Here is a 56,905-nt window from a genome sequence, read left to right as displayed (position 1 = left end):
GACACTGTCGGGGTCAAAGAAAGGGAAGGCCTGAACATCGCCGGAAAGCAGCGCCGGCACCGCGGCCGCGGCATCGGGAACGATGCGGAATTCCGCCTTGTCGAGGGAGACCGGGGCACCCCAGTAGGTGTCGGACTTAATTAGCGTAATCGAGGAGCCCTTGGCCCAGTTCTGGAACCTGAACGGCCCGGTGCCGACCGGCTTTTCCTTGTTGGTGTCGGCTGTCTCCGGTGCGACGATGACCGCGTCGCCCCAGCCCATATTGTAGAGGAACGAACTTTGCGGGTTCTTCAGCGTGATCCTGACCGTCGCCGGATCGGCCGCCTCAACCGTATCGATGGCGGCGAACAGGCCCTTTTGTGCGTTGACGGAGTTGTCGGCACGGGCGCGGTCGAGCGAGAATTTCACGTCGTCGGCATTGAAGTCGGTGCCGTCATGGAATTTGACGCCGGTATGCAGCTTGAAGGTGTAGACCTTGCCGTCATCGGAAATGGTCCAGCTTTCGGCGAGATCCGGCATCACCTCGCCGCTCGGACCGATGCGGGTCAGCCCCTCGAACACATTGGCGTAAAGTACTTCATCAATTGCTGCCGCAGCACCCGCGGTCGGATCGAGATGCGGCGGTTCGAGCGTGATGCCGATGACCAGATCGGTCCGGGCGGCAAACGCCGAGGCGCCAGTGGCCAGCACCAGGCCCGCAGCTGTGAGAATGGTTTTCCACAATTTCATCGTGCAGCTCCGATATGATCAAAAAAATCCTCAAAACCCGATGGATAGAAGCGTGATTTCGCCGAGGAGTAAATTGCGTTTCGTGCTTTCCGGCAGCGCCGGCAGGAATGTTTTTCCGCCATCACCGACTACCGAGCGCCCGCGCCCCTGAGCAGCACGTTGAGCCCGATCGCCATCACCTTGGCCGATTCGACCATGTCTGATATCCCCACCCATTCGTCGGGCCTGTGGGCGAGGTCGAGAATGCCCGGGCCATAGGCGATGCAGTCGTAGATGTGGCCGATGCGGGCAATGTGCTTCTGGTCGTAGGTGCCGGGTGAAATCACGTAGTCGGGCTCGCGGTCGAATATCGCCATGATGCCTTGCGCCACCGCTTTCACCACCGGCGCATCGCGCTCGGTCATCAGCGGCAGCACCTCCATGAGATCGCGGATCTCGTAGTCGAATTTCTTGCGCTCGCGCTTCAGCCGGTCGAGGATGTCAGTCACCTCGCTTTTGACCGTGCCGAGGTCCTCTTCGAGCAGGAAGCGGCGGTCGATGGTCAGCCGGCAGGAATCGGGCACGTTGGGCGAGGGCAGGCCGGGCCGGAAATCCTCGGTCTGGCCGCCGTGGATCGAGTTGATGTTCATGGTCGAGCGCTTTGCCCCCTCGGGCACGACCGGCATGCGCGTCACCTTGCGGTCGAGCGCTGGGAACAGCTCGTCCTCGAAAGCGCTTAGCACGGCGCCCATATGGCGCACCGCGTTGTCGCCGAGGAACGGCATCGAGCCGTGCGCGATCTCGCCCTTGGTCTCGATCTCCGCCCACCACACGCCGCGATGGCCAAGGCAGATGCGGTCCTTGTTCAACGGCTCGGGGATGATGACGTGGTCGACCTTAGGCTTGGAGAAATAGCCTGATTTGGCCAGATGGGCGACGCCGCCAAAGCCGCCGGACTCCTCGTCGACCGTGCCCGATATTTCGATGGCGCCCGGAAAATCGGGGAAGACCTCCGTGAAGGCTTCGACGGCGATGATCGATGAGGCCAAGCCACCCTTCATGTCGCAGGCGCCGCGGCCATAGACCTTGCCATCCCTGACAATGCCGGCGAACGGATCGAGGCTCCAGCCGTCGCCGGCTTCGACCACGTCGATATGCGAGTTGAAATGCACGCAGGCGCCGGGCGAGCGACCATCGAAGCGGGCGACGACGTTGACGCGCGGGTAGCGATCGGTGTCGCCGGGCGTGCCTTCGGCGCGGATGAATTCGACTTCGAAACCGCGCTTCTTCAGCCGCGCTCCGACGTATTCGGCGCATGGCCGGTAGGCTTCGCCGGGCGGATTGATGGTCGGAAAGCGGATCAGGTCAGCGGTCAACGCGACCAGATCGTTGACCCGATCATCGACCGCTTTCAGGAGCCGTTCACTCATTTTGTTCATTCGGTGAATTGAGCAGGCAACGACGCGCTTTGGCAAGCCTGTTGTCGTTACGGCAACTATCACGGGAAATCGTTCAAATTCGCTGCTTTGGATTGGCGAATTCGTCAAGGAGTATGTGGTTACCTCACTTGCCATTTAGAAAATCAAGAATAGCGTGAAGGCAGGCAGGCAAGGGCAATCAAAGGGGTTTGATCGCATGAAAAAAGACCGTTCTCATGGCAGCGTTACTGGTGACGATGCTGTTCGGTTCTTCGGTCGAGGGCTGGGCAGCCAAGCTGGTTGCCAGGATCGACGTGTCATCGCAGACGATGACTGTAAGATACGGTCAGGCGGTTTACCGATGGCGCGTATCCACGGCGCGCAAGGGTTATATCACGCCGCGCGGCAGCTACCGGCCGCAACGAACGGCACGGATGTGGTATTCGCGCAAATATGACATGTCGCCGATGCCTCATTCGGTGTTCTACCGCGGCGGCTATGCCATCCATGGCACGGGCGCGGTGAGATCTCTCGGACGCCCGGTCTCGCATGGCTGCGTCCGGCTGCACCCAACCAATGCCGCCGCTTTCTATTCGATGGTGCGGCAAGCCGGATTCCGCAACACGCGGATCGTCGTGACCAACTAACTTTAGGTGGTTGCAAGCTCGCGGTTCCTACAAGAAGTCAGAACGGGCGCTTCTTGTGAAGCGACGCCGGCTTTTCCGCTCTGAACCAATTCGTCGGGGAAAGTGGGAGCACTATTTACGTGGGCGAGCTTTGGGCAGAATATACCGGGTGGGAGGAAGCATTCGGAATCCCTGAATAGTGCGCCTGAACGGCTTCCGACCGTTGGTTGCAAGGGAGGATAATCATGAAACGCATTTTCTCGCTCGCGGCGGGTGCCGCGGCGTTATCGCTCGGCGTATCGAACGCCTACGCACAATCGGGCGGCGTCGATAAGGCGGTCGGCGGCTACAGCTTCGAAGAAGCCGCAAAGGAGGCCCCCGGTACCAAGGACTTCCATTCGGCCGATGGTCACCTCACATTCGCTATCGTGACACACACTGCCGGCAATGGCTTCTTCGATCCGGTCTACGTCGGCGCGACAGTCGCCGGCAACATGATCGGCGCCAAGGTTCTGCTGCTCGGCTCGGAATCGCCGACCGACGACCCTGCCCGCGAGATCGAAATCCTGAACCAGATCGTGCAGGATCCGACGATCGACGGGCTGATCATGACAACGCCCCAGGTCGGCGCCTATAACGACATCGTCAAGGCCGCGGAGGCGAAGGGCATACCGGTCGCTACGACCAATTCCTTTGACGGCACGCTCCTCAACCGCAGCAGCATCGGCCACACCGGCCAGGACGCCTCCGCTGCCGCAATCGCCGGCGAGGCGCTCGTCAAGTGCCTCGCGGACAAGGGTATCGAGAAGGGTTCGATCGTCCTGCCGTCGTCGACCGCAATGGGCAACATCGAGGTGAACAACCGCGTCACTTCGGCTTTCAACGCCATCGTCAAGGGCTTGAAGGATGCCGGCAAGCTCGATGCCTTCAAGGTCGACGCGGGTCCGGAGAACACCGGTATCGACACCAATCCGAATGACCCGGTGAACGGCATCGTGACGCTGTTCGAATCGCGAGGCGACGTCGTTGGCGCGTTCGCCGGCAACAACGTGTTCACGCCGGCGCTTGCCAAGGCCGTCGCTCAGACCGGACTGACCGGCAAGATCTGCGCCTACGGTTTCGACCTGGGCCCGGCCCAGCAGGATGCGATGAAGAGCGGCGATCTGACCGGCGCGCTCGGGCAGCAGCCCTTCTTGCAGGGCTTCTGGCCGGTCATGCAGCTCTATCTGGAGATCGATCGCGGTATCGCGGCGGCCAACCTCGACACACGTGCCCAACTGGTGACGAAGGAGACCGTCGAGGACGTCGGCAAGCGCTTCGAGAACTGAGTCCGCTCGGAAGGTCTGAAATCATTGCGGGAGGGCGCAAGCTCTCCCGCAAATGCGGCAGCAGGGAAATCGACCAGAAGAAACCATGGCGCTTACCGCGACCACATCGCTCGGCCGTGCGCCGTCCCAGATTGTCGGCGGCTGGGAGGTGGGGCTCGTTGCCTTGCTTTTGCTGCTCTATCTCGGCGGCGCTCTCGTCAATCCCGCGTTCTTCGGGTCGACAGGGGCGTTTCACTCGCTGCTCCGCGACACCTCGCGGGTCGCCATCATCGCGGTCGGAGTGACCTTCGTCATCGTCAACAAGGACCTCGATCTTTCGGTCGGCTCAACTTACGGCCTAGTCGCCGTCGTCTTCGCCAGGCTGTTCGCGCCGAGCTTCCTCGACCTCGGCGTCGTCACGTCGGTGATCCTCTGCGTGCTTCTCGGCACGGTGATCGGGCTGATCAACGGCGTGCTCGTCACCATCCTGAAGGTGCCGGCGTTCATCGCCACGCTGACGATACTTTTCATCGGCCGCGGCTTCGTGCTGGCGCTCACTCACGGCCAGGCGATCTACTATCCTGCCAAGGCGACCGGCTATCCGCTTTTTTTTCACCTCGGCGAGACTAACCTCCTCGGCTTCAACAACCAGATCGTGATCTTCGTCGTTGTCGCTGTGATCGGCGCCTATGTGCTCGCCAAGACGCGCTGGGGCTACGAGACCTTCGCCACCGGCGGCAACGAGCAGGCGGCGTCCTATGCCGGCATCCCGACCAACTGGGTGCGCATCCGAGCCTTCCTGATCTCCTCGCTCTGCGCGGCGCTAGCCGGCTTGATGTCAGCTGCCCAGGACAAGGGCGTGACGCCCCTCTACGGCGTTAGCGGTGAGCTGACCGTCATTGCCGCCGTGATCATCGGCGGCGCCTCGATCCTCGGCGGCCGCGGCCGGGTCGCCGGATCCTGCCTTGGCGCCCTGCTGGTGGTGCTGCTCGACAAGGTGCTGCGCGAAGGCTGGCCGATCACGCGCACCATCAAGATCGGCGACGAGGAGATCACGGTCAACGCCGTTTTCTCGCTACCGGTCGGCGCGGTGCCGGTGTTCCTCGGGCTGCTGCTCGTCGTCGCGGTGCTCATCGAGCCCTATCTCATCCGCCGCCAGGTGGCAGGGCGCCTCTGGGCCTGGCTCCGCGGCCAGCCGCCGCCACCGGCCTACGAGATCGGCGGCATCGCGATCGAGGGGGTGCAGACCAAGGGGGCGATGGCGACCGACATGGCGCTGTCGGCCAGCGGGTTGGGCAAGTTCCTCGCCCGGCGCGACGCGCTCGCCATCATCCTGACCGCGCTCCTGTGGCTGACCGGCCTCGCGCTCCGGCCGGACTACTGGTGGAACCTGTCCAACAGCTTCGCGATCCTGCTCAACTACACCGAGCTTGCGCTGATCACCATCGGGCTCACCTACGTCATCGCCGCCGGCGATATCGACCTCTCCGTCGGGGCGGTGCTCGCCCTCGCCGGCAGCACCGCCGCCTATTTCCTCAAGGTCCTTGGCGCCGACCCCGTGACCGCCGTGGCGATGGGCCTGCTCGCGGGCATGTGCGCCGGCCTCGTCAACGCGATCGTCACCGTCGGCTTCAAGCTGCCGGCCTTCATCGCCACGCTCGGCATGTTCTACATCGCCCGCGGCCTCGCCGCCTGGTTCGTCGCCGGGCAGCAGCTCACCGGCTGGCCCGAGGGCTACAACCTGCTTGGCCGCAAGGTGAACGACATCCTGCTGCACTACCGCATCTCGCTGCCGGACGGGCTGCTGCGCTCGATCGCCGAGGTGGTGAGCGTCCAGACCATCTGGATGCTGTTCGTCGCCGTCATTGCCGGCGTCGTGCTTGCCTACATGCCGTTCGGGCAGAAGGTCTATGCGACCGGCGGCAACATTCGCGCCGCCGCTTATGCCGGTATCAACACCAACCGGGTGCGGTTCCTCGCGCTTATGCTGGCGGCGCTCTGCGCGACAATGGCCGGGATCATCAACGTCGCCTACTTCCGCAGCTTCAACCCGGTGGCCGGCCAGTTCCGCGAGCTCGACGCCATCGCTTCGGTGATCATCGGCGGCGGTTCGATCTTCGGCGGCTACGGCACCGTGATCGGGGCGCTTGCCGGGGCGGCGGTAATCACCCTGATCCGGGCGCTGCTGCAGCTCAACGTCCAGGGCTTCACCATGCCGCAGCACTGGATCAACGTCTTTATCGGCGGCATCCTGATTGTGGCGGTGCTGATCGACATCTGGGTGCGCCAGGCCAACATCTTCGGCCGCCTGCGGGCGCGCCTCGCGCGGCGCACAAGAACGGCGGAGACCACCCATGCGTGACCCGACCACGCCTGCACCGATCGTAGAAATGCGGGGCATCGAAAAAGCCTTCGGTGCGGTGCAGGCGCTCCGCAACGTCGACCTCGTGCTCTATCCCGGCGAGATCCTGGGCCTCGTCGGCGACAACTCGGCCGGCAAATCGACGCTGATGAAGATCCTGACCGGCGCCTACCAGCGCGACGCCGGCGAGGTCTTCGTCGCCGGGCAGCCGGTGCACTTCAAGAGCCCGCACGAAAGCCGTGACGCCGGCATCGAGATGATCTACCAGGATTTCGCTCTTTGCGGGAATATGGATGTTGGTCAAAACATCTTTCTTGGTCGTTGGCCGCGCAGGGGCGTTTTCATCAATCGGCGGAAAATGTACGCGGAAGCCGACAGCGTGCTGAAGCGGCTCAAGGTCGACGTGAACTCCGTCTATCAAAAGGTCGAGAGCCTGTCGGGCGGTCGCCAGCAATCTGTGGCGATTGCCCGCGCAATCTCCTTCCAGCCCCGCGTGGTGATCCTCGACGAGCCGACCGCCAATCTCTCGGTGATGGCGACCGAGCGGCTGCTCGAGACCATGCTGGAACTGAAAAAGCAGGGCGTTGCCCAGATCATCATCTCCCACCGCCTCGTTGACATCTTCGCTGTGGGCGACCGCGTGATGGTGCTGAAACGCGGCGAGAACGTCGGCGATCGCTACATCAAAAACACCGACGAGCATGAGGTCCTCGAGATCATCGTCTCCGGCACGCGAGAGCACGCACTTACGGCCGATGAGGCGAGGCTTTGACCGATCAGCTTCACTTTTCTCCAGGCCCTTTCATTGCGGACGTGCTTAATGATTGGGGTGAAACTTGCCGCGCCGAAAGACCGAAACTTGAAACAAGCTGTCAGGCCGCCATCGAGCGATCCGGCCGAAACAAAAAACCCGCCTCAGCGGGCGGGTCGTCGGATCAACATTATGCTTAAATTCCTAGCATAACTGCCGTCACCTGTCAAGTCGAAACCAACCCACAGTTGCAGGGCAATCGGTTCACGCCTGCGCTGCCTCCCATTGTCCTGCCGCTCAGGCGGCTTCGCCGCGCTGTCTCGCCCGTTGACGCTTTCTGCGCGGGCCGCTGATCTCCCACCTTTTGTGGAACCACATCCACTGGCCGGGATCCTCGCGCACCCAGCGCTCGACCACGTCGTTGAGCAGCTGGGTGGTGGCATGGACGTCGACACTGCCGCCGGCGGTGCGCGGCAAGGTCAGTTTGTCCTCGATCTCGAGCCGGAAGCGGTTGCCCGGCAAGCGCACGCAGCGCGCCGGATAGACATCGCAATCATAGTGCCGCGCCAGGGTGCCCAGAACCCGGTTGCTCTCGCATGGGCGGCCGAAGAATGTTGTTTCTAGCCCGCTCGAGAATTTCTGGTCGACGAGAACGCCGATATTACCGCCTTTCTCAAGGATCGCCGCCAGCGCGAATGAAGCGCCGGTCGAAGAGGGCAGAAGCGACCCCATGGTCGAGCGGCGAGTCGAGAGGATGTAGTCGGCGAGGTAAGGGTTGTTGGGCGGGCGAAACAGCGCCGTGATGTTCATGCCGAAAGTGGCTGCCGCCACCGGAAGCAGTTCGAAGTTGCCGAGATGCCCGGTGAAGATGATATGCGGCTTTTGTTCCTCGGCGATATGCACGAAGTGCTCGACCCCCTTGACCTCGACGCGGCCCGGTTTCGTCGCGGCGGGATCGTAGTCGAACAGGGCGTCGAGAAAGATGTATTCCGCAGCGAGGCGGGCCATGTTGCCCCACATGTCGGACGCGATGGCCTGGATCTCGCTGTCGCTCTTCTGGGGATAGGCGTTGCGCAGATTGGCGATGGCGACGTTATGGCGTCCCACCCACGGACCAATGCGGCGGGCGGCGCGGTCGGCGAAATTGAGCGCGCTGTCGACCGGCAGCAGACGCAGCAGCCAAATCATCGTCATCGCGGCGCGCGCAAGCAGCCAGTAGTTGAACTGGCGCAGCCGCCTGCCATGGCGGAACGCCAAGTCCCGGCGGAGCTTCTTGAAGGCGTTGCCGACCATTCCTAGCCCATGATGTTTTTAGACAGCAACATCACGGTCAGCCGACGCGCAGGATGATCTTGCCGAACACGTCACGGCCTTCCATGCGCTTCAGCGCGGCCTCGATGTCGCCGAAGCCGACTTCGGTGTCGATAACCGGAGAAACCAGCCCTGCCGCCATTTTCTGCATGGCGTCTGCCATGTTTTCCATGCGGCAACCGAAGGAGCCGAGCAGCTTCAGCTGCTGCTGGAACAATTGCATCAGATTGATCTGCGTCGACACGCCCGAAGTCGAGCCGCAGGTCACCAGGCGGCCGCCGCGTTTCAGGCACAGCATAGAGGCTGCAAAGGTGTCGGCGCCGACATGCTCGAAGACGACATCGACGCCCTTCTTCTTCGTCAGCTTGCGCACGACGCCTTCGAAACGGTCCTCGCGATAGTTGATGACATGGTCGGCGCCAAGCGCGGTCGCCTTGTCGATCTTGTCGTTTGAGCCAACCGTGGTGATCACGGTGCAGCCCATTTTCTTCGCCAGCTGGATCGCGGCGGAGCCGATGCCCGAGCCGCCGGCATGGATGAGGATGATTTCGCCGGGCTGCAGCCTGGCATTGTCGAACAGCATGTGTTCGACCGTGCCGAAGGTGACGGGCGCGACGGCCGCGCCAATGTCCGTCACGCCGGGAGGGGCAGGGACCAGCAAGCGCGCCGGCAGGTTTATCTTCTCTTGCGCAAAGCCATCGAGATGAAAGCCGTGAACGCCCGAGACATGTTCGCAGAGATTGTCGCGGCCTTCGCGGCAGGCACGGCAAAGCCCGCAGGTGCGCGCACCATAGATCGAGACCAGCTGCCCGGGTACAAGGCTGGAAACGCCGGGGCCGACCGCCTCGACCTCGCCGGAGGCTTCGGCGCCGACGACCAGCGGCAGCTTGCGCTTGGCGAAGGCCATGCCGCGCCAGCCCCAGACGTCGATATGGTTGAGCGCCACGGCCTTGATGCGCAGCGTCACTTCGCCCAGCGCAGGCTGCGGCGGAGGCGGCAGGTCCACCGTTTCAAGGCGGCGGTCCTCGATAAGTTGCAATGCGCGCATTGAGCCTGTCGGTTCTGTTGAGCGGGAAAAGGCTCGCTTAGACTGGTTCCCGCGCCATGACAAGGCAGGTATTCTGGCCGCCGAAGCCGAAGGAGTTCGACAGCACCGTGCCGACCTCGGCGTTGCGCTTCTGGTTCGGCACCACGTCGAGCACGATCGCCGGATCGGGATTGTCGTAATTGATGGTCGGCGGGATGACGCTTTCGCGCATGGTCATCAGCGAAAACGCGGCCTCGACGGCGCCGGCCGCGGACAGCGTATGGCCGATCATCGATTTGTTCGACGAGATCGGCATCGAGCCGATCCGCTCGCCGAACACGGTCGACAGCGACAGGTGCTCCATCTTGTCGTTTTCCGGCGTCGAGGTGCCATGGGCGTTGACATAATCGATCTCGTCTTCGCGCAAGCCGGCATCGGCGAGGGCGGCGCGAACCGCCGCGATTGCCGGCGAGCCGTCCGGCTTCGAGCGGGTGCGGTGGAAATCGTCGGCCTTCTCGCCGCAGCCGCGCAGGATGCCGAGAATGGTCGCGCCGCGGGCCAGTGCGGCCTGCAGCGATTCCAGCACAAGCGCGCCCGAGCCTTCGGCCAGCACGAAGCCGTCGCGATCCTTGGAAAACGGCTTCGACGCCTTTTCGGGGATGTCGTTATGCGTGGAGAGCGCGGAAAGCAGCGAGAAACGGATCAGCGCCTCGGCCGTCGCCGAGCCGTCGGCGCCGATCGACAGCGCCCTGTCGCATTCGCCGCGGCGGATCGCCTCGACGCCGAGCTGGATCGAGGTGGCGCCCGAGGCGCAGGCCGTCGACAGCGTGATCGGCAGGCCGCGCGTCCCAAAGCGGTCGGCGAGCCGGTCGGCGATCGAACCGAACTGGGTGGTCTCGAAGACGTCGAGTTCCTTCAAGCCGCGCGCCACCCGAAGCAGCCGTTCGGCGCCGATGTCGTGCTTGTCGGAATTGTAGAGCGAAAAGCGCTCGCTCCAGTCGAGTTCGACCGGCGGCGAGGCGAGGAAAAGCGGCCCGCCGAAAGCGCCCGAATTAAGGCCGGCTTCGGCCACGGCTTCCTGCGCGGCGATCTCGGCGAGATCGTAGGTAAGAAGGCTGGCGCCCTTGGAACTCGACGGCAGGAAATCGACCATGCCGGAGATGCGGGTGTTCAGATGGTCGACCGGAAAACGGGTGATCGGATGGATGCCGGACTTGCCCGCGGTGAGCGCTGCCCAATTATCGGCCTTGCCGACGCCCAGCGACGTCACCACGCCGATGCCGGTGACGGCGACGATCGGCCTGCCCATGTGGTCGTTCAGATTGGCCATACTTTTATCCCTGACACCCTCTAGGCGACGTTGACCAACGCCATGCCCTCGAATTGGTGATAGCCGATCGCCGTTGCAAGGACGGTCCTGGGAACGCCGTTGAACGGCTTCTCGGTGGCGGGGTCAAAAGCCGGGTAGGCGGCCTTGCGTTCGACAGCAAGTGCCGCCAGCGCCACGGCGAAGGGAAACTGCGCTTCCTTCATGTGGCCGGTCAGCGTCGAAAAGCCACGTGCGGCAAACGCCGGATTGGCGTCGAGCGCCGATTTCTCGGCGGCAGTAGCGGTATGGGCACCCGATGCGCCCGAAATCGTCAGCAACTCGCCGTTCGGCAATGCCGCCTGCCTGAGCAGCGCGGCAATCTCGGCGTCGAGTTCGCCCTGCCGGCGTTTTGCGCGTCCGGATATGACCGGGCCGAGTTCGGCATAGATCTTTCGCCCGCGGCTGATCGCATGTTCGCGCTGTTCCAGGACGAGAAACGCCCCGCCTGATCCAGTCACCACGCCACCGCCTTCGGCGCCCTGTCTCTGCCAGACTGGCTGCCAGGGGCCGCGATGCAGATAGCCGGCCAATTCATAGCCAAGCAGCATGTCGGAATGTTCGGTCTGGAAGGCGCCGCCGACCAGTATATGCGTCGATTGCCCGGAGCGGATGCGCGCGGCGGCCGTCTCGACGGCGGCGACGCCGGCACCTTCCTCGCCCATGAAGGTGCGCGACGAGCCGGTCACCTTGTGGACGATCGAGATGTTGCCGGCGAGCAGGTTGGAAAGCTGCGCCAGAAACAGCGTCGGCCGCAATTCGGTGGTCAGTTTCTCGTTGAGCAGCACGTCGCGGTCGTTGCGGCTTTCCGAAGCGGCGAGAATGTCGGCGTCGACCGCCTCGTCGCGCTCGCCGCCGCCGGCAGCCACCACCATGTCCATGGTCGTGCAGAGTTCGTCATTGCCTTTGATGCCGGCATCGTCGAGCGCCATGCCGGCGGCGTAGGTGCCGAGCCGCTGCCAGGTTTCCATCTGCCGCTGGTCGCCGCGCTTGGCGATCTGCAGGTTCCAGTCGATCTCCGGCAGCGGGTGAACGGTGTAGGGCGAGAAGCGCGATGTTTCGAGCACGGGTTCCAGGCCGGGTTGGGCGAGTTTGCGCCAATGCGCATCCGGACCTTCGCCCAGCGAAGAGACAAGGCCGATGCCTGATATGACGACGTGGTGGGGGCTCATGGGCGATGGGTCATGGGGCGGCTGTCGTGGCTCAGGCTTGAAGGCGCAACAAGATCGCGGGCTGAACCATTTCAGGCGTTCTTGGCCGCGACCAGAGCGTCGATCTTGGCGCACAGGTTCTTCATGACGAAGTAATCGTCGGTCGACGCCTTGCCGTCATTGACCTCTTGCGTCCACTTTTCCAGCGGCACCTTGATGCCGAATTCCTTGTCGATGGCAAAGACGATGTCGAGGAAGTCGAGGCTGTCGATGCCGAGATCGTCGATAGTGTGGCTTTCAGGGGTGATCGTGTCGATATCGATCTCACTGGTGTCGGCGATGATCTTGGCGACTTTGTCGAACGTGGTGGACAAGGGCTTTTCCTTCGGTTGCGGGCGGAATCTGTCCGCATGTGTTTGCGCGCTGTCTAATCGGTTTTTCCGGGCAGGAAAAGGCCTGAACGCCGGGCGCAGATGGGATACCCACTTCGTAAACGCAAGAAAGTGCCGTTGGCGCCCTCCCGGCGATATGCCGCAACCATCCGCTTTCTACCATTGTATGTACCAATGTACCATGGTACGGAAAAGTATGACCATACAACGCGTGCAGACCGGGGTGCGCCTGGAAAAAAGACTGGTGAAGGTGCTCAAGGCCTTGGCCGAGCACCGCGACATGAGCCTGGGTGACCTAATCGAGGGCATCGTGCTGCATGCCTTCGAAGGCCAGACGCCGTTTTCCCCGGCGACCCTGGAAACGATCGGCCAATTGAAGCGCATCTACGGAATGGAGCTTGGCGCAGCGGACAGCCACCGTTTGGCGGAAACGAACGGAGAGGGGGATGACGAACCATCTTGAGCGCAGCCACAGCATCGTGCTTTCGGGGCCGGTCGACCGCGTCTTCCCACTGTTCACGCCGATCGGAGAGACCCTGTGGGTGGACGGCTGGAACCCGGAGTTTCTGCATCCGCAGGACGGGGAGACGCGCCAGGGCATGGTCTTCCGGACCGCTCATGGTGATGAGACCACGCTCTGGGCCTGCACGGACTGGGACCCCGTGGAGCATCGCATCCGCTATATCAGGGTGACGCCGGATTCGCGTTTCGGATTTGTCGAGGTGGCTTGCCGGCCGGCCGCTGATGCAGGCACGGAGGCGTCGATTGGCTACACGTTCACTGCCCTGAACGCGGCAGGAAGATCGTATCTGTCCGAACTGACGGAGGAGGCATTCGCGCACATGATCGAGGGATGGAAGCTCCGTATCGACGCTTGGCTGCTAGCGTGAAAATCTAACGCAAGGTAGCGGGTGGTTAGCGGTCATCCGCATTGGTTGCTGGAACGAGCCAGATGCGCCAGGACCGGACAATCCGCTATCGGATGCTTTCCCGTGTAGCGAACGCGAACGTCCGTTCAGGGCAGCGAGCGGCGCGATCGAATTTGCCACAGCTGCGCATCGTGCAGATGTCGATTCCGGCCACGACGCGCAGTATTTACCTTAACGTGGGAGAAGTAGAGAGACATTGACACGAGGTGCGAAAAAGCAACGCCAATACAGCTGATTGGTTACGACATAGGTACTCTCGCAGATATGGTATTGGCCGTCCGGGGATTCCTGTACACGGTCCCGTGGGATGGTGAAATTATGTGGCAAATAAGTGTAACCACCGTCTATCCTGGACCGCACCGAAGACCGAGGTATGGCGCGGCAATCAGAACCACCGCAACACTTGAATTTCGTCTGTGGGTCAATCCTGCCTTCGTACCAATCATGGGCGTTAGCGGCTGTTGCGGTGGCGATACACATTGCCGTGAAGATTAATCTTCGCATGGCATTCCTCAAGCATTTGGCAGGCGCTGCTCATTCGGACGTCCATGTATATTAGCGTTCCATTAAAAATACCATTAGCCTCCGACTGGCTAACGCAGCTCCAGCAGCGACGCTCGCAGCTGAACGACCGCATTGGGTCTCGGCTTCCCCTTCAGCTTTCTCCGAAGGCGGAGAAGGGTCGAACCCGGTATTCCGCTTAGGGTACCAGCGCTGGATTTTCACCACTAGCGAACGTTTGAACCGGCTCCGGCGCAGGTTAGAAGGTGACGCGGCCGAGCACGCGCAGGCCGTCGCCTTGCGGCTCGACGATCACGGCTTCGCCTTCGCGCGGCGAGATGCCGGTGAGGGCCATTATGTTCTCCAGATGGGTGACCATGACCACATTGTCGGAGCCGGAATAATTGCGGATCTCGTTCATGATCGCCTCGAGCTGGGCGGCTTTCTCGCTCGCGTCTGTCTTCAGCAGGTCAAGCGGCGCGAACGGTTCGGGTTCCGCCCTGAAAGCGATGCGGGCCGTGTCGAGGCAACGGCAATAGCGGCTGGACAGCATGCGCTCGATTGGCGCGGCGCGCGCGGCGAACAGCGCGCCGATCTTGCGCGCCTGCTGCTTGCCGCGCACCGAGAGGTTGACCTGGGTCGCGCATTTCTCGATGTCGAAATTCGCCGGATCGGTGGTGCCGGTGACCATGGCATGGCGAAGCAGCACCACATGTCCACCGTCGCGCAACAGCGCCCAGCCGGCTTCAGTCGCATGGGCCGACGCGGGAGTGACGAGCAGCAATAGCGCCAGCATAAATCGAAGCATCAGACGTCCTTTTTCGGTCACCGGAGGTGAGTCCGGTGACCGCCTATAGGGACGGCAAAGCCGGCTGAAAAACAAGGCACGACCAATCCCGGCTGTTTGCGAAAACAGACCGCTTCGTAAGACGGAGCGATTGCGCTGCAATCCCGGCTCGCCTATCAGGAGAAAAATGTCTCCACTCATCGAAACCGTCCTTTTTGTCTTCGGCCTTGTCGCGCTCGGCTATCTCGCCGGGCTCACCGGCTATCTGAAGGCCGAGGCGGGCGAGGCCATCGCTGAATTCGCCGTCGGGGTGGCGATGCCGCTGCTTCTGTTCCGCACCATGGTCAACGCCGATTTCCACGGCACCGCGCCCTGGTTGTTTTGGGGAGCCTATTTCGCGGCCGCCGCAGTGACGTGGACCGCAGGCCACTTGGTCATCACGCGGGTGTTCGGGCGCGATGCGCGGGCCGGGGTAGTCGGCGGCGTGTCGTCGGCTTTTTCCAATCTCGTCCTGCTCGGCATCCCGTTCGTCCTCGGCACATTCGGGCCAAATGGATTCGAAGTGCTGTCGCTGCTGATTTCCGTGCATCTGCCGACGATGATCATGGCGTCGATCATCCTGTTTGAAATCTTTGGCCGCGGGGACGAGCACGTGCATCCGGTGCGCATCATCCGGCGTTTCTTTCGAAAGCTTTTCTCCAATCCGCTGATCGTCGGCATCCTGGCCGGATGGGTATGGCGTATCACCGGGCTGCCACTGCCGGCGCTGGCCGTGCGGCTGGTCGATGCGTTGGCCAACATCGCCGGACCGGTCGCGCTGTTTGCCATGGGGCTTGGCTTGTGCCGTTTCGGCATCTCCGGCAACGTGCGGCCGGCGCTGGCACTGTCGGCGCTGAAGCTGTTGCTGATGCCGGCCGTTGCACTCGGCCTGGTCTGGCTGTTTGGCCTGCCGCCGCTGTCGGCGAAAGTGGCGGTCGTGGCGGCCGCGCTGCCATCCGGGGTCAATTCCTACCTGATTGCGACGCAGTTCAACACCGGCCAGGCACTGGCATCGAACCAGATGACCATTGCCACCGCCTGCGCGGTCGTCACCACGGCGTTCTGGCTGACGGTGGTCGTGCACGTGTTTGGATAGCAGCGCGTTTGGATAGCAATTCGGGCGCAACTTGGCCTCGCCTTGAGCTGGCCCAAATCCTATATGCCATCTTGCGATTGATTGCGGAGCTTGCCCTAGGTAAAGAGCAGTGGCTCCAGGCGTGCCGGTATCGATGCCATTGCGCACGCCCACCAAAGAAATCCAGATAGCGGCCCGTCAGCGCGCCGAACGGAGGCTAGACCATGCTTCAGAAAACCAGCCATTTCATGCGCCAGGCCAACCTCATCAATGGCGAGTGGGTGCAGGCCGACAGCGGCCAGACGATCGACGTCAACAACCCGGCCACCGGCCTCAAGATCGGCACCGTGCCGAAGTCGGGCAAGGTCGAGACGCGCCGCGCCATCGAAGCCGCCGACGCCGCTTTCCAGACATGGCGCAAGACCACCGCGCTCGAGCGTTCGAAGCTGTTGCGCAAGCTGCATGACGCGATGATGGACAATCAGGATGTGCTGGCCGAGCTGCTGACCATCGAGCAGGGCAAGTCGCTGTTCGAATCGAAGGGCGAGATCGGTTCGGCCGCCTCCTACATTCTGTGGTTCGCCGAAGAAGGCCGCCGCACCTATGGCGATGTCGTGCCGTCGCCCTGGGCGGACCGCCGCATCCTGGTGACCAAGGAGCCGGTCGGCGTCATCGCCGCCATCACGCCGTGGAATTTCCCGTCCTCGATGCTGGCCCGCAAGCTCGGCCCAGCACTTGCCGCCGGCTGCACCGCGGTCGTCAAACCGGCCTCGCAGACGCCTTATTCCGGCCTCGCCTGGGGCGCGCTCGCCGAGGAAGTCGGCTTCCCCAAGGGCGTCATCAACATCCTGACCGGTGCCGCCGGCGAGATCGGCGACGAAATCTGCGCCAACCCGCTGGTCAAGAAGATCACCTTCACCGGCTCGACCGAGGTCGGCAAGATCCTGATCCAGAAGTCGTCCGTCACCGTCAAGAAGGTGTCGATGGAGCTCGGCGGCAACGCGCCGTTCCTCGTCTTCGACGACGCCGACATCGAGCGCGCCGTTGCTGGCGCAATCACCGCCAAATACCGCAATTCCGGCCAGACCTGCGTCTGCACCAACCGCTTCCTGGTTCAGGCTGGCATCTACGACAAGTTCGTCGAAAAGCTCGCCGCCGCCAGCAACGAGCTGAAGGTTGGCTCCGGCCTCGAAGACGGCGTGCAGCAGGGGCCGCTGATCGACGAGAAGGCAGTTGAGAAGGTCGAGGAACTGATCGCCGACGCCACCGCCAAAGGCGGCAAGGTCGTCGCCGGCGGCAAGCGGCACGCGCTCGGCGGTTCGTTCTTCCAGCCGACGGTGATCGCCGATGCGACGCCGAAGATGCGCTTCATGAAGGAAGAGATCTTTGGCCCGGTCGCGCCGGTGTTCAAGTTCGAAACCGAAGAGGAAGCCGTGGCACTCGCAAACGACACCGAATTCGGCCTCGCCTGCTATTTCTACACCGGCGATCTCGGCCGCGCCTTCCGGGTCATGGAAGGGCTGAAATACGGCATGGTCGGCGTCAATGAAGGCCTCATCACCACGCCTGAGGCGCCGTTCGGCGGCGTCAAGGAATCGGGCCTCGGCAAGGAAGGCGGACATCAGGGCATCGAGGATTATCTCGACACCAAATATGTTTGCATCGGGGGCCTCGGCCTCTGATTGGGCAGGATCTGTTGACTGTCAATGGACCCAAGCCGGCCCGAGAGGCCAGGCGGGAATCGATCAACCAACTGGCGCTTCGGGCATGGCGATGAAGGACGGCGAGGTCTTCGGCACGACGCAAGCGGGCGACGCCGTCCGCCGCTTCACCATCCGCGGCGGCGGCCTCACCGCCAATATCATCGGGCTGGGCGCCATCATCCAGGATCTGCGCCTGGCCGGCCACGATGCGCCGCTGGTGCTCGGCTATAACAATTTTGAGCCCTATGAAACGGATACCGCCTTCTTCGGCGCCGTCGTCGGACGCTACGCCAACCGCATCCGCGATGGCCGCTTCACCATCGCCGGCCAGCGCTACCAGACCGAGCGCAACTTCCTCGACAAACACACGCTGCATGGCGGCTCGCAAGGTTTTTCGCACCGGCCATGGGAGGTTTCGCTGCATGGCAAGGATTTTGTCACGCTGACGCTGCATGATCCCGACGGCTCGATGGGCTTTCCCGGCGCACTCGACGTGACCTGCACCTATAGGCTGAAAATCCCCGGCACGCTCAGTGTCGAGATGACCGCCACCTGCGAGGAGCCGACGCTGTGCAACCTCACCCAGCATTCCTATTTCAACCTCGATGACGGCGGCGCCGGCGATATCCTCGATCATCGGCTGATGCTGAACGCCGGCGCCTATCTTCCGGTCGATGGCGACCTGATTCCGACCGGCGTCGTGAAGCCGGTCGACGGCACGCCGTTCGATTTCCGCCAGGCGCGGCCGCTGCGCATGGAGAGCGAGGGCAAGCAGCTCCCCTACGACCAGAATTTCTGCCTTGCTGCGACGCGCGGGCCGCTCAAGCTGGCGTCATGGGCGCAAGGAGCGTATTCCGGAGTCGAGATGGAGCTCTGGACCACGGAACCCGGCGTCCAGCTCTATACCGGCCAATATTTGGCGCCGCCTTCGCCGGGGCTCGAGGGACGTCATTACAAGGCGTTTTCGGGCTTCTGCCTGGAGCCGCAGGTCTGGCCGGACGCGCCGAACCGGCCGTATTTCCCGCAAGCCACGCTATGGCCGGGCCAGATATACCATCATGTGACGGAATACCGGTTCCGACTGCCTGGCGCCTGACGCACGGAGCTGCAACGGCATGGCAACGGCCTTCTTTATCACTCACCCGGAAGTTTCCGTTGATCCCGCCATGCCAGTTCCAGCCTGGCGGCTGTCAGACCGCGGCGTCACCCGAATGAGGGCTTTCGCGGGCTGTGCGGTGCTGTCCGGCCTGACGTCCATCTGGTCGAGCTCCGAGGCCAAGGCTATTGAAGCGGCTGGCCTGCTGGCGGCGGGATTTGGTTTGCCCGTTCAAGTGGATGCGCACCTTGGCGAGAACGACCGCTCCGCGACCGGTTTCCTTCCACCGGTCGATTTCGAACGAGTTGCTGACGCCTTCTTCGCCAATCCACATGAGAGCGTTTGCGGATGGGAGCGCGCGCTCGATGCCCAGGATCGCGTAGCGAGGGCCGTGTTTCGCGTTCTTGCGACCCATCACGACGGCGACATTGCTTTCATCTCGCATGGCGGCGTTGGTACGCTCTTGCTTTGCAAGCTGCTGAATGCGCCGGTTTCGCGCAGTCGGGATCAACCGTTCCAAGGTCATTTCTTCGCTTTCGACTTGCCAGGTTGCAAGATCATCCACGAATGGCAGCCGATCGCCGAGCGTTAACCTCAACCTTTCCCTGCAGAATTGGGGCCTTTAATACAAAGCGCCAGCGAACGAATGGAAGCAGAAACAATGACGGAATTAACTGCGTGAATGGTGACGATAACGATCGGATGCTGTTTGCGACCGCGCTGGCGCGGCGCGGCGGCGAGCTCGGCCTGCAATATTTCCGACAACTGGAGACACTCACAATCGAGAGCAAGGGTCATCAGGACCTGGTCTCCGAGGCCGACCGGAATGTCGAGACGTTCATCCGCCGGGAGCTTGCGACACAGTATCCTGAAGACGGTGTTATCGGAGAGGAACACGCCGCACTCGCGGGCGGATCGGGTTACACATGGGTGATAGATCCAATCGACGGCACTGCCAACTTTCTGCGCGGCATCCCGGCCTGGACCGTCGTCATCGCCTGCGTCAAAGAGGGTGTGGCGGTCGTGGGCGTTATCCATGAACCCTCTACCGGCGAGACATTTTATGGACGCCGCGGCGGCGGAGCTTTCCTGAACGACCGGCCCATCAAGACAAGCCCGACGACAAGCCTGACGCAAGGCTCGGTCGGAACCGGCTTCTCCAATCGTCGTGAAGCGCGCACCGTCGCCAAACTGATCGATCTCCTGCTTCAGGAGGGCGGCGTGTTTTTCCGCAATGCATCGGGTGCACTTATGCTTGCCTACGTCGCCTCGGGCAGGCTACTCGCCTATGTCGAGGAGCATATGAACGCTTGGGACTGCCTCGCCGGCATGCTTCTGGTCGAAGAGGCCGGCGGATTGGTCGTCCCGCCCGACCCGAAAACGGTTCTCGAGGAAGGAACACTGGTCATCGCGGGCGGCAAGGGCGTGTTCGATAAGGTCCACGCGCTCTGCAAAGAGGCGTTCAGTCTGTGATCAGCACTGGTCCGCGTTTAGGAAAGCCGATGCTTACCGGCTGCCCCGCTCGAAACGCGGTATCGACATCCGGCGAGACCACGAAGACTTCGCCGAATTCCGTGGTAATTACGAACTCGAGGTGGCTGCCGACATAGGTCACTTTCTCAAGCGTACCGGGCAAGGCACCAGGCGCATTCGGCTCGCCAATCTCGAGGCGGCTCGGTCGCGCCGCCAGCTTGGCCGGCCCCGGTTTGCGGCCGCGAGCCGGCAGCTTCAGGACGGCAGGTCCCAGATGCACGGTGGCGCTGTCGCCCTCGACCGACACGACCTCGCATTGGAACATGTTGGCTTCGCCGATGAAGTCGGCCACGAAAGCATTCGCGGGCTGCTCATAGAGGTCGCGTGGCGTGCCGTCTTGGGCAATCACCGCATTGTTCATGACAATGATGCGATCGGAGACGGCGAGCGCTTCCTCCTGGTCGTGGGTGACATAGACGACCGTCAGGCCGAGTTTCTGCTGAATCTCGCGGATTTCCTCGCGCACGCGCCGGCGGAGCTTGGCATCCAGGTTCGACAAAGGCTCGTCGAAGAGCAGCACCTGCGGCTCCAGAACCAGCGCCCGCGCCACCGCGACACGCTGTTGCTGTCCGCCCGAAAGCTGGCTCGGCAGGCGGTCGCCGAAATTGGAGAGGCCGACCAGTTCAAGCCCGGCTCTGGCCCTCTCGCCCGTCTCCTTCCTGCCGAAGCCGGAAAAGCCCAGGCCGTATTCGACGTTCTGGGTCACGGTCATGTGCGGGAAAAGCGCGTAGGATTGGAACACCATGGAGACATCACGATCAGTAGCCGGCAGCCGGGTGACGTCGGCGCCCCCGATCAGGATCTGGCCGCTCGTTACCATTTCCAGGCCGGCTATCATGCGCAAGGTGGTCGTCTTGCCGCAGCCCGACGGTCCAAGGAGGGTGACCAGCTTCCCGGCTTCGATGAACAGCGAGATGTCGTTGACGGCGGGCGCCTTGCTCTTGCCGTAGATCTTGGTGACATTCCTGAATTCGACTGAGGCGGCATTACCGCGAATTTCGGCCATTCATCCGCCTCCCGAGATCGCCGGCTGTGGACGCGCCACGACCGCCTGGCTGACATTGGTGCGCGACTGCGCCAGATCGCCGTCGAGACCGCGCCGGCCGATCATGCGGCTGCCAACGGCAAGCTGCATCAGACCGATCACCGCCAGCATGACGCCGATCAGGACGGCGGAATAGGCGATGGCGACGCCATATTCGTTATTCTCGACGCGACCGACGATGTAGCTGGTCGACATGTCATACTGGGCGCTGACTAGAAAGATAATGGCGCTGATGGCGGTCATGGCGCGAACGAAGGAATAGACCAGCGCGGCAAGGATGGCCGGCCGCAGCAGCGGCAGCACCACTTTGCGGAAGGTCTGCCAGGAGTTAGCCCCGAGAGTGAGGGACGACTCGTCGAGGCTGCGGTCGATCTGCGACATCGACGCGACGCCGGCGCGGACCCCGACCGGCATGTTTCGGAAGATGAAGGAGAGCACCAGGATGATGCCGGTGCCGGTGAGCTCGATCGGCGGCACATTGAACGCGATCACATAGGACACGCCGATCACCGTGCCGGGAATGGCGAAGGACAGCATCGTTGCAAATTCGAAGGTGTCCTTGCCGGCAAAGTCCTGGCGGACCAGCAAATAGGCGGTCAAGAGTCCGATGGCCGCGGTCAGCGGCGCGGAGATCATGGCTATTTCCATGGTCGTCCAGAAAGAGCTCCAGGCCGAGCCGCGCCAGTGGATGCCGAACTCGTTCCAGCCGATGGAGAACGCTGTCACGTAGTGTTCAAAAGTCAGAGAGAAATCGACGCCCCACAGCTTGACGAAGCTGCCGTAGAAGATCGTCACGTAAATCAGCAGGGTAAAAAGCGTCCAGACGGCGGCCACCGCGAAGACGACGTTGCGCAACGTTGCCGGCAGATGCGGGTGAACGCCGGCGTCGCCTTTGCCGGAGACGGTCGTGTAGGACTTCTTCCCAAGCCAGAATCGCTGGGCGTAGAACGCCCCGAGCGTGAAGAACAGGAGCACGAGCGCGAGGATCGCCGCCTGCGCCTGGTCGTATTGTGCGCCGACGATGGCGAAGAAGATCTCGGTGGACAGCACGTCGAAATTGCCGCCGAGCACCAGCGGATTGCCGAAGTCAGCCATGCTCTCGATAAAGCCGAGCAGAAAGGCGTTGGCCAGACCCGGCCGCATCAACGGCAGGGAGACGGTGATGAAGGTCTGCCAGCGATTGGCGCGCAGGGTTTGCGCGGCCTCCTCCATGGACGGGCTGACCCCCTCGACCACTCCGATCATCACCAGAAAAGCGATCGGCGTGAAGGCGAGCACCTGGGCGATCAGCAGGCCAGGCAGGCCGTAGACCCATCGCGTCGGTTGGACGCCGATCAGCTCGGCGAAACCCAGATTGATGGCGCCCGAGAGGCCGAACAGAAGAATGATGGCGAGGCCGATGACGAAGGGTGGTGTGATGATCGGCAGCACGGTCAGCGCGCGCAACAGCGCGCCGTAGCGAAAGCCGGTACGGGTCACCACCAGGGCAAAGACAAGGCCGAGCGCGGTGGTCGTCACGCCGACGAGCACGGCGAGAAGGAGCGAATTCCAGGCGACGCCGCAGCGCGGGCCGCCGGTGAGGCAGCCGAGGCTCCAGAGCCGGTCGCTGGAGAGTTTCGCGAGGAAGACGGGAAGCGAATAGTCGCCCTCTTGCGTGAGCAGCGCGCTCCCCAACATTTGACCGATCGGCATGAAGATGAAGATGGCGACAACAGCGACAACGAAGCCGATCGAGCCCGCGACGAATTCGTCGCCGGCCACCGCGCCGCGAGCCGCAAGCCCGAGGGTGAACAGGAACAAGAACGCGCAGCCTACCAGCAGTGCTCCCCAGCCCATGCCGAACTGGCGGTCGTCAAGCTCGCCAAAGAGCGAGGTCAGCCATTGCCATTGGAAGCCACGCAGGCCAATGCCAAAACCTTGAAGCAGGAAATAGGCGACGCCGGTCGCGCCGACGGCGATCAGCAAATAGCCAAACAAAGGGTCGGACTTCCGCCGCCCCCATAGCAGGAGCGGCGCGAGAAGCAGCGGGCCGATGGGCGCGAGCCAGAGTTTGTCGCCTTGCAGCACAAGAAAAAGCGCCGGCGCTACGTCATCATCAAGCGGATAGCCGTCCAGGAGCCAGGACAGGGTGAAGAGATTGCTGTCCAACCCGTACCAAGGCAGCAGCGCGTAGCCTACCAAACCGACCGCCGTCCACAGGACGACGGTCGGGTGAAGCGCGCTCGTGGCAGTGCGGACGCGCATGATCACTGCGGCAGGGTCGAGACCTCCGTATCCCACTTCTGCAGCAGGCGCTTGCGCTCGGCACTCGATCCATACTTCTTGAAATCGTAGTCGATGAGCTTGATGGTCGACAGGTCAGGCGACAACTCGGACGCGGTGGCGTTTTTGTTCGAAGGCAACTGGAACGACTTCACGTCCTTGGCCTTCGATTGCATCTCGGCGGTCAGCGCCCAGTCGTAGAACTGCTTCGCCGCTTCCGGGTTGCGGGCGCCCTTGATCAGCGACATCGAGCCGATCTCATAGCCAGTGCCTTCGCAGGGCGCCACCGTGACGATCGGGAAGCCGGCTGCCGTCTGCGTCACCGCGTCATGCATGAAAACGATGCCGATGGTCGTTTCGCCAAGACCCGCGGCCTTAATCGGAGCGGAGCCGGACTTGGTGTACTGGTTGATGTTGGCGTGGAGCGCCTTCAGGTACTCAAAACCCTTGTCCTCGCCCATCAGCTGAACCATCGTGGCGAGCATCGTATAGGCGGTGCCCGATGAGTTCGGGTTGGCCATCTGGATGTGGCCCTTGTATTCCGGCTTGGTCAGATCGGCCCAGCATTTCGGCTCCGGCAGGTTGCTCTTGGCCAACAGATCCTTGTTGTAGCCGAAGCCGAGCGCACCGGAGTAAACGCCGATTGTCTTGTTGTTGGCGGCTTCCGCCTGCTTGATCGCCCAGTCGTGCAGTTCGCCGCGCATCGGGGACATATATTCCTCGGTCAGTCCTTCCTCGGCGGCCTGGAGATGAGGATCGCCGGTGCCGCCCCACCAGACGTCGCCCTTTGGGTTTCCGGCCTCGGCGCGCACCTGGGCATATGTCTCGCCGGAACTCTTGCGGGTCATATCGACAGTGATGCCGGTCTTTTCCTCGAAGCTGGTCTTGATTTGCTGGCACCAGGCCTCGTCGGCGGCGCAATAGAGGGTGAGGCTATCGGCGTAAGCCGAGCTGGCGCCAGAGACGAGCATTACTGCCGTTGCCGCCAGACGGACACAGGTCTTTTTCATGTGCGAATTTCCTCCCATTGTTTCGCCGACTAACAAGTATCAAGCATTGCTGCGGCGGCGACAGATTGGGAGCTTTTGTGCCAATTTGCAAATCGAGTCGGCGGCGGCCGGAACAGCGGATCGTACGCGAGGCGAAGAAGGAAAACCGATCAGGCACGTTGCGGCGGTCCCGTTCCCCTCCAACACGACCAACCGCTTCCTCGTGCGGAAAGGCTGGCCGATGAAGGCATGAGCGGAAAGATGGCAGCAGTCACCGAAGCATGGGAAGGGCGGGCGTTGTCGGCGAGAGTCGCAATCGGCGAGCTCCATCGGAATAGCGCCACACTTGTTACTCCCACTTTTCGCTTTCCGGTGCCAAACTACCTCATGCCCAACAACGAGCGATGAGCAGCGAATGGAACCGCGCTTCAGCCATGAGGCGGGAATTCGCCCCGTTCAGGAGGTATCAAAGCCATGACTTCATCAGCCGAGAGCGGACGGAAAAGCGGACAGCCTGCCATGCGCACACCACCGGTGGTGTCGCCGCAGGAGTGGGAGGCGGCCCGCGAGCAGCTGCTCGTGAAGGAAAAGGCCCAGACCCGCGCCCGTGACGCGCTGGCCGCCGAGCGGCGGCGGATGCCGTGGATGGCGGTGGAGAAGACGTATGCTTTCGAAGGGCCTGACGGAAAGGCCAGCCTGCTCGACCTGTTCGACGGCCGGCGTCAGCTGATCGTCTACCGCGCCTTCTTCGAGCCGGGAGTGTTCGGCTGGCCCGACCACGCCTGCCGCGGCTGCTCCCTGGTGGCCGACCAGGTCGCCCACGTCGCCCACCTGAACGCCCGTGACACCACCCTTGTCTTCGTCTCGCGTGCGCCTCAGGCTGATATCGCGCGGCTGAAGGCGCGGATGGGCTGGGAGATGCCGTGGTACACGCTCACCGACAGCTTCGACGCCGACTTCGGCGTGGACGAGTGGCACGGCCACAACGTGTTCATTCGCGACGGCGACCGCGTGTTCCGCACCTACTTCATCGACAACCGCGGCGACGAGCAGATGGGGAGCACCTGGAACTATCTCGACATCACCCCGCTGGGCCGGCAGGAGGTCTGGGAGGACTCGCCCGAGGGCTATCCCCAGACCCCGACCTACAAGTGGTGGAACTGGCATGACAGCTACGCCGCGGATCCAGCGGCCGACAAAAAGTGGGCCGAGGTGTCGGACGCCGGAGAGGCGGCGTTCCGGGAGGCGAGCACGAAGCAGTGAGCCAGACCTGGTCCGGTGGGTCCGGCGGACGACGACGGTCGGTCTGAGGACCCCCGATCCAGCGTTTCACGTCACGATTTCAGCAATTCGGCCCCACCCTCCTTGCATCGCGCCTCAGCCCTGGCTTCAGCCGCTGTGCTACCTGCGCAGGTGCTCACGTCTCCGCTATTTGCCGCAACCGATCTCCGCGCCCGCAGTTCACAGGCGACAATCCGGCAGGAGCGACCGGACAAGCTGTCGCCGCGGCAGATCAGACTTTGACGAGCATAGCGGTCACATACATGAACGAAACGCCTGCGGCCAATCCCGCCATCGTGGCTGGCGCTGTAAGCGCCGCAGGGCCTCTCCCGTCCGACCTCATCAGGTACGCAGCGACCTCGACGATGACCTGCAGAATGGCTCCCGCTCCGACCGCGAGAGCCAGCGCCGACCACTGCGGCGCATAGGCCAGGCTTCCGATCCAAAGTCCGATGACGGCGGGACCGCCCGCCAGAAGCGCCAAGCCGACGAAGGTCCACAGAGGCGGGCGCTTCTTCAGCATCGGCGCGGAAATGCCGATGCCTTCGGTGATGTTGTGCAGCATGAAGCCCAACACCAGGAAAGTGCCCAATCCGGCCGCGCCTGCCGCGAACGCAGCGCCGATAGCCAGGCCCTCGCCAAGGTTGTGCAGGCCGATGCCGAGCGCGATGAAGGTGGCGAGCGCAAGTCCGGTGGGCACTCCATCGCGGCGGCCCAGCGCCATCAGCAGGAGGAAGCTTGCCGCGGCTGCGAGCGCGACCATTGCCTGTCCCTGGAACAGCGCGGCGGACTCGCCCGCAAGTTCGAATGCTTCCGCCGTGGCGTCGACGAGCAGAAATGCCAGCAGGCCGACAGTCAGGGCGAGCAGGAAATTCATGCCGTTGCGGCCGATCCCGCGCAGCGCCGGATAAAACATCATTCCGATCGCGACCGGAACGAGGCCGACTAAGACACCGAGCAGCGCCTGGGAAGCAAGCATCCCCGCGTCCCGTGTCGGGGTCGGCACAGCGACTGCGATCTCGTGTTCAAACGTCGCCCCGGTATTGGTGACAATGTTTATGGCATGCGCCTCCCCCAGCACCCACGTGAAGGGCAGATGGATCCATGCGGTAGCGCCGCGGCCGAGCGGTCCTGCGGGTTCCTGCGTGAACTGCCAGTATGCGTCGTCAACCTGAACCTGGGCGATCGTCATCGGCTCCGAGCCGCCGGCGCGGACGAGGACGCGGATGCCGTCGGACGAAAGGATCGTCCGCTCGAAAGTCAGGCTCTCCACAGGCGGAGCGCCGTTCCCGAAGTTTCTGAGCGGGTCAGAGACCAGCAGCCAGGTGATCGCCAGGCCGAGGGCGGCCAGCGGCAGGATCAGCCACAGCAAAGCGGCGCGCGATTTTCCGGAGCCGACGGGAGCGGTCGGGTCGGCGGCGGCGATGTGCGAGGCCTCGTTCATGCGACCGCCTCCACCACGTCGAACATGCCCGTCCAGCCGAGTTCGGTGAACTCCGACTGATGCGGGTGGAACATGTAGAGACCGGTCTCGTGATCCTTGTAGGTAAACTCGAGGATTCCGCGCTGCGCCTGCACCTGAGTGATCAAGTCGACCGTCCTCAAGGTCGGCGTGAGCGTCGTCCCCTGTTCGAAATAGTCGAAGAAGTTGGCGTGCAAGTGGAACGAGTTGATGGGATCGAACTCGACGACATTGGCCAGATAGATGCGGACTGGGCGGTTGCGGACGATCCTGATCGGCCGCTTCATGTACGCGTGTGCGACGGTATTCACCGCATAGACTTCGTTCCCGTTGTCGAAGTTCGTGTCGAAGCCGTTCATCACCATGGCGAATTCCTGCCATTCGGCGTTCTCGGGCGTGCCGAGCAAGCGGGAACGCGCGACATCGGCAAGCTCCGGATGGCGGGCCGGATCCGGGTCGATGACGAACAGTCCGTACATGCCTTTGTGAATGTGCCGCTTCAGGGGCAGCGCGTGGCAGTGATAGAGATGGCAGCCGAACGGCCTGGCATCGAACTCATAGACGAATTCTTCTCCCGGACCGATCAATCCTGCACCGGGGACGCCGTCCATCCTTGCGGCGTGGATGCCGTGGAAGTGCATGGAGTGGGGATGCGAGCCGGAGTTGCGGAAGACGATTCGGAGGTGCTCGCCTTCGGTCGCCCTGAGCGCAGGCCCGGGCACCCGCCCGTTGTAGGTCCAGGCCGGGAACATGATCCCCGGCGCGATTTCGATTTCCTTGTCGACCGCCTCGATCTCGAAAGTCCGAAGGATTCGTCCGTCGGGAAGCGTCGACACCGAGCCCGTTTCCCAGTCCGTCACCATCCGCGACGGATCGAAACCGTTGCGCTCGTTGTCCACGTCTCCGACGGTGATCATCGATCCGTGGGCGGCCAAATGCGCTGGAGGCGGTGCAACGCCCGCGGCGGCCGACGCCGCCCCATGGCCGGAATGGGCCGATTGGCCAGCCGCCGTTCCCGCTATCGCCGAGCCTCCGGCCGCCAGGCCGCCCCACAGCAGCCCACGCCTGCTGATCTTTTCGCGGAAACACATGCTGACCTCGGACATAACCGCACCATAACGCAAATGCGAATGAGTTGCATTAGCATCAAACGGATTGTTTCGCAATCGACTCGCAACCGCATCTGTTCGGGGAGGGGCCGTCGGTAAATTGATGTGGTGCGAAGTGCTCTTTACAAGCAACCAACGGGAACAACCACTTCGCATCGCGACTCACATTGATGCTCCTGCTGGCGAAGTCGACCGCTGGCCACGTTGAGCAAAGCACTAAAAGCGCGTCGCGTTTGACCGGCCTCATGCGACGCGCTTTAGCGTTGTTGTTTTTATGCATGTCGTTATCGCAAGACCGCTGCACACTTTTGCGCGACATGCATTAAGACGGACCTGGAACGACGGCTTCCCCACGAACTGCCGACATTGAATGAGAGGGTCAGCAACGACCGCTAATGGCGCCCTGTGCTCGTTCCCGCCGGCCGATTTCAAACGGCAAGATTCTCGGCCAGCCGCCGTGCATTGCTGAGGAAAGCGCGGGGCGATCGCTTGCAGGAGCGCAGATCGTCCCGCTGCTATTCATGCGGACTTAACCACCGAAAATGGGCGTTTGTAGGTGACCGGTCTCGTCCGGAAACTCGCGGCGGGAGCAGGACGGCCGACGTGAAAGCCTTGGATTTTATCTATGTCAAATTCGCGTACAAGGGCCATCTGCTCGTCGGTTTCGACCCCTTCGAGCAGGATTTTATGACCGCGATTTCGGACCAGGGCAATAATGTCTTGCAGCATCGCCTTGCCCCTCGGGGTGCCGCAGTCATGTAGAAACGAGCGGTCGATCTTCACCGTATCGAAATCGATTAGACGAAGCCATGACAGGCCGGCGAAGCCCGTCCCGAAGTCATCGAGCCATATCCTGATCCCTAGCAGTTTCAGGTCGCTGATGCAGCGGAGAACGTCGGAGTGCATCTCCATCTCCAGCCCTTCGGTGATTTCGAGGGCCAGCCTGCTGCCAGCTACGCCTGTCTCGCTCAAAATGGCCGCAACAGAGGTTGCGAAGCCGGGCGTCTTGAGCTGAATCGGAGAGACGTTGACGCTGACAACACGGACGTGATCGTCCGCCAGAAGCTCAGTGCACACTGTCCTTATCGCCCAGCGCCCGAGCGCCAGGACCGCGCCAGTTCGCTCCGCGACGGGAATGAACAGGCTCGGCGGCACCGATGTACCGTCCAGCATTTTGAGGCGCATCAGAGCCTCGACGGCTTCAACTCGGCCCGACGCGACATTCTGGATGGGCTGATAGACGAGTGAAACGAGATCCTGGCCGATCGCAATCTTCAGCAAAGCCGCAATATTCTCGCTCTCGTCGCTGCTCTGGGGATCGTTTGGATCGAACAGCCAGGTACAATTTCGACCGCCTGCTTTTGCCAGATAGAGTGCGCGATCGGCCTCGTGGATGATTTTTTCCAGTTTGGCGCCAGTCTGCGGCCTGGTGAATGCAGCGCCAACGCTCACCGTCACAACCGAGATACCGTCTCTGCGCTGCTCGTGGGGAAGCGCGAGGTTCTCCACCGTGCTTCGAATGGCTTCGGCAATGTCTGTGACCTGTTCTCTTTTCTCCATGCGAGCCAGGACAATGAATTCCTCACCGCCGTAGCGGCCGATTGAGCCATTGTACTGCTTAATCATATCGGCAAGGGCATTGGCGACAAGAATCAGGCAGCGGTCGCCTTCTTGATGTCCGTAATAGTCATTGAACCTTTTGAAGAAGTCCACGTCGATGAGGATCGCCACAAAACTGCTGCCAAACCTTTGCCAGTCGCTCCAGTAGTCCCGCAGCTTCTCGTCAATCGCCCGCCGATTCTCCAGACCCGTAAGCGGATCGGTTCTCGACAGATTCAACAGCGCCTGTCCGCGCTCGGTGGCTTCCTTGTGCTGGATTTTGGCTTCGAGGGCATTCAGGAAAACGTTGTAGCGCTCCTCGTTCAGCTTCCAGTTGACGTAAGACGTAAATGTGAAGCATGAAATGTAAAAAGTTCCAAATACCAGTTTGTACATTAATGTGGAAGGCACAAAGTAGTTTACGGCATACAGTATTACTAAAATTATTGTAGACGTTACAATAGATAGGCTGAACTTAAACGTGAAGAAGAGATTGGCGCTCATCATGAAGATGGTGCCGAAGACCATGTAATAAGAGACGCTTTCCTTGTCTGCGCCCATAACCGCTGGGCACAGCCAGCCAACATAGCCAAAGATGATGGCTCCGGCGCAAGTGACGTCAATCCATTCCGTTCCGACGCCCCGGCGAAGTTGTGCCTCCAAGATCAAGAGTGCAGTCACTCCGACCGCGAAGCGTGCCATAATCGTATAGAGCGCCACATCCGGAATCAGCAGCAGATCCGTTGCCGAAAACAGCAGATAGATGGCAACAGCGATCCAAAGCCCTGGCCTGGCGTCCATTCTTCGCTTCGCTTGGCCTTCCTCTCGATAGAGGTTGCGGAGCTCGTCGGACCGCGGCTCGTAGCGCAGTTCAAGCGGTTCCGTATGGGCTATATCGGCCAACGCGGATGACGCGAATTCGTTCGTCACCACAAACCCCATTTGAACGGGGCTTTGTATTCCGAACTCATTTCTAGCTTCTGCCCCCACGCCGGCCGACTCCTCAGGCGCGACAGCGATTGCGGCGCCTCGCAAACAATATGCAGTCGCGCAAATAGGTTTTCGTTAACTCGTATCCGGAATCGCACCCGCAAGGCGTCCAAAGAACCAGCATGGTTGGCGGGAAATTAACGACACCGCTAAAATGCCGGGGATGTGGCTTGGCAAAGGTAAAATTTTACGCAATATCTAACTAATATCTAGCTAATTGTAACTATGGGGTTATGTGGTGGCAACCATCCTTGATGGCAAAAGTCTGATTACTGCCGAGATGATCGCCGCCAGCCTCCCTCGAGGAAAGCTCGATCCCCATAGCGAAGCGTTCGAAACTGCTCGCGTAGAGCTTGCGCTCATTCTCCACACGACACACCAGCAAATCGAGCAGCGAAAGGATCCGGCGGAGATCATTCGCCGTCTGATGTCGTATCTCGAGGCAACGCGTACCAAGGTTCATCCAGACGTTTGGCAAGCATTGATACCGGTAGTGCAGAACCACCCGGTGTTGGATTACTTTCTTGAGGATCCGCTCACGCGGTGGTCCCATGACAAGCCCAGAGGTTATTCTGGCGACGCACAGTTGCTCGACTATATCTATTGTGATCCGCATGTGGCCGAGAGCGTGGCAAACGCCTCGGAAACCGGCAAGGCGCTCTATAGCCATACCAAGGATGTACCGTCGTGCATCGCGGCACGGGAACGACGCGATCTTTTAACCCGATATGTCGATGAGATTGCGACCAGGAGTGGACCGGAAGCCGAGGTCCTGGCGATTGCGGCCGGCCATTTAAGGGAGGCCAATCGCTCGATCGCCTTGCAGGAGGGCCGTCTCAAGCGCTGGGTTGCGCTCGATCAGGATCCTCAGAGCGTTGGATTGATCACGCGCGACTTCCAGGGCACCGCGGTAGAGGCCATCGACGGCTCGGTACGAACCATGCTCACGCGGGGCCACAAGCTTGGCAAGTTCGACTTCATCTACGCCTCCGGCCTTTACGACTATCTTGCGCACAACGTCGCCGTGAAGCTCACGAAAACCTGCCTGCAGATGTTGAAGCCGAACGGGACATTCCTCTTCGCGAACTACGCAGAGGGCAACCCTGACGCCGGCTACCGGGAGACGTTCATGAACTGGGTGTTGCTGCTGCGGTCGGAGGTCGATATGTGGAACATCATCAATGCCAGCGTCGACCGCAACACCGTCGAGGCGCAGGTGTTCTTTGGCGAGAACCGCAACGTCCTGTACGCTGTCATCGAAAAGCGGGGATAGCGACCGCCTTGGGCTGCAAGCTTGTCAGCCGTTGGCGGCAGCCCAGACTTATTGCGTTTTGACCCTAATCTTCGAACGCCGCCCTTAACGTCTCGAATGGCGCCAGCGCACCGCGCACCTGCACGACGGCCGCGGCGACGCGATGCGCGCGCAGCACGGCCTCGGTCGGGACATGGCCGGCAAGCCGGGCGGCGAGATAGGCGCCATTGAAGGAATCGCCGGCGCCGGTGGTGTCGACCGGGGCGGCGACATGCACGGCCGCAACGGGTTGCGGGGAGCCGTTTGCGGCGATGAGCGCCGGCTCCTCGCCGTTCTTGACGACGACTTCGCCGACCAGTTTTCCCAACCGTTCCGCGGTTTTCTGCGGCGCTGAGTCGCCGAACAGCATCTGCTCGTCGGGAAAGGTCGGCAACGCGATGTCAGTGACTGCCAGCGCATCGAGGATCGCAGCCTGTGCTCCCTCGCGCCGGCGCCACAGCCGCGGCCGATAATTGGGATCGAAGGCGACAAGCGAGCCGGCGGCGCGCGCCTTGGCCACCGCAGCTAGCAATATCTTGCGCGCAGCGTCATCCAGAATTGCCAAAGTGATTCCGGAAAAGTATACAAGCGACTGATTTTCAAGGCTTTTCGCCAAGGCGGCCGCGTCGGACGCAAGCTGCCTTGCGGCCGCATCACCGCGCCAGTAGGTGAAGGAGCGTTCGGCGCCGGTCAGTGTGATCGCATAGAGACCGGGCCGTGCGCCTGCTATGATCGGGCTGGCGCCGATGCCGATGCCGTTTTGCGCGAAGAAAGCAATCTGGTCGCGCGAGAACGGGTCGTCGCCGAAGGCCGACACATAGGTCGCCGGCCGGTCGCCGCTTAGCGCATGCAGCGCCCACAGCGTATTGAATGTGTCGCCGGCAAAGCCCATGCGCCAGTTCGGCCCCGCCTGGCCTGAAAGCTCGAGCATGCATTCACCGATCGAGGCGACGCCGTTTCCTGTCATGAATTTCTCTCCTAGTGCATGTCGCCCAAAAGCTTGCGCATTGGTTTTGGGATAACGACATGCACAAAACCAAGACCCGGTGCTGTAGCTTTTTGCGAGCGGCAGCGCCATGCTTGGTCATGGCGGATTTTTGCGCCAGCGACATTTTCTCACGCGGAAGGCGGGACGCAATCTGCCGAGCGAGACGTTATCTCCGGAAGAGGAAACGGTTTGGCATCGTTATGGCGTTATGTTCTGGCAGGTCTTGGTCTGGCTGCCTTGCTGGCCATTCTCGCCGCCGTCTACCTGACCGCGCCGCAAGCGCCGCAACGTGCCGGCTTCGAGATTGCCCGCTCGAAGAAGACGGCGAACGGGCTGTTTGTGGCCAGATTCGAGCCGGAGCGGGGTGTTGTCAGGCAAGGCGAGCTGCAATCGTGGCTGCTGACCCTGAAGACAGGTGCGGGAACCCCGGTGGAGGGCGCCGCGATCGCGATTTCCGGAGGCATGCCGCAGCACAGGCACGGTCTGCCGACCAGCCCGCAGGCGACCGACTATCTGGGCGACGGGTGCTATCGGATCGACGGGGTGAAATTCACGATGAGCGGATTGTGGCAATTGCATTTCGCCATTTCCGCGGCGGCCGGATCCGACACGGTGGTCTTCAATGTGTTGCTCTGAGCGCTGGAGCAAGATGAACCGCTTTTCGCGTCTCTTCGCGCTGCTGGCCATGGCCGTGCTTGCCGCCTGCGGCAAGCCGGAGTTTTCCGATGCCGAAAAGAAGACCATCGCCTCGCTGGCACTGTCGGCGCTGCCGCCGCTGAAAGCCGACACCACCAATCGCTTCGCCGACGTGCCGGCCGCCGCCGCCCTCGGCGCGACGCTGTTTTTCGACGTCGGGATGAGCGGCGACGGCAAGGTTTCGTGCTCGACCTGTCATAAGATCGACCGGCAGTTCCAGGACGACCTGCCGCAAGCGGTCGGCGTCGGCCGCACCAACCGGCGCACCATGCCGCTGGCCGGCGTCGCGCATGATCCTTGGTTCTTCTGGGACGGGCGGCGCGACAGTCTTTGGGCGCAGGCGCTGGCGCCGCTGGAGAATCCGCTGGAGCAGGCCGGCAATCGCGCCGCCTACGCGCATTATATCAAGGCGCGATTCGGCGAGCGTTATGAGCGCATCTTCGGGCCGCTGCCCGACCTTTCTGATGTGCCGGCCAATGCCAGCCCGCTCGGCAGCGATGCCGAGAAGGCGGCGTGGGGCACGATGACCGAAGCGAAAGCCGAGGGCGTCAATCGCGTCTTCGCCAATATCGGCAAGGCGATCGCCGCCTTCGAGCGGTCGATCGCGTTACCGCAGACCCGCTTCGACCGGTTCGCCGCTGCTTTGGCTACCGGTATACAGCTGCCGCAAGGCGACGATGCGTTGTCGCCTGAGGAGATGCTCGGGCTAAAACTGTTCATCGGCAAGGCCAATTGCGTGACGTGCCACACCGGGCCGCGTTTCACCGACGGCGGTTTTCACAATACCGGCGTGCCTCCGATGGCAAATCTGCCTCCGGATCGCGGCCGCATAGATGCGGTGGCGCAGGTCGAGGCCGATCCGTTCAACTGTTTCGGCGCGTTTCGCGATGGCGAGGCCAGCGCCTGCGGCGAGCTGCGCTTCATGGTCAAGGCCGGACCGGAACTCGTCCGCGCCTACAAGACCCCGTCGCTCCGCGGCGCCGCCACCCGTCCGCCCTACATGCATGCCGGGCAATTTTCCTCGCTCGACGAGGTGGTGGCGCATTATTCCAAGGCGCCGGCCAGTGTCGAGGGTGTATCAGAGGTCCACCCGCTGCAGCTTTCGGACCGCGAGCGCGCGGCGCTGGTGGCGTTTTTGAAGACGCTGGCGGAGTGAGGACTCGGAATAAAGGCTGCTCGGGGGCGATCCTTCGCGCCCCCCTCTGTCCTGCCGGACATCTCCCCCACGAGGGGGGAGATTGGCTGTCCCCTCGGCTTGCGCCAATTTTCAATATTCAAGAAAAGGGCACTGTCGCCGAAGCCGCCGATCTCCCCCCAAGTGGGGGAGATGTCCGGCAGGACAGAGGGGGGCGCTGTCCCGCCAGCATCGAAGGTTCGTTACCGCAACAGCGCGCCTAGCGATCCTTCACCGTCTCCATCGCCACGAAGGTCGAGGTCTGGGCGACGTGGGGCAGGGCGGAGATGCGCTCGCCGAGCACGCGGCGGTAGGCGGCGATGTCGGTGGTGCGGACTTTCAGGAGATAATCGAAGCTCGACGCCATCATGTGGCATTGCTCGATCTCCGGCACCGCCTGCACGGCGCGGTTGAAGGCGTCGAGCGCGGCCGAGCGGGTGTCGGACAATTTCACCTGGACGAAGGCGACATGGCCTTCGCCCATGCGCTCACGGTCGATTATCGCCTGATAGCCACGGATGATGCCGTCCTTTTCCAGTCGCTTGACCCGCGCCTGCACCGGCGTCTTCGACAGGCCGACCTTGGCCGCGAGTTCCGACATGGAGAGCCTGCCATTGCTGCCCAGCGCCGACAGGATGTTCCTGTCGATGCGGTCCAATTGGTCTTCTGTCATCGAATTCGTGGTCAAGTTGGAGAAAATCAGGCCCCACGATAGTTCAATCGACCTCTCCTGTCGATTTCTTTGGACCGATCGAAACCTACCTTTGTGCTAGCTTGCGCCATTCGGTCCGGTGACCGCCGGCCCGCTCCCTGATGCTCGCTTTACAGGACCGTCATGCCAGCGCTCGATGCCATCCGCCAGCAGATCCGTGCCAATTACTTGCCTGACGAAGACGAGGCCGTGAAGCGGCTGGCCGAGGTGACAGGGCTTTCGACGAAAGAGCGGAAGGCGATCTCGGCCCGCGCCGCCGATCTGGTGCGGGCGGTGCGCGGCTCGTCCGATCCGCGGCTGATGGAGGTCTTTCTGTCCGCCTATGGCCTCTCCACCAAGGAGGGCGTCGCGTTGATGTGCCTGGCCGAAGCGCTGCTGCGCGTGCCCGACACCGAAACGATGGACGATCTCATCGCCGACAAGATCGCCCCGCATGACTGGTCGGCGCATTCGGGCGGCTCGAGCTCGATCTTCATCAATGCGTCGACCTGGGCGCTGATGCTGACCGGCCGGGTGCTCGACGAAGGCGAGGGCGGCATCGAAGGCACGCTGCGCGCCATGGTGCGCCGGCTGGGCGAGCCGGTCATCCGCAAGGCGGTCGCCGCCGCCATGCGCGAAATGGGCGAGCAGTTCGTGCTCGGCCGCACGATTGCCGAGGCCGTCAAGCGCGGCCGGCCGATGACCCAGAAAGACTATCTCTATTCCTTCGATATGCTGGGCGAAGCGGCTCTCACCGAGGCCGACGCCTTGCGCTATCTCAAGGCCTATGCCGACGCGATCTCGTCGCTCGATGCCGGCGCCAATGGTCCCGACATCCGCCAGAACCACGGCATCTCGGTCAAGCTCTCGGCGCTGCACCCGCGCTATGAAGTGACGCAGAAGGAAAAGATGCTGCCTGTCATGGCCGAGCGGCTTTTGTCGCTGGCGCTGGCGGCGCGCCATTCGCGAATGGGCCTCAACATCGACGCCGAGGAGGCCGACCGCCTCGACCTGTCGCTCGAAATCATCGAACGGGTGCTGGCCGAGCCGGAACTCGCCGGCTGGGACGGTTTTGGCGTTGTCGTCCAGGCCTATGGTCCGCGCGCTGCCTTCGTCATCGATTGGCTCTATGCGCTGGCGAAGAAGCACGACCGCACCATCATGGTGCGGCTGGTCAAGGGCGCCTATTGGGACACGGAGATCAAGCGAGCGCAGACGCTCGGGCTCGACGGCTATCCGGTGTTCACCCGCAAGGCCAACACCGACGTGTCCTACCTCGCCTGCGCGAAAAAGCTGCTGTCGATGACCGACCGCATCTATCCGCAATTCGCCACCCACAACGCCCACACCGTCGCCGCCATCCTGTCGATGGCCGGGGATCGTGACTCCTTCGAGTTCCAGCGCCTGCACGGCATGGGCGAGGCGCTGCACGAGACGGTGCGGCGGGCCGAGGGTACGCGCTGCCGCATCTATGCGCCGGTCGGCGCGCATTCCGACCTGCTTGCCTATCTGGTCCGCCGGCTGCTCGAAAACGGCGCCAATTCTTCCTTCGTCCACCAGCTCACCGACGAGGAGGTCGAGCCGGAGGATATTGCTCGCGATCCGCTCGAGACGGTCGAGAAACAGGGTCCGGCCGCCAATCCGGCGATCCCCCGCCCGTCGGCGATCTTCGGTGCTGGCCGCCGCAATTCGAAGGGATTCGACATCACCGATCCGGTGACGCTGGCCGCGATCGACAAGGCCAGGGCTGAATTCGCGGGGCCGGACCGCTGGCACGCCAAGCCGATCACCCGGGCCGCCGGCTATGGCAAGCAGCGTCCGATGGTCAATCCGGCAAAGCCCGACGAAGTGGTCGGCACGGTCAGCGAGGCCAGCGCCAAGCAGGTCGCGACCGCCGTGCGCATCGCGGTGGAGGCGCAGCCGGCATGGGCGAGGCGCGCCGTCGCCGAGCGCGTCGCCATACTCAACCGCGCCGCCGACCTCTATGAGGCCAATGCCGTCGAATTCTTCGCGCTCGCCGCCCGCGAGGCCGGCAAATCGCTGGCCGACGGCGTCGCCGAAGTGCGCGAGGCGGTCGATTTCCTGCGCTATTACGCAACCGAGGCGGCCAATGCCGAACCTGGAACCGAGGCGCGCGGCGTGATCGCGTGTATCTCGCCATGGAATTTTCCGCTCGCCATCTTTACCGGCCAGATCGCGGCAGCACTCGTCACCGGCAATTCGGTCATCGCCAAGCCGGCCGAGCAGACGCCGCTGATCGCCTTCCGCGCCGTCGAATTGCTGCGCGAAGCCGGTGTGCCAGAAGACGTTATCCAGCTTCTGCCCGGCGATGGCCCCTCGGTCGGCGGCCCGCTGACCGCCGACCCGCGCATTGCCGGCGTCTGCTTCACCGGCTCGACCGAGGTCGCCAAGCTGATCGAAAAGCAATTGGCCGAGACCGCCGCGCCCGACGCCATGCTGATCGCCGAGACCGGCGGGTTGAATGCGATGATCGTCGATTCCACCGCGCTTCCCGAGCAGGCGGTACGCGACATCCTGGCCTCGGCCTTCCAGAGTGCCGGCCAGCGCTGCTCGGCCCTGCGTGTGCTCTATGTGCAGAAGGACGTCGAGAAGAAGATGCTGGAGATGCTGAAGGGCGCGATGGAAGCGCTCAGCCTCGGTGATCCCTGGCGGATATCGACCGATGTCGGCCCGGTCATCGACGAGGAGGCACAAAAATCGATCCGCGACTATTGTACTGATATGGGCCTGCAAGGCCGGCTGATCGCCAAACTCGAAGCGCCGAAGAACGGCCGCTTCGTCGCGCCGCATGTCTTTCGGGTCAAAGGCATCGAGGACATCGAGCGCGAGGTGTTCGGGCCGGTGCTGCATGTCGCCAGCTTCGACGCCGACAACGTCGACGGGGTCATCGCCGCGATCAACCGCAAGGGTTATGGCCTGACCTTCGGCCTGCACACCCGCATCGAAGGCCGCGCCCAGCATTTCGTCGACGGCATCCATGCCGGCAACATCTATGTCAACCGCAACCAGATCGGCGCCGTGGTCGGCTCGCAGCCGTTCGGCGGCGAAGGACTTTCCGGCACCGGGCCGAAGGCCGGCGGGCCGCACTATCTCAGGCGGTTCCGCAAGGGGCCGGAGGCGGGCACGCCTATTCTTGACGGCCGCAAGGTGACGGCGACCGAACTCGCCGACAATCTGCCCGACCCGACGCTGGGCGGCTGGTCGACGCGGGCGGACCGCATTGCGGTGCTGAGGAAACATTTGCGCGGCAAGGGTGCTGCGGCCATCGGTGCCGCCGCCGGCATCGATTTCGGCCAGGTCGATTTGCCCGGCCCGACCGGCGAGGCCAACACGCTGTCGCTGTCGCCGCGCGGCCGCGTGCTCTGCCTGGGACCGGACGCCGACACATTGCTTGCCCAGACCATCCAGGCGCTCGCGGCCGGCAATGCGGTGCTGGCCGTCGCGCCCGGTGCGCCGGCGGCACTGTCATCACTGACCGGCAAGGGCCTGCCGCTGGCGGCCATCGACGGCCGGCCCGACCCGGTCGAGGCTCGCGCGCTGCGTGTCGACGTCGTCGCCTTTTCCGGCACGCCCGAGGCCGCGCGCATCGTGCGCAAGGTGATCGCCGACCGCGGCGGCCCGATCGTGCCGCTGGTCAGCGAAGTGCTCAACCCGGCGGCCTATGCGCATGAGCGGGCCGTCTGCGTCGACACTACGGCTGCGGGCGGCAATGCCAGCCTGCTGGCCGCGGCGTGAGGCTTAGCCATGTTCCCGCCATTGGCGAAGGCCGAGATGACGGCCGATCTCCCCCGCAAGGGGGGAGATCGGCAGCTTCGAGGTCACGCGCCCTCGACGACCGAAAAGCCTTCGAACTGCGGATGGCCGAGATAGTGCACCTTGCTGGAGCCCGCGTTGCGGTGCGCAGCGCGAAAGTTCTCGGATCTGGTCCAGGCGACAAAATCCTCATGGCTCGCCCATACGGTGTGCGAGGCGAACAGCGTGTAGCCTTCGGCCTCGTTGACCGGACCGCGCAGCAGATGAAATTCCTTGAAACCTTTCATTTCGGACAGGCTGGAATCACGGTTCTTCCAGACGTCCTCGAAAGCGGCTTCCGAGCCATTCTGGACCTTGAAGCGATTCATGGCGATGTACATTGGCTGTCCTTTCGGGATTGCGGACTGTGACGGTAGATGGAAAGGACGAGGCGAAGATCCTCAAAACGGACCGATCGCGCCTGTAAACACCAGATTGCTGCCGACCTTTGTCGGGATGGGAGGGAAGGGAGCTGCCTTCCGCACGATGCCAAGTACGGCCTGATCGAAATCTTCCGAACCAGAGCTCTCTAGGATGCGCAGCTCATTGATGCCGCCACGACTGCCAATGACGAACGTGACAACGGCATTGTTGCGTGCGGCTGCTTGCACCGACGGCGGGACGCCGCGATTGACACGGCTGAGCTTTCTTATGACGTCGCTGCGGTAGCTGGATTCCGCTGCGATACCTGCTTCATTCTGTTTCTTGCCCTTACTCGCCGCCTGAGCAGAGCGGTCCTGGCCATCTGCCGTGCCGCGCTTCTCATTAGCTTCCGTTGTTCCTGAGGGCAGCATTGCGGGGCTTGGCCTGGCGCTGGGGATCGGCGGCTGCCCGGCAAACGCAGCAGGCGCCTCGGTGCTGTCTGTCTGAACAGTGGGCTGTGCTGGCGTCTTCGGGACCACGCTCTGGTCATCGGGGGCCCTGGACACCAATATGTTTGGGATGGCCGCCGACTGTTTGACTGCGTCCGGGAGAGGCTCAAGGAGCTGCTTCGTTACTTCCTTGGTGAGCTGAGGAGGCTTTGTTGGCGGCACCGGCTTCTGGGCCTTTGCCGTCGCTGGTTTCGGCTGCGGGTTCGGCACCAATGTGACCTTGATTGCCGGCGTTTCCCGATCCAGCGCGCTGCCAACCACGTTGGCGCCCGATTGATCGCTGCCTTCCGGCTGAGTGGCATCCTGGAAGTCAAATGTCCCGGCCGGCGAGAAGAGGAAAACTGCCGCCACGGCGGCGTGGAGGAGGCAGGAAGTGACAATCGCCAGCGCCCACTTGCGGTTCAGGGCAAATGGCGGCGCCTGTGGGAGCGGCTCGACCGGCTTCACGCCAAGTTCGGCGCCGGTGCTTGGGCCAGTAGCTGGGATGGAGCTGACTTCCTGCATGTCGCGGAACGGAAACTGCCGCGACCCGCTTGTCAAATCAAGATCATTTGCCCCCGGCGGCAAGAGGCCGGCCAGCGGCCACGCCACTATGTTCCGTCCGGGTGCGGGCTCCAGTCCCACTGCCTTTTCAGACCCCGAAGGCGATGCCGGTCTTGGTCTCGGTCTTCAGCCCGCGCATGCAAGCGTCCGGCTTGATGCCGGTGCCGGCGCATTCGGTCGCGCTGTTGATCAGCACGCGGCTGACCTTGGCGCAGTCGGCGCCGGCAAGATCGAAACGCGTCACCTTGGTCTTGCCCGCCGGCAGGTCCTTGAAGTCGAGCACGGTCAGCCGGTCGACGACGCCGGCCTCGTTGAAGAGCGCGATCTCGAACGCTGCTTTCGAGAGATCGGCGCCGAGCGTGTTGTTGACCACGAAGGTCAGACGGCAGCCCTTTTCGGAGGCCTGCGCACCATTGAGTTCAAGCGTAAGAGCAGGGGCCGGCGCGGACTGTTGCGCCCACACCGGACCCATCACAAGCGGCATTGCCAGCACCGAGGTCAGCAGGCGAAGCGATGCCGTCAAGCTTGTCATTGTCGTCAACCTCCAAACCGCATTGTCGCCGCCAGCTTGAGCGTGACGCCGGGCTCGTAAATTACACTCGTGGCCGACGCATTCAACGGGTTGGTGTATTTGACGTCGAACAAATTGTCGGCGCGGAAGTCGACCTTGAAATTGTCGGTCGCCTGGTAGCTGGCGAAAGCATTGACCAGCGTGTAGTCCCTGGCCACTGGGTTGCCGTTCGGCTTGCCATTGTACTGCACCTCGCCGCCGACGGTCAGCTTGTCCTCCAGAAAGCGGAAGCCGAGTTGCCCGGTGACCTGAGAAGAGGGGACGGTAACAAGATCCGCCCGCTCGCCGTCATAGGAGATGGTGTGGCCATCGATGATCGAGGCCGAAAACCCGGCGAAACCCCAGCTGGCATCATAGACGCCTTCCATTTCAAAGCCGCGGATCTTGGCTTTTGCAAAGTTCTGGTACTGGAAGCAGATCGGGATGCCGGGGCCGAACGGGCAGCCGCTGGTCGGGTCGAATGCCGACAGGGTGACGCCGTCGATATAGTCGTCGACATCGTTGTTGAAGTAGGCCGCCTTAAAACGAAACGCGTCGCCGGCTTCGAGAATGTCGTCCTGCTTGTAGTTGACACCGAATTCGACGGTCTTGCCGATTTCAGGCTTCAGATCGGGATTGGGGAGAAACGGAAAGCTGACGCCTGCCGGATGGTTGCCGCTGATGAGGGTTTCCGACAGTGACGGGGAACGATATCCCTGCGCATAGGTGCCGTAGAGTTGCAGTCCCGAAAGGCTGGCGGTTTCGAACGGCGAGACGCCGACGGTGATGCGCGGCGACAGCCGATCGCCGGAGGTTTCGCCGACATCGCTTTCGAGCTTGTAGCTGTCGTAACGCAGCCCGGCGATAATCTCGAGCCAGTCCCAGGCGAGCTTGTCCTGGATGTAAGCGCCGGAAACGTTTCGCTTGCCCGAAGGGGTATAGAAACTGGCGCCGCCTGCCGCACCACCCGTCTCGACGTCGTCGCCAACCCAGTCGCCACCATAGGTCAGCTCGTGTCCAATGGCGGCGGTCTCGAACCGCGAGGTGTTCCAGATGTCGATGCCCGAAGTGCCGACATCGAAAGTCGACATCGAACCCGCCGGCAGGACAATGGGAAGACCGGTGACTGGATCAAACCGGTTTTGCGGAACGAGGCTTGTCATATCCAGATTGGTCTTGTTGTAGGAGGCGTTGACGTGGAGATCGAGCCAGCTCTTGTCTTCGTCGGTGATGTTGTAGCGGCCCGTGAAGGTATTCGCTTTCAGGTCGACATCATTCACCGGCGTGCCGCCGCTGACCTCGTTCCAGCCGTCGCTCGTGCCATTCCAGCCCAGCTTCAGTTCGCTGTTTTCACCAGGGCGGATGGTTGTCTTGAGAAGGCCACTCAAAACGTCGAAACCGGTGCCGTTCACCGTATCGCCGCCGCCATCCTTGTAGTCGTCATAGTCGCGATAGACGATGTTGCCGAGGACATCCCAGTTTTCGTTGAAACGGTAGGCGCCGGCGGCGCTGGTCGTCCAGCCTTCGCCATTGCTCTCGTAGCGCCCGGTCGCGGACGCGGCCCATGTCTCGCCGTCGCGAAGATAGTCTTCCGCGTCCTTGGTCTCAAACAAGACGACGCCGCCGATGGCGCCCGAACCGTACGTGTTGGCGACCGGGCCACGGATGACATCGACGGATTTGATGAGCTCAGGGTCGATATAGAAGGTGGATTGTGTACCGTGGTCGGAGCGCTGGAAATTCTGCCGCGCACCGTCGACGATCACCGCGACGCGGCCAAAATCCTGCAAGCCACGGATATTGATGCTGGAGCTGACGCGCCTTGCGTCTGCCTGGACCGCTACACCCGGCACGCCCAACAGCATTTCGTTAGGCGTGGTCGCCATGCGGCGTTCCAATTGCTCCTGATCGACATGGCTGACCGAAGCCAGGGAATCGATCGCCGTCTCGCCGGTGCGGCTGATGACCAGGATCTGGTCGAGCAGCGTTGCGCCTGCCGGGGGCGGCGCAGCCTCTTCAGGCGTCTGTCCTTGTTCGGCCTGCTGCTGGTCTGTTGTCGGGTGGGCGGCCTGTTGAGCGTTTGCCGATGACGTGAGCAGGGCGATCGCCGCAGCACCCGCCAGCAATCCCGCCATGCCCTTTGCTATTGATCGATGCGCCGGACCTCGATGCGCCGGATCTCTATGCCCCGGACCTGGGCTGCTATTCGCCAGACCCAGCCGTCCCCAATTCGCCAACCCCATGCCCCAACTCCAAAATTCCAGGTTCGATGCTGGCTGGCGTGGCGCTTGCTGGCATTTTTCATCGTGTCCGGCGTCTTAAATCTTGACTCACTTAGTCCGGTATTGCACTGACTAATAAACATGATTATTCAAGTCAACAAATGAATTCCACGCAAGCCTCGAGCCAGCCGACCAAGCCCGGCCCAGGAAAGGGATCGAACCAAGATGAACACGCACAATCCCAGTGACTTTCGCTATCGTGTCCGCCGTTCCGACGACAATTCGGCTCGTTTCGATCGGGTCCCGTTGACCGTGAGGACCCTGTCCAGCAACACGCTGTTCCAAGGCGAACACGAGATCGGCATCGAGCATCACGGAGCCCTCTACCGGCTGAAGATCACCCGCCAGGGCAAGCTCATCCTCAACAAGTAGGTAGTAAGATGGACCAGCGCGTAAAACCCGCTCCGCACGAGATCCGGCGGGCGCGGGCAGACAATCCGAAGACGCGCGAGCGCGACCTCGCCGCCGAGCTTGGCATTTCGGAGGCCGAGCTGGTCGCCGCGCATTGCGGCGACGGCGTCGTCCGCGTCGAACCGCGCGTCAACGACCTTCTGACCGGCCTCGAAGCCGTCGGCGAGGTCATGGCGCTGACGCGCAACGAAAGCGCTGTGCACGAGAAGATCGGCGTCTACGACAAAGTCGTCACCGGCAACCACAATGCCATGGTGCTTGGCGAGAACATCGACCTGCGCATCTTCCCGAAAATCTGGGCGCACGGCTTTGCCGTCGAAAAGCGCGACGGCGGCAATATCAGGCGCAGTCTGCAGTTCTTCGATGCGGCAGGTGAGGCGGTGCACAAGGTGCATCTGCGGCCCGCGTCCAACCTCTATGCCTACCAGAAGCTGGTGGCCGAACTCGAATCGCCGAACCAGGAGTCAATGATCGCCGTTACAGAGGGGGTCGCGGTTTCAGACGGCGGATTTACCGACGAGGCCGAGGCTTCCGACGCTTCCGCTGATGTCGACGATCTGCGCGACCGCTGGAGCCGGCTGACCGACGTGCATCAGTTCTTCGGGATGCTGAAGACGCTGAAGCTCGACCGCCGCCAGGCGATGCGCATGGTCGGCCAGGATTACGCCTGGCTGCTCGACAACAATGCCGTCAGCGCCATGTTCCATCATGCCGCCGAGGGCGAAATGCCGATCATGTGCTTTGTCGGCAATCGCGGCTGCATCCAGATTCATTCGGGTCCGATCAAGTCGATCAAGCCGATGGGGCCATGGATCAACGTGCTGGACGAGACTTTTCACCTGCATCTGCGGACCGACCACATCCATGAGGTCTGGGCCGTGCGCAAACCGACCAAGGACGGCCATGTCACCTCTCTCGAAGCCTATAGCGCCGACGGCACGATGATCATCCAGTTCTTCGGCAAGCGCCATGAAGGCGAAAGCGAGCGCGAGGACTGGCGGTTTCTGGCAGAGAACCTGCCGCGCATTCCAAGCCCGACCGCGGCCTGAGGACAACGACAATGGCTCCTTTACTTAAACGGCCGGGTGTTTTCAGAATGGCGCTTGGGGCCACGATCGGCCTTGCCCTGGCCTTTGCCGCATTGCTACCGGTCCGTGCCGCAGAAGAGACGGAGGTCTTTGCGGACCCGTCGAAGATAGCGGCCATCGGCGGTTCGATTACCGAGATCGTCTTTGCGCTCGGCGAGCAGGATCGGCTGGTCGCTCGCGATTCGACCAGCCGTTATCCCGAGGCGGCGCTCAAGCTGCCTGACGTCGGCTACATGCGCCAGCTGTCGCCGGAAGGTGTGCTGTCGGTCAATCCGTCGGGCATCCTGGCGCTGCACGGCAGCGGGCCGAAGCAAGCCGTCGACGTGCTGAAGAAAACAAGCATTCCGTTCATCGAGGTGCCAGAGCGCTACGACCATGAGGGCATTCTCGAAAAGATCCGCATCGTCGGCAAGGCGCTCGGCGCCGACGCCAAGGCCGATGCGCTGGCAGCCGAGGTGGATGCCAAGCTGAAGGCCGCGGAAAAACAGACCGCTTCGATCAAGGACCGCAAGCGCGTCCTGTTCGTGCTGTCGATGCAGGGCGGCAAGATTCTCGCTTCCGGCAGCGACACGGCCGCCGACGGCATCATCAAGCTTTCGGGCGGTGTCAATGCGGTTGACGGTTTCTCCGGCTACAAGCAATTGTCCGACGAGGCTGTTATCACTGCCAGGCCAGACGTGATCCTGATGATGAACAATGCCGGTCCTGCCGCATCGGATGACGAATTGTTCGCGAACCCGTCCATTTTGTCGACACCGGCAGGTGCCGCGCGCAAGGTGGTCCGCATGGATGGCGGCTATTTGCTCGGCTTCGGGCCGCGCACGGCCGACGTCATCCACGACTTTGCCGCCTCGCTTTATGGCGGGCAGGCCGCGGACTGAGCAGGCACCCAATGGTGGATCAATCGATCGCTGGTGCGGGCACTATGGCGACGGCATCCGACGGCGACCGTTCGGGGCGCGCGCGCGTCGTCATCTTGCTTTTGTGCCTGGGGCTCGCCGTTGCCGTCCTGTTGTCGCTGACCTCAGGCGCATCCGATGCCTCGGCCGTTAGCGTCGTTGGCGACTGGCTGTCGGGTGCAGCACCCGGCAATGAGGCGCTGAGCGCCCGCGACCGCCTGATCGTCTACGACATCCGCTTGCCGCGCGTCATCCTCGGTGTGCTGATCGGCGCCGCACTTGCCGTCTCCGGCGCGGTCATGCAAGGGCTGTTCCGCAACCCGCTGGCGGATCCCGGTCTCATCGGCGTTTCGGCTGGATCGAGCCTCGGCGCGGTGGCCGTCATCGTGCTTGGCGCCACGGTGCTGGCGCCGGTAACTTCGGTGCTGGGCACGCTCGCTCTGCCGCTGGCGGCGTTCTGCGGCGGGCTCGCGACGACATTGGTGCTCTATCAAGTCGCAACCCGGCAAGGCCAAACCTCGGTCGCCACCATGCTGCTCGCCGGCATCGCGCTGGCGGCCCTTGCCATGGCGCTGACCGGCATCCTGATCTTCATGGCCGACGACCGGCAGTTGCGCGACCTGACCTTCTGGCAGCTCGGCTCGCTCGCCGGCGCCACCTGGCAGAAAATCGGTTCCGTCGGGCCTGTGATCGTGCTGGCGCTGGCGGCGATGCCGTTCCTGGCACGCGGCCTCAACGCGCTGGCGCTGGGCGAAGCCACCGCCGGCCATCTCGGTATCCCGGTGCAGCGGCTGAAATACACTGCAATTGTCGGCGTTTCGGCGGCGGTCGGGGCGTCTGTTGCTGTCAGCGGCGGCATCGGCTTTGTCGGCATCGTCGTGCCGCATCTGCTGCGCCTGGCTATCGGCCCGGACAATCGTTATTTGCTGCCGGCCTCGGCCTTGCTTGGCGCTTCGCTGCTGCTGCTGGCCGATGCCGTCGCCCGCACCATCGTGGCCCCGGCCGAGCTGCCGATCGGCATCGTCACCGCGATCGCCGGCGCTCCGTTCTTCCTCTGGATCCTGCTGCGTAAGCGTGGCGTCATCGACCTATGAGAGACCATTTGGAAACTCTACTCTGGCGGCCATCTGATGGCGTTTTCTGCGCTCCCGGTACTCACGTACCAGCGCATGACCCCGGAAACCAATTTCGGTTTCCGGAAAAGGATCATGCGCAAATGCAAAGTGTTAGAGCGTCCTTTGCGCGTCCATTGGACGCGCGGCGCTCTAATGTACGCTGCGTTCCGGTTCTCGAAACCACCACCATATGACTCGCCAGAGCGAATTTCGAAACGGTCTCTGAGAGGGGTTTTTATGATCGAAGCGCGAGATGTCTCGGTGGCGATCGGCGGCAAGCGTATCGTCGCCAATGTCGATTTCGAGATACGGCCCGGCGAAATCGCGGCCATCGTCGGCCCCAACGGTTCGGGCAAGACGACCTTTCTAAGGGCGTTGTCCGGCGACCTGGCCCATTCGGGAGAGGTCACCATCAACGGCCGCGACCTGTCGGCGATGAAGCCGGTCGAGGCAGCGACGATGCGCGCCGTGCTGCCGCAGGCGACGACGTTGTCTTTTCCCTTCACGGTGCGCGAGATCGTCAGGCTCGGCCTGCTCGGCGGGCGCTCGGGCGCGCTGCCCGGCGAGGACGAGCGCCTGCCCGAACGGGCGCTGGCGCGGGTCGATCTCGACGGCTTTGCCGGCCGTTTCTACCAGGAGCTTTCGGGCGGCGAGCAGCAGCGCGTGCAGTTGGCCCGCGTGCTCTGCCAGGTCTGGGCGCCGGTCGTCGACGGCAAACCGCGCTATCTCTTTCTCGACGAGCCGGTTTCCAGCCTCGACATCAAGCACCAATTGATCATCATGAACATCGCCCGCGACTTCGCCAGAAGGGGCGGCGGCGTGGTTGCCATCCTGCACGACCTCAATTTGACGGCCATGTATGCCGATCGGATTTTCGTCATGCACCGCGGCAGGCTTGCCGCCACCGGCTCGCCGCAGGACGTGCTGAGCGACGTTCTGATCGAAAAAGTGTTCGATTGCCGACTGAGGGTCGGCGTGCTGCCTGCCGGAAACGTGCCGTTCGTGCTGCCGCAGTCAGCGGCGTAAGTTCCAACTTGCAAGGTCGGCGCTGCCCCTCCCTGCCGGGCACTTCTCCCCGTATAGTGACGGGGAGAAGGGGCTTGCCGCAGCCTCGGCGTCCTTCATGCGACGATGGAGATTGGCGAAACCGTCGATGACATTGTCTCTCTCCCCGTCACTATACGGGGAGAGGATGCCGGCAGGCAGGTGAGGGGCAGCGCAACCGTTCGACTATCGCTCTGCCTGCCCTGCAATCAGGCGGCTGGCGCCCTTTGCACCAGCATGTCGATGCCGAGCAGGTGCCGCACATTCGGGCGCGCCGCCACCATGTCGGCGATCGTATAGCGCTCGAGCACGGCGAAGAAGGCGTTGAGCGCCTCGCGCAGCGCCGAATTCAATGCGCAACTGTCGACCAGCGGACATTCGGCGGCGTCGTTCTCGAAACATTCGGCCATGGCGAAGCTCTCTTCGGTCACGCGCACGACGTCGAACAGGGTGATCGATTCGGCCGCGCGGCCGAGCCTGACGCCGCCGTTCCTGCCGCGCACCGTTTCGACCAGACCATGCTCGACCAAAGGCTGCAGGATCTTGAAGAGAAAAAGTTCGGATACCGAGTAGGCGGCCGCGATCTCTGGGATGCGGCTCAACCGGTCGGTATTGGCGGCGCAATACATCAGGATGCGCATCGCGTAGTTGGTCTGGCGTGTCAGCCGCATTTTGTCCTCACGAAGCATTAGCTCAAGCCTAATATGGCCTATACCTTGGAATAATTCCAGACAAGCACCGCGTAATAGATGAACATTTATGTCAGGTTTGCGTGGGCGGTCGTGCGAACCATAATCCTAGTATGGCGCGCATTCGGGTGGGCGGATTACTAAATTAAGTCGGCGAGATCGACCAGGAGCAGTTCATCCATGTCACAATCAGCACCGACTTTGACATCGGCCCGGTTCGATGCCGACGCGGACGCCAAGCTTTCGGCGCTTCGGCGCACCAAGTTCGTCGCCACCGCAGCGCTCGCGCTCTGCGTCCTCGTCTTTGCGGTGGCCAAGTCGTTCGAGGGCCACTATCCGTGGCTGGGTTTCGTCGCCGCTTTCGCCGAGGCGGCGACGATCGGCGGGCTGGCCGACTGGTATGCGGTGGTGGCGCTGTTCAGACGGCCGCTCGGCCTGCCGATCCCGCACACCGCCATCATTCCGGAGAACCAGAACCGCATCGCCGACAATCTCGGCCGTTTCATCGAGGTCAATTTCCTGGCGCCGGAGCCGGTGCGCGAAAAGCTTGCCGAGGTCGACTTTTCCGCGCTCGTCGCGGACTGGCTGGCCGACCAGAACCGCGCCGCCGATCTGTCGCATTTCGTCGGCCGGCTGGTGCCGCAGACACTGGCGGCGGTCGAGCAATCCGGCCTGCGCGGCTTCGTCACCAGCCGCATGCTGGAGCAGATCGAAAAGGTGCCTCTGGCGCCGCTCGCCGCTGAGTTGCTGTCGGCCCTGACCGACGACCGCCGCCACCAAAGACTGTTCGACGAATTCACCAAGGTCGTCGGCCGTTTCCTGAGCGACGAGCAGGCGCTGGCGACGATGCGCGAGAAGATCCGCGAGGAACTGCCGTCGCTGTTCAATCTGTTTCGCGCCGACGCCTATCTGCTGAAGAAGATCGTCGCCTCCGCCGGTTCGCTGCTCGACGAGGTGAGGGCCGATCCCGATCACCCGATGCGCGCCGAATTCGACCGTTTTGTCCTGACCTTCGTCGAGCGGCTGAGGACATCCAAGCAATATGCCAAGCGCGCCGAGAAACTGAAGCGCGATTTCCTCGCCCGGCCGGAGTTGAAGGCGCTGGCCGGCGACATGTGGGAAAGCCTCAGTGTGTTCATCGAGCAGGACGCCAAGGCGCCGAATTCGATGATCCGCGCCCATCTTGCCAACATGTTCGTCGAGGTCGGCCGCCATCTTGCCGGCGATGCGCAAATCAGGGCCGACATGAACCAGGGGTTCGTCGTGGCGCTGTCTTCCTTCGTCGAGAGCCAGAAGAGCGGCGTCTCGAAATTCATCGCCGATCAGGTCAAGCGCTGGGACCTTGCCCAGCTCACCAGGCTGATCGAGATGAACATCGGCAGAGACCTGCAATATATCCGCTTCAACGGCATGGTCATCGGCGGCCTTGCCGGCGTCGTGCTCCATACCGTGGAACGGCTGTTCCTCGTCGACTGAGCCGCGATGTGCTGCGCCTCCGAATGGACCGCGAAGCTTCAGTGCCCTATTGTTCTCTTCAGGTGCCGCATTCGCAGCAACAGGGGAGAACCACCATGGCAAAGCAACCGGATTCCGACTCCTTCATGGACATGTTCGGCAGGTTCGGCCGCGACCTGAAGCTGCCGAACGTCGATGTCGAGGCGATCCTCAACCATCATCGCAAGAACCTCGAAGCCTTGGAAAAGTCGGCCAGGGCGGGTGCCGCCGGGGCGTCGTCGCTGCTCTCCAAACAGCGCGAGATGCTGCAGGACACGCTGCACGAGATCGCCGACATGGCGCAGAGTTACAGGGCGCCGGGCGATCCTCGGGAGTTGATGGCCAAGCAAGCCGCGTTCGCCAGGAAGTCCTTCGAAACCGCATTGAAGAATGCCGGCGAGGTGGCCGAACTGGCCAGGAAATCCGGCACCGAATCGGTCGAGATTCTGCGCGAGCGCATCAAGGAGGCGATGGAGGAAATCCGCACAGGCTACGATAAGAAGTAGGCTGTCCCCAAGCCAAAGCAGGTGGACTTTTCTCCCCTCATTTCCGGCTCGTGAAAGCCGTATTGTTGGTCCTTGGCGCCGCCGAGGCGCACAAAGTTCCTCTTGCCCGATAATCCTGTTTCCGACGCTGGACACAGGCACTGACGCGATCCGGCCGAGGATATCGCAGCGGAACGTGCGGAGCGAATTGACATAGACGGCCGGTTCGTGGTCCGGAGGCAAGGCAAGCGATCGGGAAAGCAGGAATGACGCAAACACGGCTGAGGACGCCGCCGACCTACGAGCAACTCAGGACGATGACCGGGCAGGAGCTTGGCGTGTCGGAGTGGACGACGGTCGACCAGAGCCGCATCGACCAGTTCGCCGAATGCACGGGCGACCGCCAATGGATCCATGTCGATCCAGAGCGGGCGAAGCGGCAAAGCCCGTTCCGCACCACCATCGCGCATGGCTATCTAACGCTGTCGATCATCGGCGCGCTGGCGCTCGACATGGGCATCGTGCCCGAAAACACGCAAGCCGTCTTCAACTATGGCTTCGACAAGGTGCGGTTCCTGGCGCCGGTCAGGGCCGGCACACGCATCAGGTTGCGCATCACGCTCTTGTCCATGGAGGACAAAGGCCCCGGCCAGTATCTGATGAAGGCCGCCAACATCGTCGAGATCGAAGGTGAGCAGAAGCCGGCGCTGACCGCCGAAACGCTCGTCATGCTTTATGAGCGGCGCAAGCGGGGCAGGGCCTGAGGGCGAAACGCCAAGGCCAGCATTTTCGTGACAACTAAAATCAGCGCGACATCGCCTCTTCAAGCGTCCTGAAAATTTTCTCGTCTGCCGACTGCGCGACGTTGAAGCGCAGGAAACGGCTAGCTGTTTGGGACAGGCTGAACGCATTGCCGGGCGCCAGCACGATATTGGCCGACAAAGCGCGGCGGGCTATTTCAGCCGCATCCACGCCTTCCGGCAGGCTGCACCACAAGAACATGCCGGCCGGCTGGTCGATCCACGGCGTGATGCCGATCGCCTTCAGCCGCGTACTTGTCTCAGCCATGGCGCGTGAAAGCCGCGTACGCAGCAAATCCACGTGCTTGCGATAGCTGCCGTCCTTCAGCAGCGTCAGCACCAGTTCGGAGGCAAGCCGTCCGCTGCCGAAGGATGTGGCTATCTTGAGATCGGTCAGTCCTTCCATCCAGTCGCGCGGGGCCGCGATAAAGCCGCAGCGCACCGACGCCGAAAGCGTCTTGGAGAAGCTGCCGATATGGACGACGCGACCCAGACCGTCGAACGCCGCCAGCCTGGGCGCGGGCGTGTGTTCGAAGTCGGCAAAGATATCGTCTTCGATGATCGTCAGATCCGATTGGTCGGCGAGCTTGAGCAATCGATGGGCGATGACCGGCGACAGAATTGCACCCGTCGGATTGTGGAGCGCGGAATTGGTAATGTAGAGGCGCGGCCGGTGCTCGATCAGCGCCTGCGCGAACAGCTCGATATCCGGCCCCGACGGCGTATAGGGAACGCCGACCACCTTGGCCCGGTGAGCGCGCAACAGGGCATGGAAGTTGAAATAGCAGGGATCGTCCACCAGCACCGTGTCGCCGGGCTCGAGCAGGAACCGGCACAGAAGGTCGATGGCCTGGGTGCCCGATTCCGTCAGCATGATCTGGTCGGGATATGCCTCGATGCCGTGCTCTGCCATGCGCCGCGCGAGCAGATGACGCAGCGGCGGCAGCCCGAGCGGGGTGCCGTAGTCCGTCAGCGTGACATCATCGCCGCGTGCCATTGTCCGCAGTGCCCGGCGCAATCCGGCCTCCGGCATCCACGAGGCAGGCAGCCAGCCGCAGCCGGGTTTCAGCACGCCGTCGCCGGCTTCCAGTGACTGGCGCGAAACCCAGAGCGGATCGACAGCTCGATCAAGCCTGGGGCCGATCTCGGCCAGCGACAAGGGAGCCAGGGGTCCGGCGGCATAAAAACCTGAACCTGGGCGCGAGCGAATGATGCCCTCCGCCGCCAGACGCTCATAGGCCTCGACCACAGTGGATTTCGAAACCTGCATGGTTTTCGCGAAAGCCCGGATCGAAGGCAGTCGGGTTCCCGGTGTCAGGCTGCGTGCGGCGATTCTGTGCCTGATCGTCGCCATGACGCTTTCGACAAGCGTCCCGCTGCCCGTACTTACCGTCGCCTGCTCGTCCATCCGTACTGCTCAACCCACCATGACAGTTTTATCTAACTGTACCTCATTGTCTCTGGTGGCGCCATACGTCCGGCCGATAGAGGGCGAGAACATCAGGAGCGTGCGATGGATAAGACGGCGGGTGGCTGGATCAACGGATTCGTAGGCGTGCTGATTTTCAGCGGATCGCTTCCGGCAACGCGCGTCGCGGTGATGGATTTCGATCCGGCGTTCCTAACCGTCGCCCGCGCTGCCACGGCAGGCATCCTCGGCCTCGCGCTCCTGCTCATTTTTCGCCAGAAGCGTCCGGAGCGACGAGATCTGTTGTCGCTGGCCATCGTGGCGCTCGGCGTCGTGGTCGGCTTTCCCCTGCTGACCGCGTTGGCGCTCAAGCACATCACCTCGGCCCATTCCATCATCTTCGTCGGCCTGCTGCCGCTGGCGACTGCAATCTTCGGCGTCATCCGCGGCGGCGATCGCCCCAAACCGGCTTTCTGGCTGTTTTCGTGCCTTGGCAGCGCCCTTGTTGCCAGTTTTGCGGTGACGCAAGGCGTTTCGGCCTCGCCGGTTGGCGACATGCTGATGCTGGCCGCAATCATCCTGTGCGGACTGGGCTATGCGGAAGGAGCTACGCTGTCCCGCAAACTCGGCGGCTGGCAGGTGATCTCATGGGCTCTGGTGTTGTCGCTGCCGGTCATGCTGGCCCTGACGCTCATCACCATGCCACCGTCGCTCGAAAACGTCAGCAATGCCGCTTGGTTCGGCCTGGCCTATGTCTCGCTGTTCAGCATGCTGATCGGTTTTGTGTTCTGGTATCGCGGACTGGCGCAAGGCGGCATCGCTGCGGTCGGGCAGTTGCAGCTTCTCCAGCCTTTCTTCGGCCTTGGGTTGGCAGCTATGCTGCTGCACGAGCAGGTCAGTCCCGCCATGATCGCGGTCACTGCTGCCGTCGTGCTTTGCGTGGTCGGTGCGAAGAGATATGCGCGGTAGGCCGACGGTTGGCTAGAACCTCGTCACCACGCCGATGCCGATGCCTTCGAAGCCCCCCATCGCCATCAGCGCAGCCGGCGCCTCTTCGAGGCTGATCCTCTTGCCGACCAGCAGTTCGGGTCTTAGCTTGCCGGTGCGGATCATCTCCATCATCGCCTGGTAGCGGTGGGCCTGCATGCCGTGGCTGCCGCGGATTTCGAGCTCGAAGGCGATCACCTTGTCCATCGGTATCTGCGGCCTGGCGTGATCGCCGAGCATCAGCCCGACCTGCACATGGCGGCCGCGCCGGCGCAGATTCGCGATCGAGTTGAACGAGGTAGTGGGATGGCCGAGCGCGTCCATCGACATATGCGCGCCGCCATTGGTGATCTGCTTGACCGCCTTGACCACATTCGGCGTCTTGGCGGCGTTGATGGTCGCAACCGCGCCGATCTTGCTGGCAAAATCCAGCTTCTCGTCGGTCAGGTCGATGGCAATCACGTTGGCACCCATGGCGCTGGCGATCATGATCGCCGACAGACCGACGCCGCCGCAGCCATGCACGGCCACCCATTCGCCGGGCGTCACCCGCCCCTGGTCGACAATGGCGCGGAACGAGGTGACGAAGCGGCAGCCGAGGCTGGCGGCGGTGGCGAATTCCATTTCGTCCGGCAAACGGACCAGGTTGGTGTCTGCATGATCGATGGCGACAAATTCGGCGAACGAGCCCCAGGCGGTGAAGCCGGGCTGGGACTGGTGCTCGCAGACCTGATGGTTGCCGGAGCTGCATTCGAAGCAACGGCCGCAGCCGACGGCGAACGGCACGGTGACGCGCTCGCCGGCCTTCCAGCGGGTCACCTGGCTGCCGGCCGCCACGACGACGCCGGCAAGCTCGTGGCCCGGCACATGCGGCAGGCGGATGCCGTCGTCATGGCCCATCCAGCCATGCCAGTCGCTGCGGCAGAGCCCGGTCGCTTCGACCTTGATGACGACGCCGTCCAGGGCCGGTTCCGGATCGGGAACGGTCTGGATCGTCGGCGTTTCACCGAATTTTTCGAAGACGACGGCTTTCATCGGCAATTCCTCATGCTTCAATCCAACTTGCTCTATTCGGCATCGATCTGGTTCGCCGGCGCGGCCTTCTGGAAGGCCGGCAGCGCCATGCAGGCGGCGTGGATGCGTGTGATCGTCGGGTAGGGCGTCATGTCGACGCCGAACCGGGCGTTGCTGGTAACCTGTGCGACAAGGCAGATGTCGGCCAGCCCCGGCGTGTCGCCGTGGCAGAATGTCCCGGTTTCGGACGAGGAAGCCAGAATCTTTTCAAGCGGCTGGAAGCCTTCGTTCACCCAGTGCCGGAACCAGTTGACGACGTCCTCGTCGCCGGCGCCGAACAGGGTACGCAGCGAGGTCAGCACGCGCAGATTGTTCACCGGATGGATGTCGCAGGCGATCATCTGCGCCAGCATCCTGACGCGGGCCCGGCCAAGTGCGTCCTGCGGCAGCAGCGGCGGTTCGGGCCTGGTCTCGTCCAGAAATTCGATGATCGCCAGCGATTGCGTCAGCAGCGTGCCGCCGCCCAGGATCAGTGCCGGCACCAGTCCTTGCGGATTAACCGAGAGATAGGCGGGCTCCAGATGCTCGCCGTGGCGCAGATGATGCCGCACATATTGGTAGGCCAGGCCCTTCATCTCCAGCGCGATCCGCACCCGGTAGGAGGTGGAGGAGCGGTAGTAGTTGTGAAGGACGAGGTCGCTCATTCCTTTACATTCGGCCGATTTGGACGGCCGGGCAAGGCATGGTGGTCCGGAAATTGCCGTCTCCACCCTTTGGCAAGGCATGGATGTACTATTTGCCAATAATCTGGCCATGGTTGCTGGGCTATTCTATCCTGCCTTGAACTGAAACGAACGCCAATGACCGCAGTCAACGATAGCGCTAGGTTTCTGATCATCGACGACCACCCGCTGTTTCGCGAGGCGCTGCACAGCGCTGTGCAAATGGCCTATCCGGACGTCGACACTGTCGAGGCGCGTTCGATCACCGAGGCATTTGAGCTTCTGGCGGACGCGAAGCCATTCGATCTCGCGCTGCTCGATCTCAGCATGCCTGATGTGCATGGCTTCGACGGGCTGCTGCAGCTTCGGACGCGCTATCCGCGCCTGCCGGTGGTCATCGTTTCGGGGCATGAGGAGCCCAAGATCATTTCCGAGGCGCTGTCCTACGGCGCTGCCGGTTTCATCCCGAAATCGGCGCGCAAGAGCGACCTGGCCGCCGCCATCCGCTCGGTGATGGAAGGTGCGATCTACGTGCCCGAAACCTACGAAGGCCAACCGCCGGACGCCGACAGCACCGACCGCGCCGAGATGGTGCAGCGCCTAGCCAAATTGACCCCGCAGCAATTGCGGGTGCTGCAGATGCTGCGCCAGGGCTTGCTCAACAAGCAGATCGCCTACGAGCTGCAAGTCGGCGAAACCACTGTCAAGGCGCATGTTTCCGAGATCCTGCGCAAGCTCAACGTCTACAGCCGGACGCAAGCCGTCATCGAGGTTTCGAAGCTCGACAGTGCCGAGCTGTTTCGCGGCCAGGCGGGGTTTTAAGCGCCGGCTGCGGACAGGCGTTCTGCTACAGGACGTCCACGATGAAAGCCATGGCGATCGATCATATCGTTCTTGCGGTCGATGACGTCGAGCGCGCCTGCCGTGCTGGCCACCGCAAACGTTGGGGATTGGCCTAGAGCGTTCTGTCATTTGATTGAATCGTAGGGATTCCCGAATCACGACAATTTTGATTCAACCTGCTGGCTGG

50 protein-coding genes (1 of these 50 cut by a window edge) are annotated in these 56,905 nt (G+C 62.6%); 26 read left to right on the top strand and 24 right to left on the bottom strand.

The window, feature by feature from the left end:
- Both AC0L25_RS16105 and AC0L25_RS16100 read right to left on the bottom strand, forming a co-directional pair.
- A protein-coding gene (locus AC0L25_RS16105; RefSeq protein WP_473596404.1) for an ABC transporter substrate-binding protein crosses the window boundary here: on the bottom strand, positions 1–729 show its 5' portion. 750 nt of this gene lie to the left of the window's left edge; 729 of the gene's 1,479 nt are visible here — the first part of the coding sequence; its start codon is at positions 727–729; the stop codon falls past the left edge of the window.
- A gap of 128 nt (positions 730–857) precedes the next feature.
- Positions 858–2,138 carry an acetylornithine deacetylase/succinyl-diaminopimelate desuccinylase family protein gene (locus AC0L25_RS16100; protein ID WP_473596403.1) on the bottom strand — a complete coding sequence of 427 codons (1,281 nt, stop codon included), beginning with the start codon at positions 2,136–2,138 and terminating at the stop codon, positions 858–860.
- Positions 2,139–2,362: 224 nt separating this feature from the next.
- Between AC0L25_RS16100 and AC0L25_RS16095 the strand changes: the two genes are divergently transcribed.
- From AC0L25_RS16095 to AC0L25_RS16080, 4 genes are all read left to right on the top strand, one after another.
- A complete protein-coding gene (locus AC0L25_RS16095) occupies positions 2,363–2,773 on the top strand; it encodes a L,D-transpeptidase (RefSeq protein ID WP_473596402.1) in 411 nt (136 codons plus the stop codon).
- 224 nt (positions 2,774–2,997) lie between these two features.
- Positions 2,998–4,080 carry a substrate-binding domain-containing protein gene (locus AC0L25_RS16090; RefSeq protein WP_473596401.1) on the top strand — a complete coding sequence of 361 codons (1,083 nt, stop codon included), beginning with the start codon at positions 2,998–3,000 and terminating at the stop codon, positions 4,078–4,080.
- A gap of 85 nt (positions 4,081–4,165) precedes the next feature.
- Complete coding sequence (locus tag AC0L25_RS16085; protein WP_473596400.1) at positions 4,166–6,421, top strand: ABC transporter permease; 2,256 nt, start codon at positions 4,166–4,168, stop codon at positions 6,419–6,421.
- Positions 6,414–7,193: an ATP-binding cassette domain-containing protein gene (locus AC0L25_RS16080; RefSeq protein WP_473596399.1), complete on the top strand. Its 780-nt coding sequence runs from the start codon at positions 6,414–6,416 to the stop codon at positions 7,191–7,193. The genes AC0L25_RS16085 and AC0L25_RS16080 overlap by 8 nt, the downstream gene beginning before the upstream one ends.
- A 276-nt stretch (positions 7,194–7,469) precedes the next feature.
- On the opposite strand, the gene AC0L25_RS16075 is transcribed toward AC0L25_RS16080, so the two are convergent.
- From AC0L25_RS16075 to AC0L25_RS16055, 5 genes are all read right to left on the bottom strand, one after another.
- Positions 7,470–8,465 (bottom strand): lipid A biosynthesis lauroyl acyltransferase, encoded by a 996-nt coding sequence (locus AC0L25_RS16075; protein WP_473596398.1) that lies wholly within the window; start codon positions 8,463–8,465, stop codon positions 7,470–7,472.
- A 37-nt stretch (positions 8,466–8,502) separates the two neighbouring features.
- On the bottom strand, positions 8,503–9,531 hold the full coding sequence (locus tag AC0L25_RS16070) for a zinc-binding dehydrogenase (RefSeq protein WP_473596397.1): 1,029 nt from the start codon (positions 9,529–9,531) through the stop codon (positions 8,503–8,505).
- 37 nt (positions 9,532–9,568) lie between these two features.
- Positions 9,569–10,840 carry a beta-ketoacyl-ACP synthase gene (locus AC0L25_RS16065; RefSeq protein WP_473596396.1) on the bottom strand — a complete coding sequence of 424 codons (1,272 nt, stop codon included), beginning with the start codon at positions 10,838–10,840 and terminating at the stop codon, positions 9,569–9,571.
- A 20-nt stretch (positions 10,841–10,860) separates the two neighbouring features.
- Complete coding sequence (locus tag AC0L25_RS16060) at positions 10,861–12,048, bottom strand: beta-ketoacyl-ACP synthase (RefSeq protein WP_473596395.1); 1,188 nt, start codon at positions 12,046–12,048, stop codon at positions 10,861–10,863.
- Between the two features lie 71 nt (positions 12,049–12,119).
- Complete coding sequence (locus tag AC0L25_RS16055) at positions 12,120–12,401, bottom strand: acyl carrier protein (RefSeq protein WP_006335407.1); 282 nt, start codon at positions 12,399–12,401, stop codon at positions 12,120–12,122.
- Positions 12,402–12,615: 214 nt separating this feature from the next.
- On the opposite strand from AC0L25_RS16055, the gene AC0L25_RS16050 reads away from it, so the two are divergent.
- Complete coding sequence (locus tag AC0L25_RS16050; protein ID WP_473596394.1) at positions 12,616–12,882, top strand: hypothetical protein; 267 nt, start codon at positions 12,616–12,618, stop codon at positions 12,880–12,882.
- The gene (locus AC0L25_RS16045) at positions 12,866–13,309 is read left to right on the top strand and encodes a hypothetical protein (RefSeq protein ID WP_473596393.1); all 444 of its coding nucleotides are present in this window, start codon (positions 12,866–12,868) and stop codon (positions 13,307–13,309) included. Before AC0L25_RS16050 ends, AC0L25_RS16045 begins: the two co-directional genes overlap by 17 nt.
- 799 nt (positions 13,310–14,108) lie before the next feature.
- Here the strand turns inward: AC0L25_RS16045 and AC0L25_RS16040 are convergent.
- A complete protein-coding gene (locus tag AC0L25_RS16040; RefSeq protein ID WP_473596392.1) occupies positions 14,109–14,657 on the bottom strand; it encodes a histidine phosphatase family protein in 549 nt (182 codons plus the stop codon).
- 166 nt (positions 14,658–14,823) lie between these two features.
- Between AC0L25_RS16040 and AC0L25_RS16035 the strand changes: the two genes are divergently transcribed.
- The 5 genes from AC0L25_RS16035 to AC0L25_RS16015 all read left to right on the top strand — a co-directional run bounded on the left by AC0L25_RS16035 (position 14,824) and on the right by AC0L25_RS16015 (position 20,022).
- Complete coding sequence (locus tag AC0L25_RS16035) at positions 14,824–15,771, top strand: AEC family transporter (protein WP_473596391.1); 948 nt, start codon at positions 14,824–14,826, stop codon at positions 15,769–15,771.
- A 203-nt stretch (positions 15,772–15,974) separates the two neighbouring features.
- Complete coding sequence (locus tag AC0L25_RS16030) at positions 15,975–17,432, top strand: NAD-dependent succinate-semialdehyde dehydrogenase (protein WP_473596390.1); 1,458 nt, start codon at positions 15,975–15,977, stop codon at positions 17,430–17,432.
- A gap of 85 nt (positions 17,433–17,517) precedes the next feature.
- Positions 17,518–18,549 (top strand): aldose epimerase family protein, encoded by a 1,032-nt coding sequence (locus AC0L25_RS16025; RefSeq protein WP_473596389.1) that lies wholly within the window; start codon positions 17,518–17,520, stop codon positions 18,547–18,549.
- A 19-nt stretch (positions 18,550–18,568) separates the two neighbouring features.
- A complete protein-coding gene (locus AC0L25_RS16020) occupies positions 18,569–19,141 on the top strand; it encodes a histidine phosphatase family protein (RefSeq protein ID WP_473596388.1) in 573 nt (190 codons plus the stop codon).
- 110 nt (positions 19,142–19,251) lie between these two features.
- On the top strand, positions 19,252–20,022 hold the full coding sequence (locus tag AC0L25_RS16015; protein WP_352960627.1) for an inositol monophosphatase family protein: 771 nt from the start codon (positions 19,252–19,254) through the stop codon (positions 20,020–20,022).
- On the opposite strand, the gene AC0L25_RS16010 is transcribed toward AC0L25_RS16015, so the two are convergent.
- The 3 genes from AC0L25_RS16010 to AC0L25_RS16000 are packed head-to-tail and all read right to left on the bottom strand — an operon-like array spanning position 20,012 to position 24,399.
- On the bottom strand, positions 20,012–21,088 hold the full coding sequence (locus AC0L25_RS16010; RefSeq protein WP_473596387.1) for an ABC transporter ATP-binding protein: 1,077 nt from the start codon (positions 21,086–21,088) through the stop codon (positions 20,012–20,014). The genes AC0L25_RS16015 and AC0L25_RS16010 overlap by 11 nt on opposite strands.
- Entirely contained in the window at positions 21,089–23,371 is a 2,283-nt protein-coding gene (locus tag AC0L25_RS16005; RefSeq protein ID WP_473596386.1) for an ABC transporter permease, read from the bottom strand.
- Positions 23,372–23,373: 2 nt separating this feature from the next.
- Entirely contained in the window at positions 23,374–24,399 is a 1,026-nt protein-coding gene (locus AC0L25_RS16000; RefSeq protein ID WP_473596385.1) for an ABC transporter substrate-binding protein, read from the bottom strand.
- Between the two features lie 453 nt (positions 24,400–24,852).
- Here AC0L25_RS16000 and AC0L25_RS15995 point away from each other — a divergent pair, with 453 nt between their 5' ends.
- On the top strand, positions 24,853–25,641 hold the full coding sequence (locus AC0L25_RS15995) for a DUF899 domain-containing protein (protein ID WP_473596384.1): 789 nt from the start codon (positions 24,853–24,855) through the stop codon (positions 25,639–25,641).
- A gap of 250 nt (positions 25,642–25,891) precedes the next feature.
- Here AC0L25_RS15995 and AC0L25_RS15990 read toward each other — a convergent pair whose 3' ends face one another.
- The 3 genes from AC0L25_RS15990 to AC0L25_RS15980 form a co-directional block, all read right to left on the bottom strand.
- A complete protein-coding gene (locus AC0L25_RS15990; protein WP_473596383.1) occupies positions 25,892–27,103 on the bottom strand; it encodes a ZIP family metal transporter in 1,212 nt (403 codons plus the stop codon).
- On the bottom strand, positions 27,100–28,227 hold the full coding sequence (locus AC0L25_RS15985; protein WP_473596382.1) for a multicopper oxidase domain-containing protein: 1,128 nt from the start codon (positions 28,225–28,227) through the stop codon (positions 27,100–27,102). The genes AC0L25_RS15990 and AC0L25_RS15985 overlap by 4 nt, the downstream gene beginning before the upstream one ends.
- A gap of 522 nt (positions 28,228–28,749) precedes the next feature.
- Complete coding sequence (locus AC0L25_RS15980; protein ID WP_473596436.1) at positions 28,750–30,771, bottom strand: putative bifunctional diguanylate cyclase/phosphodiesterase; 2,022 nt, start codon at positions 30,769–30,771, stop codon at positions 28,750–28,752.
- Between the two features lie 286 nt (positions 30,772–31,057).
- Between AC0L25_RS15980 and AC0L25_RS15975 the strand changes: the two genes are divergently transcribed.
- Positions 31,058–32,092 (top strand): class I SAM-dependent methyltransferase, encoded by a 1,035-nt coding sequence (locus tag AC0L25_RS15975; RefSeq protein WP_473596381.1) that lies wholly within the window; start codon positions 31,058–31,060, stop codon positions 32,090–32,092.
- 64 nt (positions 32,093–32,156) lie between these two features.
- Here the strand turns inward: AC0L25_RS15975 and AC0L25_RS15970 are convergent, their stop codons facing one another.
- Entirely contained in the window at positions 32,157–33,077 is a 921-nt protein-coding gene (locus AC0L25_RS15970) for a sugar kinase (protein WP_473596380.1), read from the bottom strand.
- A 210-nt stretch (positions 33,078–33,287) separates the two neighbouring features.
- Between AC0L25_RS15970 and AC0L25_RS15965 the strand changes: the two genes are divergently transcribed.
- Both AC0L25_RS15965 and AC0L25_RS15960 read left to right on the top strand, forming a co-directional pair.
- Positions 33,288–33,734 (top strand): FixH family protein, encoded by a 447-nt coding sequence (locus AC0L25_RS15965; protein ID WP_473596435.1) that lies wholly within the window; start codon positions 33,288–33,290, stop codon positions 33,732–33,734.
- Between the two features lie 13 nt (positions 33,735–33,747).
- Positions 33,748–34,950, top strand: a complete 1,203-nt coding sequence (locus AC0L25_RS15960) for a cytochrome-c peroxidase (RefSeq protein WP_473596379.1) — start codon at positions 33,748–33,750, stop codon at positions 34,948–34,950.
- Between the two features lie 238 nt (positions 34,951–35,188).
- On the opposite strand, the gene AC0L25_RS15955 is transcribed toward AC0L25_RS15960, so the two are convergent.
- A complete protein-coding gene (locus AC0L25_RS15955) occupies positions 35,189–35,641 on the bottom strand; it encodes an Lrp/AsnC family transcriptional regulator (RefSeq protein ID WP_352952073.1) in 453 nt (150 codons plus the stop codon).
- A gap of 162 nt (positions 35,642–35,803) precedes the next feature.
- Between AC0L25_RS15955 and putA the strand changes: the two genes are divergently transcribed.
- Positions 35,804–39,415 (top strand): bifunctional proline dehydrogenase/L-glutamate gamma-semialdehyde dehydrogenase PutA, encoded by a 3,612-nt coding sequence (gene putA, locus AC0L25_RS15950; RefSeq protein WP_473596378.1) that lies wholly within the window; start codon positions 35,804–35,806, stop codon positions 39,413–39,415.
- A gap of 83 nt (positions 39,416–39,498) precedes the next feature.
- Here the strand turns inward: putA and hmuQ are convergent, their stop codons facing one another.
- From hmuQ to AC0L25_RS15930, 4 genes are read right to left on the bottom strand one after another with little or no spacing between them, the layout of a single operon-like run.
- On the bottom strand, positions 39,499–39,813 hold the full coding sequence (gene hmuQ / locus AC0L25_RS15945; RefSeq protein WP_473596377.1) for a heme-degrading protein HmuQ: 315 nt from the start codon (positions 39,811–39,813) through the stop codon (positions 39,499–39,501).
- A gap of 60 nt (positions 39,814–39,873) precedes the next feature.
- Positions 39,874–40,935 carry a TonB family protein gene (locus AC0L25_RS15940; protein WP_473596376.1) on the bottom strand — a complete coding sequence of 354 codons (1,062 nt, stop codon included), beginning with the start codon at positions 40,933–40,935 and terminating at the stop codon, positions 39,874–39,876.
- A 40-nt stretch (positions 40,936–40,975) separates the two neighbouring features.
- A complete protein-coding gene (locus tag AC0L25_RS15935; RefSeq protein WP_473596375.1) occupies positions 40,976–41,419 on the bottom strand; it encodes a hypothetical protein in 444 nt (147 codons plus the stop codon).
- Between the two features lie 5 nt (positions 41,420–41,424).
- Complete coding sequence (locus AC0L25_RS15930) at positions 41,425–43,572, bottom strand: TonB-dependent hemoglobin/transferrin/lactoferrin family receptor (RefSeq protein WP_473596374.1); 2,148 nt, start codon at positions 43,570–43,572, stop codon at positions 41,425–41,427.
- 312 nt (positions 43,573–43,884) lie between these two features.
- Between AC0L25_RS15930 and hemP the strand changes: the two genes are divergently transcribed.
- From hemP to AC0L25_RS15905, 5 genes are all read left to right on the top strand, one after another.
- Positions 43,885–44,091 carry a hemin uptake protein HemP gene (gene hemP / locus AC0L25_RS15925; protein WP_095486642.1) on the top strand — a complete coding sequence of 69 codons (207 nt, stop codon included), beginning with the start codon at positions 43,885–43,887 and terminating at the stop codon, positions 44,089–44,091.
- A gap of 8 nt (positions 44,092–44,099) precedes the next feature.
- Positions 44,100–45,179, top strand: coding sequence for a hemin-degrading factor (locus AC0L25_RS15920; RefSeq protein ID WP_473596373.1), 1,080 nt, complete (start codon positions 44,100–44,102; stop codon positions 45,177–45,179).
- An 11-nt stretch (positions 45,180–45,190) separates the two neighbouring features.
- Positions 45,191–46,099: a heme/hemin ABC transporter substrate-binding protein gene (locus AC0L25_RS15915; protein ID WP_473596372.1), complete on the top strand. Its 909-nt coding sequence runs from the start codon at positions 45,191–45,193 to the stop codon at positions 46,097–46,099.
- An 11-nt stretch (positions 46,100–46,110) separates the two neighbouring features.
- Positions 46,111–47,211, top strand: coding sequence for a FecCD family ABC transporter permease (locus tag AC0L25_RS15910; protein ID WP_473596371.1), 1,101 nt, complete (start codon positions 46,111–46,113; stop codon positions 47,209–47,211).
- Between the two features lie 258 nt (positions 47,212–47,469).
- Positions 47,470–48,258, top strand: coding sequence for a heme ABC transporter ATP-binding protein (locus AC0L25_RS15905; protein WP_473596370.1), 789 nt, complete (start codon positions 47,470–47,472; stop codon positions 48,256–48,258).
- Between the two features lie 227 nt (positions 48,259–48,485).
- On the opposite strand, the gene rirA is transcribed toward AC0L25_RS15905, so the two are convergent.
- Complete coding sequence (gene rirA / locus AC0L25_RS15900; RefSeq protein WP_126106178.1) at positions 48,486–48,947, bottom strand: iron-responsive transcriptional regulator RirA; 462 nt, start codon at positions 48,945–48,947, stop codon at positions 48,486–48,488.
- Between the two features lie 198 nt (positions 48,948–49,145).
- Between rirA and AC0L25_RS15895 the strand changes: the two genes are divergently transcribed.
- The 3 genes from AC0L25_RS15895 (at position 49,146) to AC0L25_RS15885 (ending at position 51,708) form a co-directional block, all read left to right on the top strand.
- Entirely contained in the window at positions 49,146–50,441 is a 1,296-nt protein-coding gene (locus AC0L25_RS15895; protein WP_473596369.1) for a DUF445 domain-containing protein, read from the top strand.
- 95 nt (positions 50,442–50,536) lie between these two features.
- Positions 50,537–50,965 carry a phasin family protein gene (locus tag AC0L25_RS15890; RefSeq protein ID WP_473596368.1) on the top strand — a complete coding sequence of 143 codons (429 nt, stop codon included), beginning with the start codon at positions 50,537–50,539 and terminating at the stop codon, positions 50,963–50,965.
- A gap of 245 nt (positions 50,966–51,210) precedes the next feature.
- The gene (locus tag AC0L25_RS15885; RefSeq protein ID WP_473596367.1) at positions 51,211–51,708 is read left to right on the top strand and encodes a MaoC family dehydratase; all 498 of its coding nucleotides are present in this window, start codon (positions 51,211–51,213) and stop codon (positions 51,706–51,708) included.
- Between the two features lie 40 nt (positions 51,709–51,748).
- Here AC0L25_RS15885 and AC0L25_RS15880 read toward each other — a convergent pair whose 3' ends face one another.
- On the bottom strand, positions 51,749–53,152 hold the full coding sequence (locus tag AC0L25_RS15880; RefSeq protein WP_473596366.1) for an aminotransferase-like domain-containing protein: 1,404 nt from the start codon (positions 53,150–53,152) through the stop codon (positions 51,749–51,751).
- Between the two features lie 105 nt (positions 53,153–53,257).
- On the opposite strand from AC0L25_RS15880, the gene AC0L25_RS15875 reads away from it, so the two are divergent.
- Positions 53,258–54,121 (top strand): DMT family transporter, encoded by an 864-nt coding sequence (locus AC0L25_RS15875; RefSeq protein WP_473596365.1) that lies wholly within the window; start codon positions 53,258–53,260, stop codon positions 54,119–54,121.
- A gap of 12 nt (positions 54,122–54,133) precedes the next feature.
- Here the strand turns inward: AC0L25_RS15875 and AC0L25_RS15870 are convergent, their stop codons facing one another.
- Together AC0L25_RS15870 and maiA are read right to left on the bottom strand one after the other, a co-directional pair.
- Positions 54,134–55,174, bottom strand: a complete 1,041-nt coding sequence (locus AC0L25_RS15870; protein WP_473596364.1) for a zinc-dependent alcohol dehydrogenase family protein — start codon at positions 55,172–55,174, stop codon at positions 54,134–54,136.
- Between the two features lie 32 nt (positions 55,175–55,206).
- Positions 55,207–55,857, bottom strand: a complete 651-nt coding sequence (maiA, locus tag AC0L25_RS15865; RefSeq protein WP_473596363.1) for a maleylacetoacetate isomerase — start codon at positions 55,855–55,857, stop codon at positions 55,207–55,209.
- 156 nt (positions 55,858–56,013) lie between these two features.
- Here maiA and AC0L25_RS15860 point away from each other — a divergent pair, with 156 nt between their 5' ends.
- Positions 56,014–56,697, top strand: a complete 684-nt coding sequence (locus AC0L25_RS15860) for a response regulator (protein WP_029353323.1) — start codon at positions 56,014–56,016, stop codon at positions 56,695–56,697.
- The last annotated feature ends 208 nt before the right edge of the window (positions 56,698–56,905 follow it).

It is taken from the genome of Mesorhizobium sp. WSM4813, from assembly GCF_055811555.1.
Note: the sequence above shows the minus strand (reverse complement) of the source record. Positions and strands in the feature narration are given on the sequence as shown.

Excerpts from the sequence above, each read along its gene's own strand:
- AC0L25_RS16100 (WP_473596403.1), bottom strand. The coding sequence starts at position 2,138 with ATGAGTGAACGGCTCCTGAAAGCGGTCGATGATCGGGTCAACGATCTG.
- AC0L25_RS16095 (WP_473596402.1), top strand. The coding sequence starts at position 2,363 with ATGGCAGCGTTACTGGTGACGATGCTGTTCGGTTCTTCGGTCGAGGGC.
- AC0L25_RS16090 (WP_473596401.1), top strand. The coding sequence starts at position 2,998 with ATGAAACGCATTTTCTCGCTCGCGGCGGGTGCCGCGGCGTTATCGCTC.
- AC0L25_RS16085 (WP_473596400.1), top strand. The coding sequence starts at position 4,166 with ATGGCGCTTACCGCGACCACATCGCTCGGCCGTGCGCCGTCCCAGATT.
- AC0L25_RS16080 (WP_473596399.1), top strand. The coding sequence starts at position 6,414 with ATGCGTGACCCGACCACGCCTGCACCGATCGTAGAAATGCGGGGCATC.
- AC0L25_RS16075 (WP_473596398.1), bottom strand. The coding sequence starts at position 8,465 with ATGGTCGGCAACGCCTTCAAGAAGCTCCGCCGGGACTTGGCGTTCCGC.
- AC0L25_RS16070 (WP_473596397.1), bottom strand. The coding sequence starts at position 9,531 with ATGCGCGCATTGCAACTTATCGAGGACCGCCGCCTTGAAACGGTGGAC.
- AC0L25_RS16065 (WP_473596396.1), bottom strand. The coding sequence starts at position 10,840 with ATGGCCAATCTGAACGACCACATGGGCAGGCCGATCGTCGCCGTCACC.
- AC0L25_RS16060 (WP_473596395.1), bottom strand. The coding sequence starts at position 12,048 with ATGAGCCCCCACCACGTCGTCATATCAGGCATCGGCCTTGTCTCTTCG.
- AC0L25_RS16050 (WP_473596394.1), top strand. The coding sequence starts at position 12,616 with ATGACCATACAACGCGTGCAGACCGGGGTGCGCCTGGAAAAAAGACTG.
- AC0L25_RS16045 (WP_473596393.1), top strand. The coding sequence starts at position 12,866 with ATGACGAACCATCTTGAGCGCAGCCACAGCATCGTGCTTTCGGGGCCG.
- AC0L25_RS16040 (WP_473596392.1), bottom strand. The coding sequence starts at position 14,657 with ATGCTTCGATTTATGCTGGCGCTATTGCTGCTCGTCACTCCCGCGTCG.
- AC0L25_RS16035 (WP_473596391.1), top strand. The coding sequence starts at position 14,824 with ATGTCTCCACTCATCGAAACCGTCCTTTTTGTCTTCGGCCTTGTCGCG.
- AC0L25_RS16030 (WP_473596390.1), top strand. The coding sequence starts at position 15,975 with ATGCTTCAGAAAACCAGCCATTTCATGCGCCAGGCCAACCTCATCAAT.
- AC0L25_RS16025 (WP_473596389.1), top strand. The coding sequence starts at position 17,518 with ATGGCGATGAAGGACGGCGAGGTCTTCGGCACGACGCAAGCGGGCGAC.
- AC0L25_RS16020 (WP_473596388.1), top strand. The coding sequence starts at position 18,569 with ATGGCAACGGCCTTCTTTATCACTCACCCGGAAGTTTCCGTTGATCCC.
- AC0L25_RS16015 (WP_352960627.1), top strand. The coding sequence starts at position 19,252 with ATGCTGTTTGCGACCGCGCTGGCGCGGCGCGGCGGCGAGCTCGGCCTG.
- AC0L25_RS16010 (WP_473596387.1), bottom strand. The coding sequence starts at position 21,088 with ATGGCCGAAATTCGCGGTAATGCCGCCTCAGTCGAATTCAGGAATGTC.
- AC0L25_RS16005 (WP_473596386.1), bottom strand. The coding sequence starts at position 23,371 with ATGCGCGTCCGCACTGCCACGAGCGCGCTTCACCCGACCGTCGTCCTG.
- AC0L25_RS16000 (WP_473596385.1), bottom strand. The coding sequence starts at position 24,399 with ATGAAAAAGACCTGTGTCCGTCTGGCGGCAACGGCAGTAATGCTCGTC.
- AC0L25_RS15995 (WP_473596384.1), top strand. The coding sequence starts at position 24,853 with ATGACTTCATCAGCCGAGAGCGGACGGAAAAGCGGACAGCCTGCCATG.
- AC0L25_RS15990 (WP_473596383.1), bottom strand. The coding sequence starts at position 27,103 with ATGAACGAGGCCTCGCACATCGCCGCCGCCGACCCGACCGCTCCCGTC.
- AC0L25_RS15985 (WP_473596382.1), bottom strand. The coding sequence starts at position 28,227 with ATGTCCGAGGTCAGCATGTGTTTCCGCGAAAAGATCAGCAGGCGTGGG.
- AC0L25_RS15980 (WP_473596436.1), bottom strand. The coding sequence starts at position 30,771 with ATGGGGTTTGTGGTGACGAACGAATTCGCGTCATCCGCGTTGGCCGAT.
- AC0L25_RS15970 (WP_473596380.1), bottom strand. The coding sequence starts at position 33,077 with ATGACAGGAAACGGCGTCGCCTCGATCGGTGAATGCATGCTCGAGCTT.
- AC0L25_RS15960 (WP_473596379.1), top strand. The coding sequence starts at position 33,748 with ATGAACCGCTTTTCGCGTCTCTTCGCGCTGCTGGCCATGGCCGTGCTT.
- AC0L25_RS15955 (WP_352952073.1), bottom strand. The coding sequence starts at position 35,641 with ATGACAGAAGACCAATTGGACCGCATCGACAGGAACATCCTGTCGGCG.
- putA (WP_473596378.1), top strand. The coding sequence starts at position 35,804 with ATGCCAGCGCTCGATGCCATCCGCCAGCAGATCCGTGCCAATTACTTG.
- hmuQ (WP_473596377.1), bottom strand. The coding sequence starts at position 39,813 with ATGTACATCGCCATGAATCGCTTCAAGGTCCAGAATGGCTCGGAAGCC.
- AC0L25_RS15935 (WP_473596375.1), bottom strand. The coding sequence starts at position 41,419 with ATGACAAGCTTGACGGCATCGCTTCGCCTGCTGACCTCGGTGCTGGCA.
- AC0L25_RS15930 (WP_473596374.1), bottom strand. The coding sequence starts at position 43,572 with ATGGCGGGATTGCTGGCGGGTGCTGCGGCGATCGCCCTGCTCACGTCA.
- hemP (WP_095486642.1), top strand. The coding sequence starts at position 43,885 with ATGAACACGCACAATCCCAGTGACTTTCGCTATCGTGTCCGCCGTTCC.
- AC0L25_RS15920 (WP_473596373.1), top strand. The coding sequence starts at position 44,100 with ATGGACCAGCGCGTAAAACCCGCTCCGCACGAGATCCGGCGGGCGCGG.
- AC0L25_RS15915 (WP_473596372.1), top strand. The coding sequence starts at position 45,191 with ATGGCTCCTTTACTTAAACGGCCGGGTGTTTTCAGAATGGCGCTTGGG.
- AC0L25_RS15910 (WP_473596371.1), top strand. The coding sequence starts at position 46,111 with ATGGTGGATCAATCGATCGCTGGTGCGGGCACTATGGCGACGGCATCC.
- AC0L25_RS15905 (WP_473596370.1), top strand. The coding sequence starts at position 47,470 with ATGATCGAAGCGCGAGATGTCTCGGTGGCGATCGGCGGCAAGCGTATC.
- rirA (WP_126106178.1), bottom strand. The coding sequence starts at position 48,947 with ATGCGGCTGACACGCCAGACCAACTACGCGATGCGCATCCTGATGTAT.
- AC0L25_RS15895 (WP_473596369.1), top strand. The coding sequence starts at position 49,146 with ATGTCACAATCAGCACCGACTTTGACATCGGCCCGGTTCGATGCCGAC.
- AC0L25_RS15890 (WP_473596368.1), top strand. The coding sequence starts at position 50,537 with ATGGCAAAGCAACCGGATTCCGACTCCTTCATGGACATGTTCGGCAGG.
- AC0L25_RS15885 (WP_473596367.1), top strand. The coding sequence starts at position 51,211 with ATGACGCAAACACGGCTGAGGACGCCGCCGACCTACGAGCAACTCAGG.
- AC0L25_RS15880 (WP_473596366.1), bottom strand. The coding sequence starts at position 53,152 with ATGGACGAGCAGGCGACGGTAAGTACGGGCAGCGGGACGCTTGTCGAA.
- AC0L25_RS15875 (WP_473596365.1), top strand. The coding sequence starts at position 53,258 with ATGGATAAGACGGCGGGTGGCTGGATCAACGGATTCGTAGGCGTGCTG.
- AC0L25_RS15870 (WP_473596364.1), bottom strand. The coding sequence starts at position 55,174 with ATGAAAGCCGTCGTCTTCGAAAAATTCGGTGAAACGCCGACGATCCAG.
- maiA (WP_473596363.1), bottom strand. The coding sequence starts at position 55,857 with ATGAGCGACCTCGTCCTTCACAACTACTACCGCTCCTCCACCTCCTAC.
- AC0L25_RS15860 (WP_029353323.1), top strand. The coding sequence starts at position 56,014 with ATGACCGCAGTCAACGATAGCGCTAGGTTTCTGATCATCGACGACCAC.